At 66.8% G+C, this 57,671-nt stretch carries 50 protein-coding genes, 1 tRNA gene, 1 other RNA gene and 1 pseudogene (2 of these 53 cut by a window edge); 16 read left to right on the top strand and 37 right to left on the bottom strand.

What is annotated here, in order from left to right; all coding sequences use genetic code 11:
- The 5 genes from manD to QNO12_RS08160 all read right to left on the bottom strand — a co-directional run.
- Positions 1-355: the 5' portion of a D-mannonate dehydratase ManD gene (gene manD, locus QNO12_RS08180; RefSeq protein ID WP_257503822.1), read on the bottom strand. It extends 884 nt beyond the left edge of the window; 355 of the gene's 1,239 nt are visible here — the first part of the coding sequence; it begins with the start codon at positions 353-355; its stop codon lies beyond the left edge, outside the window.
- Entirely contained in the window at positions 352-1,818 is a 1,467-nt protein-coding gene (locus QNO12_RS08175; protein WP_257503823.1) for a mannitol dehydrogenase family protein, read from the bottom strand. Before QNO12_RS08175 ends, manD begins: the two co-directional genes overlap by 4 nt.
- The gene (gene uxaC, locus QNO12_RS08170) at positions 1,815-3,197 is read right to left on the bottom strand and encodes a glucuronate isomerase (RefSeq protein WP_308495367.1); all 1,383 of its coding nucleotides are present in this window, start codon (positions 3,195-3,197) and stop codon (positions 1,815-1,817) included. Before uxaC ends, QNO12_RS08175 begins: the two co-directional genes overlap by 4 nt.
- Positions 3,198-3,258: 61 nt before the next feature.
- Entirely contained in the window at positions 3,259-5,052 is a 1,794-nt protein-coding gene (gene uidA, locus QNO12_RS08165; protein WP_257503825.1) for a beta-glucuronidase, read from the bottom strand.
- A gap of 5 nt (positions 5,053-5,057) precedes the next feature.
- A complete protein-coding gene (locus QNO12_RS08160) occupies positions 5,058-6,596 on the bottom strand; it encodes a hypothetical protein (protein ID WP_257503826.1) in 1,539 nt (512 codons plus the stop codon).
- Between QNO12_RS08160 and QNO12_RS08155 the strand changes: the two genes are divergently transcribed.
- Entirely contained in the window at positions 6,588-7,814 is a 1,227-nt protein-coding gene (locus tag QNO12_RS08155; protein ID WP_257503827.1) for a LacI family DNA-binding transcriptional regulator, read from the top strand. The genes QNO12_RS08160 and QNO12_RS08155 overlap by 9 nt on opposite strands.
- Here the strand turns inward: QNO12_RS08155 and QNO12_RS08150 are convergent.
- The 18 genes from QNO12_RS08150 to QNO12_RS08065 all read right to left on the bottom strand — a co-directional run bounded on the left by QNO12_RS08150 (position 7,807) and on the right by QNO12_RS08065 (position 24,014).
- A complete protein-coding gene (locus QNO12_RS08150) occupies positions 7,807-8,715 on the bottom strand; it encodes a carbohydrate ABC transporter permease (RefSeq protein WP_257503828.1) in 909 nt (302 codons plus the stop codon). The two genes, QNO12_RS08155 and QNO12_RS08150, sit on opposite strands and share 8 nt — an antisense overlap.
- The gene (locus tag QNO12_RS08145; protein WP_374761046.1) at positions 8,712-9,548 is read right to left on the bottom strand and encodes a carbohydrate ABC transporter permease; all 837 of its coding nucleotides are present in this window, start codon (positions 9,546-9,548) and stop codon (positions 8,712-8,714) included. The genes QNO12_RS08150 and QNO12_RS08145 overlap by 4 nt, the downstream gene beginning before the upstream one ends.
- Positions 9,549-9,683: 135 nt before the next feature.
- Positions 9,684-11,051 (bottom strand): ABC transporter substrate-binding protein, encoded by a 1,368-nt coding sequence (locus tag QNO12_RS08140; protein WP_257503829.1) that lies wholly within the window; start codon positions 11,049-11,051, stop codon positions 9,684-9,686.
- A 728-nt stretch (positions 11,052-11,779) separates the two neighbouring features.
- Entirely contained in the window at positions 11,780-12,748 is a 969-nt protein-coding gene (locus tag QNO12_RS08135) for a hypothetical protein (RefSeq protein ID WP_257503830.1), read from the bottom strand.
- On the bottom strand, positions 12,741-13,016 hold the full coding sequence (locus QNO12_RS08130; RefSeq protein ID WP_257503831.1) for a hypothetical protein: 276 nt from the start codon (positions 13,014-13,016) through the stop codon (positions 12,741-12,743). The genes QNO12_RS08135 and QNO12_RS08130 overlap by 8 nt, the downstream gene beginning before the upstream one ends.
- Positions 13,017-13,148: 132 nt before the next feature.
- Positions 13,149-14,336, bottom strand: a complete 1,188-nt coding sequence (locus QNO12_RS08125; RefSeq protein WP_257503832.1) for a tyrosine-type recombinase/integrase — start codon at positions 14,334-14,336, stop codon at positions 13,149-13,151.
- A 4-nt stretch (positions 14,337-14,340) separates the two neighbouring features.
- Positions 14,341-14,580: a helix-turn-helix transcriptional regulator gene (locus QNO12_RS08120; protein ID WP_257503834.1), complete on the bottom strand. Its 240-nt coding sequence runs from the start codon at positions 14,578-14,580 to the stop codon at positions 14,341-14,343.
- A gap of 322 nt (positions 14,581-14,902) precedes the next feature.
- Positions 14,903-15,541 (bottom strand): phage integrase central domain-containing protein, encoded by a 639-nt coding sequence (locus tag QNO12_RS08115; RefSeq protein WP_257503835.1) that lies wholly within the window; start codon positions 15,539-15,541, stop codon positions 14,903-14,905.
- A gap of 19 nt (positions 15,542-15,560) precedes the next feature.
- Positions 15,561-15,833: a site-specific integrase gene (locus QNO12_RS08110; RefSeq protein WP_257503836.1), complete on the bottom strand. Its 273-nt coding sequence runs from the start codon at positions 15,831-15,833 to the stop codon at positions 15,561-15,563.
- A gap of 30 nt (positions 15,834-15,863) precedes the next feature.
- Complete coding sequence (locus tag QNO12_RS08105; protein ID WP_257503837.1) at positions 15,864-17,186, bottom strand: tyrosine-type recombinase/integrase; 1,323 nt, start codon at positions 17,184-17,186, stop codon at positions 15,864-15,866.
- Positions 17,186-17,410, bottom strand: coding sequence for a helix-turn-helix transcriptional regulator (locus tag QNO12_RS08100; protein WP_257503838.1), 225 nt, complete (start codon positions 17,408-17,410; stop codon positions 17,186-17,188). The genes QNO12_RS08105 and QNO12_RS08100 overlap by 1 nt, the downstream gene beginning before the upstream one ends.
- 437 nt (positions 17,411-17,847) lie before the next feature.
- Entirely contained in the window at positions 17,848-18,573 is a 726-nt protein-coding gene (locus QNO12_RS08095; protein ID WP_257503879.1) for a FadR/GntR family transcriptional regulator, read from the bottom strand.
- A 2-nt stretch (positions 18,574-18,575) separates the two neighbouring features.
- A complete protein-coding gene (locus QNO12_RS08090; RefSeq protein WP_257503839.1) occupies positions 18,576-19,562 on the bottom strand; it encodes a fumarylacetoacetate hydrolase family protein in 987 nt (328 codons plus the stop codon).
- A complete protein-coding gene (locus tag QNO12_RS08085; protein WP_257503840.1) occupies positions 19,559-20,419 on the bottom strand; it encodes an ABC transporter ATP-binding protein in 861 nt (286 codons plus the stop codon). Before QNO12_RS08085 ends, QNO12_RS08090 begins: the two co-directional genes overlap by 4 nt.
- On the bottom strand, positions 20,419-21,258 hold the full coding sequence (locus QNO12_RS08080; protein ID WP_257503841.1) for an ABC transporter permease: 840 nt from the start codon (positions 21,256-21,258) through the stop codon (positions 20,419-20,421). The genes QNO12_RS08085 and QNO12_RS08080 overlap by 1 nt, the downstream gene beginning before the upstream one ends.
- Positions 21,255-21,992: an ABC transporter permease gene (locus tag QNO12_RS08075; RefSeq protein ID WP_257503842.1), complete on the bottom strand. Its 738-nt coding sequence runs from the start codon at positions 21,990-21,992 to the stop codon at positions 21,255-21,257. The genes QNO12_RS08080 and QNO12_RS08075 overlap by 4 nt, the downstream gene beginning before the upstream one ends.
- 96 nt (positions 21,993-22,088) lie before the next feature.
- Entirely contained in the window at positions 22,089-23,021 is a 933-nt protein-coding gene (locus QNO12_RS08070; RefSeq protein ID WP_257503843.1) for an ABC transporter substrate-binding protein, read from the bottom strand.
- Positions 23,022-23,105: 84 nt separating this feature from the next.
- Positions 23,106-24,014, bottom strand: a complete 909-nt coding sequence (locus QNO12_RS08065; protein ID WP_257503844.1) for a beta-keto acid cleavage family enzyme — start codon at positions 24,012-24,014, stop codon at positions 23,106-23,108.
- A 314-nt stretch (positions 24,015-24,328) separates the two neighbouring features.
- Between QNO12_RS08065 and QNO12_RS08060 the strand changes: the two genes are divergently transcribed.
- The 5 genes from QNO12_RS08060 to QNO12_RS08040 are packed head-to-tail and all read left to right on the top strand — an operon-like array spanning position 24,329 to position 32,340.
- Complete coding sequence (locus QNO12_RS08060; protein WP_257503845.1) at positions 24,329-28,030, top strand: nitrate reductase subunit alpha; 3,702 nt, start codon at positions 24,329-24,331, stop codon at positions 28,028-28,030.
- A complete protein-coding gene (narH, locus tag QNO12_RS08055) occupies positions 28,030-29,715 on the top strand; it encodes a nitrate reductase subunit beta (RefSeq protein WP_257503846.1) in 1,686 nt (561 codons plus the stop codon). Before QNO12_RS08060 ends, narH begins: the two co-directional genes overlap by 1 nt.
- The gene (gene narJ, locus QNO12_RS08050) at positions 29,712-30,338 is read left to right on the top strand and encodes a nitrate reductase molybdenum cofactor assembly chaperone (RefSeq protein ID WP_257503847.1); all 627 of its coding nucleotides are present in this window, start codon (positions 29,712-29,714) and stop codon (positions 30,336-30,338) included. Before narH ends, narJ begins: the two co-directional genes overlap by 4 nt.
- Positions 30,338-31,108 carry a respiratory nitrate reductase subunit gamma gene (gene narI / locus QNO12_RS08045; protein WP_257503848.1) on the top strand — a complete coding sequence of 257 codons (771 nt, stop codon included), beginning with the start codon at positions 30,338-30,340 and terminating at the stop codon, positions 31,106-31,108. Before narJ ends, narI begins: the two co-directional genes overlap by 1 nt.
- Positions 31,105-32,340 carry a nitrate/nitrite transporter gene (locus QNO12_RS08040; RefSeq protein ID WP_285178377.1) on the top strand — a complete coding sequence of 412 codons (1,236 nt, stop codon included), beginning with the start codon at positions 31,105-31,107 and terminating at the stop codon, positions 32,338-32,340. The genes narI and QNO12_RS08040 overlap by 4 nt, the downstream gene beginning before the upstream one ends.
- A gap of 259 nt (positions 32,341-32,599) precedes the next feature.
- On the opposite strand, the gene QNO12_RS08035 is transcribed toward QNO12_RS08040, so the two are convergent.
- Genes QNO12_RS08035 through QNO12_RS08025 form a run of 3 tightly spaced genes read right to left on the bottom strand, consistent with a single transcriptional unit; the run spans position 32,600 to position 37,237 of the window.
- On the bottom strand, positions 32,600-35,602 hold the full coding sequence (locus QNO12_RS08035; protein ID WP_257503849.1) for a bifunctional [glutamine synthetase] adenylyltransferase/[glutamine synthetase]-adenylyl-L-tyrosine phosphorylase: 3,003 nt from the start codon (positions 35,600-35,602) through the stop codon (positions 32,600-32,602).
- A 15-nt stretch (positions 35,603-35,617) separates the two neighbouring features.
- Complete coding sequence (glnA, locus tag QNO12_RS08030) at positions 35,618-36,955, bottom strand: type I glutamate--ammonia ligase (RefSeq protein WP_257503851.1); 1,338 nt, start codon at positions 36,953-36,955, stop codon at positions 35,618-35,620.
- Between the two features lie 36 nt (positions 36,956-36,991).
- Positions 36,992-37,237 (bottom strand): SPOR domain-containing protein, encoded by a 246-nt coding sequence (locus tag QNO12_RS08025; protein WP_257503852.1) that lies wholly within the window; start codon positions 37,235-37,237, stop codon positions 36,992-36,994.
- Positions 37,238-37,325: 88 nt separating this feature from the next.
- Between QNO12_RS08025 and ppgK the strand changes: the two genes are divergently transcribed.
- Positions 37,326-38,087 (top strand): polyphosphate--glucose phosphotransferase, encoded by a 762-nt coding sequence (gene ppgK, locus QNO12_RS08020; protein ID WP_257503853.1) that lies wholly within the window; start codon positions 37,326-37,328, stop codon positions 38,085-38,087.
- Positions 38,088-38,127: 40 nt separating this feature from the next.
- Here the strand turns inward: ppgK and rnpB are convergent.
- The 7 genes from rnpB to QNO12_RS07985 form a co-directional block, all read right to left on the bottom strand.
- Positions 38,128-38,494: RNase P RNA component class A (rnpB, locus tag QNO12_RS08015), an RNA gene on the bottom strand.
- Between the two features lie 63 nt (positions 38,495-38,557).
- On the bottom strand, positions 38,558-40,345 hold the full coding sequence (locus tag QNO12_RS08010) for a bifunctional 3'-5' exonuclease/DNA polymerase (protein ID WP_257503854.1): 1,788 nt from the start codon (positions 40,343-40,345) through the stop codon (positions 38,558-38,560).
- Positions 40,275-40,718 (bottom strand): reverse transcriptase-like protein, encoded by a 444-nt coding sequence (locus tag QNO12_RS08005; protein WP_257503855.1) that lies wholly within the window; start codon positions 40,716-40,718, stop codon positions 40,275-40,277. The genes QNO12_RS08010 and QNO12_RS08005 overlap by 71 nt, the downstream gene beginning before the upstream one ends.
- Positions 40,715-41,446: a zinc ribbon domain-containing protein gene (locus QNO12_RS08000; protein WP_257503856.1), complete on the bottom strand. Its 732-nt coding sequence runs from the start codon at positions 41,444-41,446 to the stop codon at positions 40,715-40,717. Before QNO12_RS08000 ends, QNO12_RS08005 begins: the two co-directional genes overlap by 4 nt.
- Before the next feature lie 50 nt (positions 41,447-41,496).
- Positions 41,497-42,201: a GNAT family N-acetyltransferase gene (locus tag QNO12_RS07995; RefSeq protein WP_257503857.1), complete on the bottom strand. Its 705-nt coding sequence runs from the start codon at positions 42,199-42,201 to the stop codon at positions 41,497-41,499.
- 149 nt (positions 42,202-42,350) lie between these two features.
- Positions 42,351-42,485, bottom strand: coding sequence for a hypothetical protein (locus tag QNO12_RS07990; protein ID WP_257503858.1), 135 nt, complete (start codon positions 42,483-42,485; stop codon positions 42,351-42,353).
- Positions 42,486-42,622: 137 nt separating this feature from the next.
- Positions 42,623-44,362, bottom strand: a complete 1,740-nt coding sequence (locus tag QNO12_RS07985) for an AMP-binding protein (RefSeq protein WP_257503859.1) — start codon at positions 44,360-44,362, stop codon at positions 42,623-42,625.
- A 535-nt stretch (positions 44,363-44,897) separates the two neighbouring features.
- On the opposite strand from QNO12_RS07985, the gene QNO12_RS07980 reads away from it, so the two are divergent.
- The 3 genes from QNO12_RS07980 (at position 44,898) to QNO12_RS07970 (ending at position 48,047) form a co-directional block, all read left to right on the top strand.
- The gene (locus QNO12_RS07980) at positions 44,898-45,824 is read left to right on the top strand and encodes an ABC transporter ATP-binding protein (protein WP_257503860.1); all 927 of its coding nucleotides are present in this window, start codon (positions 44,898-44,900) and stop codon (positions 45,822-45,824) included.
- On the top strand, positions 45,821-46,702 hold the full coding sequence (locus QNO12_RS07975) for an ABC transporter permease subunit (protein WP_257503861.1): 882 nt from the start codon (positions 45,821-45,823) through the stop codon (positions 46,700-46,702). The genes QNO12_RS07980 and QNO12_RS07975 overlap by 4 nt, the downstream gene beginning before the upstream one ends.
- A gap of 406 nt (positions 46,703-47,108) precedes the next feature.
- Positions 47,109-48,047, top strand: a complete 939-nt coding sequence (locus tag QNO12_RS07970; RefSeq protein ID WP_285178376.1) for a class I SAM-dependent methyltransferase — start codon at positions 47,109-47,111, stop codon at positions 48,045-48,047.
- A gap of 15 nt (positions 48,048-48,062) precedes the next feature.
- Here the strand turns inward: QNO12_RS07970 and QNO12_RS07965 are convergent, their stop codons facing one another.
- On the bottom strand, positions 48,063-48,833 hold the full coding sequence (locus QNO12_RS07965) for a hypothetical protein (protein WP_257503863.1): 771 nt from the start codon (positions 48,831-48,833) through the stop codon (positions 48,063-48,065).
- A gap of 131 nt (positions 48,834-48,964) precedes the next feature.
- On the opposite strand from QNO12_RS07965, the gene QNO12_RS07960 reads away from it, so the two are divergent.
- Both QNO12_RS07960 and QNO12_RS07955 read left to right on the top strand, forming a co-directional pair.
- Positions 48,965-49,297, top strand: coding sequence for an immunity protein CdiI family protein (locus QNO12_RS07960; RefSeq protein WP_257503864.1), 333 nt, complete (start codon positions 48,965-48,967; stop codon positions 49,295-49,297).
- Positions 49,298-49,384: 87 nt separating this feature from the next.
- Positions 49,385-49,657: an SOS response-associated peptidase family protein gene (locus tag QNO12_RS07955; RefSeq protein WP_257503881.1), complete on the top strand. Its 273-nt coding sequence runs from the start codon at positions 49,385-49,387 to the stop codon at positions 49,655-49,657.
- 31 nt (positions 49,658-49,688) lie between these two features.
- Here the strand turns inward: QNO12_RS07955 and QNO12_RS07950 are convergent, their stop codons facing one another.
- Together QNO12_RS07950 and QNO12_RS07945 are read right to left on the bottom strand one after the other, a co-directional pair.
- A complete protein-coding gene (locus QNO12_RS07950; protein ID WP_285178375.1) occupies positions 49,689-50,843 on the bottom strand; it encodes a hypothetical protein in 1,155 nt (384 codons plus the stop codon).
- On the bottom strand, positions 50,834-51,370 hold the full coding sequence (locus tag QNO12_RS07945) for an RNA polymerase sigma factor (RefSeq protein ID WP_257503866.1): 537 nt from the start codon (positions 51,368-51,370) through the stop codon (positions 50,834-50,836). The genes QNO12_RS07950 and QNO12_RS07945 overlap by 10 nt, the downstream gene beginning before the upstream one ends.
- A 152-nt stretch (positions 51,371-51,522) precedes the next feature.
- Between QNO12_RS07945 and QNO12_RS07940 the strand changes: the two are divergent.
- Positions 51,523-52,425: pseudogene (locus QNO12_RS07940) on the top strand (pyridoxal-phosphate dependent enzyme); the annotation flags it as partial.
- 414 nt (positions 52,426-52,839) lie between these two features.
- On the opposite strand, the gene QNO12_RS07935 reads toward QNO12_RS07940, so the two are convergent.
- A tRNA-Val gene (locus QNO12_RS07935) sits at positions 52,840-52,912 on the bottom strand.
- 153 nt (positions 52,913-53,065) lie between these two features.
- Between QNO12_RS07935 and aceE the strand changes: the two genes are divergently transcribed.
- From aceE to QNO12_RS07920, 3 genes are all read left to right on the top strand, one after another.
- On the top strand, positions 53,066-55,792 hold the full coding sequence (aceE, locus tag QNO12_RS07930) for a pyruvate dehydrogenase (acetyl-transferring), homodimeric type (RefSeq protein ID WP_257503867.1): 2,727 nt from the start codon (positions 53,066-53,068) through the stop codon (positions 55,790-55,792).
- Positions 55,793-55,799: 7 nt separating this feature from the next.
- Positions 55,800-57,017, top strand: coding sequence for a PucR family transcriptional regulator (locus QNO12_RS07925; protein WP_257503868.1), 1,218 nt, complete (start codon positions 55,800-55,802; stop codon positions 57,015-57,017).
- A gap of 85 nt (positions 57,018-57,102) precedes the next feature.
- Positions 57,103-57,671 carry the 5' portion of an ACP S-malonyltransferase gene (locus tag QNO12_RS07920; RefSeq protein WP_257503869.1) on the top strand. The gene runs 346 nt beyond the window's last position, so 569 of the gene's 915 nt are visible here — the first part of the coding sequence; the start codon lies at positions 57,103-57,105; the stop codon falls past the right edge of the window.

The raw sequence follows: 57,671 nt of genomic DNA, 5'->3' as shown, positions 1-57,671 counted from the left end.
CCATCAAGCCGTTGCGTGAAGCGCCCCCCAAGAGCTGGTACACCGGCATCCCGGCCGCTTTGCCCTTGATATCCCACAGCGCCATGTCGACCGACGCGATCGCCGCCATCGTGACCGGGCCGCGCCGCCAGTATGCGGAGCGGTAGAGCAACTGCCAAGTGTCCTCGATCCGCGAGGCATCCGCGCCGAACAGGAGGGGGACGACGTGCTCCTTGAGATAGGCGACGACCGCGAGCTCGCGCCCGTTGAGCGTCGCGTCGCCCAGACCGGTCAAACCATCGACCGTCGTGAGCTTGAGGGTCACGAAGTTGCGGTCGGGGCTCGTGACGATGACTTCGGCTTTGTCGATTCTCATGTCTGCTCCTTCAATGAAGCGGGGTTAGGGTCATGGCCGGCGAGGCACGCGGCGACCTGCCTGGCGATGACGGCGGCGTTCGCGGGATCGTCAGCGAGATGCGGGTCAAGCAGGCGCAGCAGCGCGGCAGCGGGCTCGCGAGAAGACGCGGCGCTCGCGATCGCGTCGGATTCCGGATCGGCGTCCACCCGGCCGCTGAGGACACCGGCGATCCAGCCGGAGATCGCCAGCAAGATGCTGTCCGGCGGGGGTCCCGCGGCCGAGAGGATCCGAACCACGGGAACGGCTCGGATCCTCAGCTTGGCGAGCGTGCCCGTCGCGATCTGGTCCAGGCGGTGGACGATCCGGCTGTTCCCGAATCGCTGCAGGAGGTCGTGTCTGTAGTGGCGGAGATCGATGTCGTCCTCGCGCAAACCCTCGCTCGCCTGGTCCCAATATGCATCCACCCAGTGCCGCACGATGGGATCCGCCATGGCGTCTGCCACGGTCGTGTGGCCTCGCTGTCGCGCTGTCGTCGCGAGCAGCGTGTGTGCGCCGTTGAGGAACCACAGTTTGCGTCTCTCGTAGGGGCCCACATCCTCGACGATGCGCGCCCCGGCGCGCTCCCACCAGGGGCGGCCCGCGGGGAAGGACCCGCTGAGGATCCATTCCGAGAATGGCTCGGTCACCACCATCGACCGGTCGCGGTATCCGACGGAGCGTTCCAGAAGCTCGATATCCTCCGCAGTGGTGGCCGGCGTGATGCGATCCACCACCGTCGACACGAAGGAGACCGAGCGTGCAAGCCACGCCGCGAGTTCCGGGGCGATGCCCGAAGTGAGCGCGATCATCGCCGCACGAACGGTGCGGCCGTTGTCCGGCAGGTTGTCACAGGGAACGATCGCGATGGGCGCCCCCGAATCGAGCCGACGTCGGTCCAGCGCGTAGGCGAGGCGGGCGAGAGGTGTCGCAAGAGGCGGAACGAACCCTCGATCGCTCCCCCGGGTCCACGCGTCGAGGTCTCGCCGGGTCTGCTCGTCGGTGTCGTCGAGATCCCCGTGGGGGTCGAGCCGGTACCCCGACTCGGTGATCGTCAACGTGACGATCACCACCTCCGGGGACGAGACCGCCGTCGCGAGCGCGTCGAGGTCGTTCCCGTCGCACGCTCCCACGAGGTTGGGGATGATTGCCGGGGTGTCTTTCTCCTCGGATCGCTCGACGAGGGTGAACAGACCATCCTGTGCGGCGAGAGTGCGCGCTGCGTCCGGCGAGCGCCCGGTGAAAGCCAGGACGCCCCATTGATTCTCGTCATCCACCGCCGCGGTGTACCAGAGCTGATGCGCGCGGTGAAACGCGCCCAGACCGATGTGGACGATTCGTACCGGCGGGCGCTCCACAGGATGCCCGATGAGTTCGGCCGCGGTGGCGGCCGTGAGCAGCGGGACATCCTGTACGCGGCCCCGCTCGGCGGTGTGCAGGATCACAGTTTGAATGCTCTTCGGGGGATGGCATCGGTGAGATCCACGGCGATGGCCTCAGCTTCGTCGAGCGAGAGTCGCTCATCGGCGACCATTCGAGCCAGGAATCCTGCATCCACCCGGCGCGCCATGTCATGGCGAGCCGGTATGGACAGGAACGCGCGGGTGTCGTCGACGAACCCCGACCCGCGATAGAACCCGGCGGTCTCGACGGTCGCGGCTCGAAAGCGCTGAGCGCTCTCGGGTGCGTCGAGGAACCACCACGGCGCGCCGATGTACACACTCGGGTAGAAGCCGGCGAGCGGCGCAATCTCCCGGGAGTAGGTCGTCTCATCCACGGTGAATAGGATGAGCTGAAAACCGGGTGCGGTTCCGAACTCGTCGAGCAAGGGTCGCAACCCCTGCGCGAAGGTGGTCGGCGCGGGGATATCGTGACCGCGGTCGGATCCGTACGCTGCGAAGGAGGGCGCATGGTGATTTCGCAGTACGCCGGCATGAATGGTCATAACGAGCCCGTCTACCGCGGACATGCGAGCGCTTTCGAAGAGCATGTGCGCGAGGAATGACGTCGCGTCTGCCGCGCTCGCGTCGCCGTTTCGCGCGCGTTCGAACAGCGACGCCGCCTCGGTAGCGGAGAGCGGGGTCGTATCAGGGGAAACGACTCCGAAGTCGGCGGAAGTCGCACCCGCATTGACGAATCTCACGCGCTGAGCGGCGAGAGCGCGAAGATAGCCGTCGAAGCCCGATTCGCCCGCTTCCTCCAGCAGGGCGGCGACGCGCGTTCGCCAGTGCGGATGCGCGGGATCGATGTAGGCGTCCGGCCGGAAAGTCGGTCTTATGACAGTGGTTATCGTCGAGTCCTCAGCGAGTCGGCAGTGCTCGGCAAGTGAATCCAGCGGGTCATCGGTGGTGGCAAGCACGTCGATGCGGAACCGTTCGAGAAGAGCCAGCGGGCGCATCTCCGGTTCGCTCAGGGCATGGGATATCTCATCGAATAGGAGGTCGGCCGTCTCCCGGGAGATCGGGCGATCGATACCCAGCACGTCCGTCAAGGTGGAGCGAAGCCAGTACCCGCTCGCCGTTCCGGCGAAGACGTGCCAGCGCTGGCAGAACATGCGCCACAGATCGCGGGGATCAGCTCCAGCGTTCGGATCGTCGAATCCGAACGCGTCCAGGCTCACCCCGTCCGCGTGCATCAGGCGCGTCACGTAGTGATCGTCGCGGATGAACATCGCCACCGGGTCGGGGAAGGCACGATTTTCGATGAACAGCGTCGGACTGACGTGCCCGTGCGGCGAGATGATCGGCAGGGCGGCCGTGAGCGCGTAGATGCCCCTCGTGAGGTCGCGTACGCGAGGCTCGGCGGGAAATAGTCGCGAAGACACAGCAAGGCTCATTGATGCACCGCTCCGTACCCGGTTGTCGTGCGCCTCTGGGCCGAGCGGCTCATCTCTCGTCCTCGCTTTCGTTCGCGGCAATCCATCGCTTCCTGAGCTGATGGGCGACGAGCTTTGGCCTCCGGTCGCGGGTGAACACGCCCTTCCGGTTACCGTCGACCCTCGTTACGCCCGCGGACGTCTGGAAGTCAGCGAAGTTCCAAACGTGCTCACCGACAACTTCCTCGATCCGGTCGAAGACGCGATGGTAGACGTCGATCAGCTGGGTCTGGAACTCTTCGCTCCAGGGCTGGGTCAGCACGGAGTGGAGACCCGCCATGGTGTCAGCGCCGTACTCGGTGATGATGATAGGCCGGCCGAAGGTCTGCGCCCACCCGCGCAGCTCTGTCTCGAGTCGGACTTCGGCCAGCTCCAGATCGCCCGGATCCGCGTACCAGCCGTAGTAGCGATTGAGGCACAGCACGTCGAACAGATCGGCGAGTCCGTCATTCGTGAAGGTACCCCGGTACTCGTTCGCGTACGTCACAGGGCGCGTCGGGTCGAGCTCACGGGTCATGTTCACAAGCGGAAGGAAGTAGTCGCGCGCACCGGATTCGACGGACTCGGGTTCATTCGCGATTGACCACATGACGACGCTGGGGTGGTTCTTGTCACGCGCGATGAGTTCGCGGATCGATTGAGCGTGCGCGTCCCTGGTGCGGTCGTTGAACATGGTCTCCGAGAAGGCGTTTCGGTCGGCACGACCGTGGACTCCCCCGCCGATTCCGAGGTTGAGGCCCACCGCCGGCGTCTCGTCGATCACGACGATGCCGTGGCGGTCTGCGTAATCGAGGTATTCCTCCGCGTACGGATAGTGGGAGGTGCGGAAAGAGTTCGCTCCTACCCACTTCATGAGAGCGAAGTCATGGACGAGGAAAGCCGCGTCGTAACCCCGCCCGCGGATCGCGCTGTCCTCGTGCTTGCCGAACCCGCGGAAGTAGAACGGCTCGCCGTTGATGAGAAATTTCGAGCCGTCGATGCGAACGGAGCGGATGCCCACGCTCAGCGTGTACTCGTCGCCGAGGCTGTCGCTGTCGTCGTCGTGCAGCTGCACGCGGAGCGAGTACAGATAGGCGCGTCCGGGCTGCCACGCCGCCGCGTTTGTCACTCGAAGCGAGCCCTCCGCCTCGTCGGCCTCGGCCACCACGATGCCGGAGGCATCGCGAAGGGTCACGAGGACCCGGCCCCCGCCATGAACCGCGACCTCGTAGTCGACACGTCCGTCGCGACCGTCGAAGTCGGTGCGTACGGTGATGTCCTCGATGAACGCGGCGGGAGTGCTGTAGATGTGGATGGAGCGTGGCAGACCGGCGTAGTTGTAGAAGTCATGCCGGTATTTTTGTGTGCGCCGGCCGAGTTCGTTCGTCTCGACCGTCCCGGGCGGGATTGTCTCGTTCGTTAGTTCGTTGTTGACCCCGATGGTGATTCTGGCCTCCTGCCCGGGTCGCGCAACGCTGGTGATGTCCGCCTCGAACGGCGTGTATCCGCCCACGTGATGCGCTACGAGCGCGTCGTCGACGTAGACCACGCCTTCGTGCGTCGCCGCGCCCACGCGCAGTACGATTCGTCCTCCGTGCCACCCACGGGGCACACGAACGGACCTTTGGTACCACACCCAGCCCACGTGGTCGTGTATCCGTTGATCCGCGAACACATCGTTGTAGCTGGCGGGCACGGGCGCCTCGAGTGGGGTGTCCAGGAGATCAGACCAGGGGCGCGGGACGTTCTCATCGCTCAATGCAAATTGCCAAAGCCCGTCGAGCGAGAGCAGTTCCCGAGTTGATGAGCTGATCGGGGTGAGCATCTGTGTCAGTTCCCCTTGAGACGGCATCGGAGGTCGGCGGCGAACCCTGCGACGGTGTCGGGGTTCAAGAGCCCGCGAATGTAGAAGGTGGTGCCAGCCACGGGGAGCCGCTCCGGGAGGGTGTCAGCAAGTTCCGAAAGTTCGTCGAGCGCTACTCGGGCTTTGTCGCCGCTTGCCGACCCACCGTCATCAAGAGCGACAGCGACGGCGAAAGCCGCCACGATAGCCCGCCGGAAGAGATCGGCATAGAGAACGAGAAGGTCGAAGGTCTCAACCAACCGCTGACCGGCATCCGGGTCGACCATGATCGAGGGCTCGACGCGCGCCCGCAAACCGCTGGCTCCGGCGAAGGCACGGTCCTTCTCCTCGACGATCGCTGCGAGGTTGGCTGATGTGATCGCGACCGTCGCCGAGGAGCCGGGATCCCACTGTTCACGCCCGTGGTACCCGTGGGCCACGAAGAGCATGTCGTCCAGGCTGCCCGGCACCTTGCTGCTGAACTGAAAGACATGGTCTCGTGTGAAGACGATCTCGCGCAGGACGGGCCACGTGTCGGCCATGACGGCGATGAGGCGCTGAGGGTCGGCGACGACGTCGCGCCCGGGCTGGCTTGATTCCGGCAGCAATGACGTCCGGATGCCGCGGGTAACCCACGTCTCGTGGATCGTCAGATCAGGCAGGCTCGGATCCGCCGCGAGTAGCGATGCGGCTATCGCGTTGACTTCGTTGAGGCTGTTGAAGACACTCGTGTCATCGATCAGTTCCCAGTCCGTGCGGAGTATGACGCCCTCTGCACCGTGACGTGCGCTGTACTCCAGGCGTGACCTGATGTCGTCGAGCAGATCGCAGGGCACGATGCCCAGACCGACGTACTGGCCGAAGACGTCGTACTCGATCCATTGCCGTAGACCGTCCGTGTGCCCGATGAGAGGGTTGTCCGGGAAGGTCGGCCAGAAGTCGTGTGGCACGTTCTTCAGAGCCATCACGATATCGTTCGAGACCGCCTTTGCCGCCGGAACGAGGACGCCCTGCTGTCCGGCTGAGTACGCGAAATCTCGCACCACGAGGGTCTTGCCGAGCATCGCCATCGGTCCATGCATGGCGCGGATCATGATTTCGTACCACACCTGCGGATCCGTTGCGAGACACCGCTCGCATTCGCAACTTCCCGTCGCGATGGAGGCCTTGCTCTCTCGGGTCGCGAGACTGACGACGATTCCCTCGATTCCGGGAAGCAGTTCGAACAGGTCGCGTGTCTTGGCTCCGAGGTACTCGGTCCAGAAAGGGTGCGTCGGACACACCGCCCCGTCCGGCCCTAGGAGATCCGGTTTCAACTCGATGAGCTGCTCGGGAAAGGAGAGCTCCTTGACCTCGAGAAACACGCCGGCACCGATCTCGTCCGCTCGCGCGATGACCTGATTCATGTAGAGGCGGTTGGCCAGAAGTCGGGAGCGAAGCACGGGCCACCGCGAGTAGAAGGTCTCGGAAGAGATGTAGGTCGACGGGAAGACGAGGGCATCGATCAGATCGTTTTGGTGAAGCACGAGCGCATTCATCCCCGTCGACTGCATGTGCGCCAGAGCCTCTTCGATGGCCGCCCAACGCCACATCCTGGCATTGTGGATTTCCAGTGCTCGAACGCTGAAGTTGTTCATTCGCTCCCTTACCGCCAAATCGCAGGACCCCACGTTGAGCGTCGCTGCCGCATGGGTATGCTAACCGCGTGGCAAATCAGTGCGCAGTTGTTGCCATCCGTTGCCACTCTGAGGAGGACGTCCATGTCGGTGACGATCCGCGAGGTGGCAGCACGTGCCGGTGTCGCGACATCCACGGTCTCGCGCGCTCTGACCCGCCCGGATCGCATCGCGGAGGCCACACGCGCAAAGGTGATACAAGCGGCCGAGGAGTTGGGTTATGTGTCACGGCGTTCGGATCTGAAGCAGCGCAAGGGCGTCATCGCCCTCATGGTTCCTGACGTCACCAACCCGTTCTACTTCGACATCATCCGTGGAACGCAGGGGCACCTGCAGGCGGCGGGTTTCCTGCAGATGCTGATCGATACGGGCGAGGCGGCGGGCACAGAACGCGATCTGCTGAACCGCCTGCTGCCGATGGTGGACGGCATCATCCTGACCGCGACTCGCCTGGACAGCGAGACTCTTCTGGCGCTCGCGGCCAAAATACCGCTCACCGCCATCAACCGCGTCTCAGACGAAGTCCCCGGTGCCCTGCTCGACACGCGAATCGGTCTGCAGCAGGCGCTCGATCACCTTCGAAGCCTGAGTCATCGGAACATCGCATTCGTCGCGGGTCCGACGGGATCGTGGCAGAACTCCTGGCGCTGGCGGGAACTGGAGTCGTTGGCGCGTGAACGGGAGATGACCGTCCATTCTCTGGGACCGTATCCCCCGCAGCTGGAGTTCGGAGCATTGGCGGCGGATGCCCTAATGATGACGAGCGCGACCGCATGCGTCGCATTCAACGACCTTCTCGCGATCGGGATACTCCAGCGCCTCGAGCAACGCGGCGTGGCCGTACCGGGCCGGATGAGCGTCGTCGGCTGCGACGACATCTTCGGAGCGTCGTTCTGCACCCCACCGCTCACGACCATCTCCGGGGACGCCGCGCAGGCCGGCCGTATCGCGACGGCGAAACTGCTCGCACTTCTCGCTGGGCACGCTGTCGATGGCCATCCTGTGACCGCGATCCCCACACGCCTCCTGGTAAGGGAATCGACGGGCCCGGCTCCCTTGGCTACTTGACCGCACCCGCAGTGAGGCCACCGACGAGATACCTCTGAAAAACCAAGTAGAGGATGACGACTGGCGCCGCGGAAATGAGCGAGACGGCCATCAGCTGACTCAGCAGTGGGAGTGGGCCGCCCTCCTGCGAGGCAGCGAAGTTCTGCAACGCGATGGCGACCGTGCGAGTCTCAGGCGAGGTGAGCACCGAAGCGAAGATCACGTCGTTCCAACTGTGGAGGAAGGCGAAGATGCCGGCGACGACGATAGCGGGCCAACTCAGCGGGATCACGATACGCACGAGCACCTGAAGGTGACTAGCCCCGTCGATGCGAGCTGCTTCTTCGAGTTCGACGGGGAGCCCCCGCAGATAGGTGACCATGATCCAAGTGGAGAAAGGCAGCGCGAAGCTCAGATAAGCGATAAAGAGCCCCCATAGGGTGCCCACAACCATCACGCCCAGATACATTCCCACAGACGAGAACACGACAAACACCGGCAGCACCATGAGCGTCCCAGGGATGCTTTGGAAAGCAAACAGGCTTCGCAGGACCACGAAGCGACCGGTGAACGCGTAGCGAACCAGGACATACGCCGTGCCGACACCCAGGAACGCAGATGCTATAGCGACGCTCACCGCCACGATTGTGCTGTTCAGAAGAGCGGATGCGAGGTCGACAGTGGTCCAGATCTTGACGTAGCTCTCGAGAGAGAAGGAGCTTGGCCAGATCTCGCCACTGGCGACGCCGGCATCGGTGTTCATGGAGGCCAGAACGATGTAGGCCATCGGAATCAACACGATGCCGAGAAGGAAGACCGTGGCGGCCACGAGCAACGGTCGTGGCAAGAGACGCGTCACATCCTTCGACGCGTCTCGGCGAGCCGTCGCTCGCGGGCGGGCCTGGCTAGTCGTGATGGTCATCGACGGCCTCCTTCGTCGTGGACATCGAGCCGAGCGACCCGCAGGTAAATGAGCAGCGGAATCAGAATGAGGATGAGGGAGATAACAGCCATCGCGGCGCTCAGCCCGAACCGGAAACTCTGGAAGCTGGTCACGTAGGTCAGAACAGGCAGAACGTTGACGTCGGCCGGCGCCGGAGCACCGAAGAGCACGTACGCGAGACTGAAGTTGTTTATGTGGTTGAGGATCCCGAGGAGCGCCGCGAGCGCGACCGGCCCTTTCAGCTGCGGCAGCACTACGTAACGCAGTTTCTGCGACCACGTCGCTCCATCGAGCGTCGCTGCTTCGTACTCCTCGATGCTGATCGCCTGAAGGCCGGCGAGCGCGAGCAGGTACACGAACGGCCAGCCGTTCCACGTCTGCACGAGGATGAGCGCCCAGTACGAGGCCGGTCCATTCAGCCACAGCACACCATCGCCGCCGAGCAGGCCGATGATGCTGTTGACGGCACCGTCGGGTTGGAGCATCGTGCGCCACACACTCGCCACTACGAACAGTGGCAGCACGTACGGCACAAGGAAGAGCGACCGGATCACCGCGCGTCCTCGGTAAGCGTTCTGCGTGACCAGCGCGGCGAGCACCCCGATCGGAACCGTCAGCACCATGGTGATGAGCGAGAACGACACGGTGATCCAGATGGACCGCAGCAGCGCAGTCTGCGTTATGGCGTCGACGTAGTTCTGCAGTCCCACGAACGGCGCTTCCAGCCACTGCCTCAGCGTGTATTGGTCGAGGTCCGTGAAGGATATGTAGATCGCCAGGAGGAACGGGATGACGACGACCGCAATCATCATCACACCGCCGGGTAGCAGGAACCAGAGAGGCCGATCGCGCCTCCGCCTGCCGGTTGGCCGGCGGACCTTCGCCGCGACCACGTCCGGTCGCGTCGTCGTCGAGGTCTCGGTGACCACTCTGGTTCCTGCTTTCGCTTACTTCTGTGCCGCGGCGCGATCGACCGCGTCTTGTGCGGCCTGCTGCGCCGTGGCGAGTCGCTGTTCGAGCGCCGACGAGGGAACCTCTCCGGCGCTCAGCTCCGGGATGCTCTGGACGACGACATCCGTGAGCGCAAGCTGCACATCGGCCCACGCACCATTGAATGGCGTCGGCACCGACATCTGTTGCGCCTCCAGGGACGGCGCAATGAGCGGGTCGTCCGCACCGAACGCCTCCGCGGCGGCCGCGTTGTTCGGGATCTGGCTGAAGGTCTCCGCGTAGGACGCCTGGACGTCTTCGTCGGTGATCATCTTCACGAACGCGAGGGCGAGGTCCTTGTTGGGACTGTAGTCCGCGATCGCGAGATTGGTGCCCGAGAGGATGCTGGCGGCCTCGGTTCCGCCGCTGGGACGTTCGTCGAACCCTGGCGGGATCGTCGGCATCAGCGTGTAGGCGTATTTCCCGGCCACGGCGGACGCGTCGAACGCAGGAATCGTCGCCATCGTCGTAAGAGGAAGGTAGGCAGCCTTGCCCTCGGAGAAGGCAGCGACCGCTTGAGCGTTCGCCCAGCCGACAGAAGCGGGGTCCACAACGCCGTCTCCAGCGACCCATCCGAAGTAGGTCTCGTAGGCGTCAGCAACCTCCGGCGCATCAAGGGTGGCTTCGTCCCCATCGATCAAGGTGTTGCCTGCCTGGTTGGCCATCGCCCAGATGAACTTCCACGGGTCGAGGTTGTCCTTGTACGCCACCGCGAGGCCGTATTGGTCCCCGGTCGTCAGTTCCTTAGCTTGTTCCGTTAGCTCATCCCAGCTCGTCGCCGGCTCCTCGATGCCGGCTGCGGCAAGAAGTTCAGTGTTGTAAGCGAGGAGATACGGACGCGTGACGAAGGGAATGCCGATCTGGTTCTCGTCATCTGGCCCGGAAAGGCCCAAAGATGCCGGCGCGAATTTATCCCGGCCTCCAAGCGCGCTCCACTCGGCGTCGCCGAGTTCCAGGAAAGCGCCTGTGGCGAACGCGGTCGGCGTGAAGGTCGTGGTGAGACCGTAGATGTCTGGGCCCTGGGATGAGATCACCGACGTCTGCAGACGCGTGAGCTGGTCCGCAGCGTTCGCGAAGGTCTCGAACGTGACTTCCGCTCCGGTCTCCTCTTTGAAGCGCTCGGTCATCTCATCGAACCAGGCCTGCTGTTCCTCGGGATACTGCGGGTTGGCGCTGATGTACACCTGCAGAGTCTTCCCCGTGCCGTCGAGGGAGGTCCCCTCCGGCGCGGGAGCCTGGCTCTGCTGCGACGTGCATGCGGTGACAACGCCGACTACTGTGGCCGCGCCAAGCACGGCCAGTGCGACGCGAGTTGATTTGCGCACTTCATTCCTCCTTGAATTGACTGCCGGACAACGGCTGGGTGCACGGCCGCGGCTGCGCGGCAACTCTCATCAGATTATGTTTCGGCACATCAAACGGAAAAAGTTGCCAGAGTTTGCCAGGTGGGCCTGCGCTTGCCCGGCACCGAGTCGCTGCACCTGGTCTACGAGGTAGGGCGATGGGGTCGAACGACACCCCACCATTTGTAACGGCCGTCGCCCTAAGATCTGACTCAGAATGCCGAGGGGGGAAAGATCGCGATCAGAGGCGACATGTTCGGGTCGGCCATGGACGGGTTCGATTACGTCGGCGATGTCCGACCCTGCGGACGGGGCTCCGTTACGGCCCAATCGTCCGAGATGCTGCGCCACACGCCCTGAGCTCTCAAGCTTCCCGATCTGCGCTCAGCGGCCTTCATCGGATAGACCCCTCCCAGCGGCTTCGCGACCAGCGCCCCACGCACCGATAAAGCCTGACCCATGTTCCCGGTATCTGAGTTGAGGCGATGATCGTCTCTCGGACGGAGTCCACGAGATCCCTGCTGACCACCGGCCCGCAGTTCCGGTGTCGGCCCCGGGAATGTACCGGCGGTGAATCGACCGCGGTCGGTGCTGAAACCCTCGCTTTGCGCGGCTCGGAACATCGGCGCCATCAATGTAGAGGATCGTTGGCCGCCACCCTTTCGGGCGATCGTCAACAATTCCGTGACCAGCGCCCGCTCAGGGATCGATCAAAGCTTGATGTCGGGTTCCCGCTTCTTCAGATCAGTCGTGAGCCAGCGAAACACGGTCATCGATGACGAGGGCGAAGCGGCATAGGCACGGAGGTAGCCCCGGCTCGCGAACTCGAGAGCGTGACGGCGTGGCTCCGTGTACACGTCGAGAGGCAGCATCCCACCCCGGAAACGCGCGCGGGATACCTCGGCGACCCTCGCCCGCAACGCGACCTCATGAGCGGCGAAGTACTCCTCGGCGATCGCAAGGATCTCGCGCACGACACGTCGGTTCTCCGAACGCTCCTGCAACGCGTGCACCAGATCCGGAGGAGTCGGCTCGTCCTGATCTCTGACTCGCGCGATGTCCTCACCGCTCCGCTTCTGCGCGAAGAAGGCGTCGGCCGCTGCATCGTTGTGACGTCGCTCCGGCGCTAGAACCCGGTGAAGCCGATTCTCGGGCAACCCAGCACGCGCGCGGCGACGCTGCAGGCGCCTCGCTTCATTCTCCCGCTCACGATACGTCGCGCGTTGGTCAGGAGTTGGCGACCATGCCGCGTCGCGGCCGGCAGCTCGGCCACGGTCGACCGCGCGGCGTCGCACCTCGTTCGCCTTCTCCGGGTCAGCAGCCTCACGTGCCCGCCGGCGCTCAGCGATCGCATCGCGGTTGCGGTGGTAGTAGTCGCGCTGAGCCTGCTTGTGAGTCTCCGGGTGCTTCTGCTTGTAGCGCTCGCGCGCTTGCTGACGCTCCTCCGGGTGCTCGGCAGCCCACGCTCTTGCGCGATCGATCCCTTTCTGGCGGCGCGCCTTCTCCTCCCGTTCGCGCTGAGCACGATCGCGCTCCCGCTCGCGGTTCTTCCGGCGGATGTCCTCGCGATTCCGCTCACGGTACTCGGCGTAGTAGGTCGGGTGCGCGTCGTTCCATGCCTTCCGCTGTGCGGCCAGGCGCGCTGCCCGCTCGTCATGGCTCGGCTGCGCGTCACTCATGGTGGTCCACTGCGAGAACACCGTCGAGCTCAGCGAGCGCGGTGAACAACTCCTCGCGCGTGGCGGTGGGGTCGGTGATGGCTCCCGCGAACAGCGCGCGCATCCGTTCCCGCTCGAGGTCGGACACATCGCCGAGCCGCGCGAGGCACCACTCGATGTCCTCGACGAGGCTGTAGCTCGGATCATCCACCTCGATGCCGGGGTAGTACAGGAACGCGAGCACAGCCACGTGCTCCAGGACGGCGTCAGCGCGCTCACGATCGCTCATGGCATGAAGGTGCGCCTCCCCCACCCAACGCCTGCCTGCGCACGATTTCGCTCGCGGGTTCGCCGCGCGAATGAAAAAGCTCGTGCGAGGTGGGTCGTGACGGAGCAATCGCCGTGACCTCAAGCCTCCTTCTCACTCAGGCTGACCCTTCGGGAACGCGCGCTCCAGCATCTCGGCCGTCGCCGGGTTCACCATCTCGTTGCGTCGGATGTAGTGCTGAATGGTGATCTTCGGGTCGGTGTGCCCCAGCAGCTCCGCGGCCAGCTCGACCCCCGCCTGCTCGTTGATCGCTGTTGCCACGGCGCGACGGAAGGCATGTGGGGTCACGCCGGTCATGTCGGCGATCTCCATGACACGGCGCAGTTGCCGGCGCACATTGTTCGTCGAAAGAGCAGTTCCTTCTCGGCTGCTGAACAGCAAGCCGTCGAGCGATGCGTCCTCGAGTCTTGCCAGCCTCCGTCGGACTGCCTCGGCGGTAAACGACGGAATGGCAACGGTCCGCCGCGACTGCGCCGTCTTCGGATGGTCCTGCCGCTGGGTGGGTTCGCCCTTGTTGCTGATGATCGTGCCCGCGATGCGAATAGACGGCATCGAACTCGTGATGTCAACATCGCGGCGACGGATTGCGAGCACCTCGCCGATCCGCGCGGAGGTGCCGAGCATGACCTCGACGATGGCACCCAACTGGCCGTCGGGCTTGGGGCCGGAGACTGCGCGACCCGTCTCCCACACGGCGATCGCCGCGCGAATCGCCGTGACTTCGACAGGCGTCAATGCATCAGGTGTGCTGGACGGCCGGTGCATGCGCGAGACGTGATCCATCGGATTGCGCAGCAAGACCTCGTGTCGCACCGCGAGACTGAGCGCGAGGCGAAGAACCACCCGGGCGTGCTTCGCGCGGCTGTAGCTCTGCCGTGCCAGTTGCTTGAGGAAGTGATCGCACCGTGCGACGCCGATCTCGCGCAAGGTCAGATTCCCAAGCGCGGGCAGCACGAGGGTGCGCATGTTTCGCTCGTAAAGCTGCCGTGTGCGCGGCGCGAGTCTGCCCTCGAGGTCGAGGTCGTCCAGCCAGTACACAACGAGATCAGAGAGGAGACTGTCGGGAGTGAGTGACGATGTCGCCGGCTGGAAGAGGCTGCGAGTCGAGAACTTCACTTTCAACGCCCGCTCGGCCAGAGCCTCGGAAGCCGCCGTGGCCTGAACCTGACGCGTCCTTCCATCCCAATCCCGATAGCGCGCACGTGCGATGACCCGACCGCCAGGCGCAGGCAGAAACCCGATCTCGCCGAAAGTGCCGACCGCGAGACGCTCCCGGCTCATCGGATCACCGCCGTTGCGTCGGTGGCAGCGGCTCGGGTTCCTTCTGCGCGTCGACCCACGCCTTCACATCGGAAGCGGCGAAGGTGAGGTGCTTGCCGTAGTGGTGCGCACGAGGCGCACGCCCCTTCGTCCGCCACTCGTAGATGGTCGACACCGGAACACGGAGATAGTCCGCGAGCTCGGTGATGTTGAAGAGCTTCTCGAGCCCCCATTGCTCGAGCGACAGGCTGTTCTCGGCGTCCATATCCAAGAGGTGCGCAGAGCGCCGCCCGGCCAGCCGGGGTCAACCGCCGCGGAACCGCAACGATCGAGGCGAATCGGCGCACGACACTCGCGGCGACGTCAATTCGGTAGGTTTTCGGTGACGTGGTCACATCTCACCAACTAAGAAGTCCCGGGAACCCTTAGGTTCCCGGGACTATCCAGTCGGGATGACAGGATTTGAACCTGCGACCCCTTGATGCCGGTTCAAATCTCGTGTTGCGCTAAAGGAGCGGCTGGCGCTTCATCGCCGAGGTCGGCGCGCGCCCGTATCGAAGAAGCCGCTCCTTCCGCGACGAGCTCCGTCAGCGGTCATGTCCCATATCGCGCCGACGCTCGTCGCGGCGCAGTTCTATGCGCCCACGAACAAGCTCCCTGTAGACGCTCACATCGCCGAGACGCCCAGGCTTTCGATCTGCCGCCGCAACCTCCATCGGGTTCGAGAGGATCACGCCCTCGCCGACCGCAAAGTCGAGAAGCAACTGGATCGCGTCGCGCGAGGAGGCGGCGGCCTCCTCTGATGCGGCCCGCTGAGCAGCCAAGTGATGTTCGATCCGGTCCGCGGTAATCTCGCCGATCGTCAAATCGCCGAACGCCGGCGTGAGCAGCGTTCGAACCACGCGTTCACACCGCGCGTACGTAGCCTCGCTCACATCGGAGAGCCACGCGAGGTCGCCGAGCCACACGTAGGCGAGTTCGTCGAAGGGGTCGTCGGGAGTGAGATAACGCCAGGCATCGATCTCCGACAGCCGGAGTCGCTCCGCGATTCGGAGTTCCAGCCGTGCGCGGGCGTCCGTCGCGGTGTCTGCGGTGGCTGTGACTCGGTGGAGTTCTCCATCCCACAGCCGCAGTCGCGCGATGGCGCATGTGCGCCCATTGCCGACGGAGCGGGTGGTGATTGTGCCGTGTGTGCCGAGTTCGAGCGGCGGTCGCCCTGTTCGCATGTTGCACCTTCCCTGCCTGTCAGGATCCGAGAACTTCGTCGAGGATGTCGATCGTGATCGGGTCGACTTCGACGGCGCAGACGCCGCAGCTCGCGCGCGTGATCTGCTCGTTCGCGTGGCCGAGCAGCCGCGAAGCGAGTGTGATTCCGGCGGGGCGCTCGACGAATGTCGCCGTCGTGCGTCGATACAGGTGTGTCGTGAAGTCGTCCACATCGACACCCCAGGCGGTGAGCGCCGCAGCGTTGTCGTCGACGAACGTGCGCAGCAGCGGCTCGTAGTTGCTCACAATCATGCGTTGTCAGTTCTCCCTCTTCCCGGCCTTTCATGCGTTAATGCCCGCGAACACCTCATCGAGCGCGTCGGCGGCGATTTCGACAATGAGGTCGGGGCGCTTCGCGTAGTGGCCTTCGGTGATCGCCGCGTCGCTGTGCCCGAGCAGATCGCGTGCGACCTCGACGCCGGCCGTGTTCGATACCGCCGCGGCGACGGCCTTGCGGAGGCTGCGGAAGGTGAGGTGCTCGGCGTCGACCCCGATTGCCAAGAGCTCCGGCTTGAACTCGCGGCGGAACATCCGTAGCAGCTCGCCGACTGCGCTGGGGTCGCGCGGCCGGCCGCGCTCGGTCGTGAACAGCAAGTCGTCGGGATTCCGTTCGGCATCGGGAACATGGCTGGCCACGAGCTCGCTCAGCACCTTGGCGGCGAACTTCGGAACGCGAACCCAACGCTTCTGCCGCTCCGACTTGGGCGAGTCCTGGCGGAACAGGCCGCGGGACTTCGTGCGAACCATCGTCCCCCCGACCCAGACGAGCGCCTCCATCGTGAGGCTTCCATCCGGCTGCTCCACCGCCTCGAACCGCACGTCCTGGAACCGGATCGCAATCGGCTCCGCGGTTCTCTCGGAAGTGCCGAGCGTGATGAGGATGTAGTCGGCGAGCAGCTTGTAATTGGGCCGCCGGCCCACCGGATACCGCGCCCGGTGTCGCTCCGGCCACACGTCGCGGATGAGGTGGAGGATGTACTTGACCTGCAACGCGTCGAGTTCGAAGTACACCGTGTTCGGCTCATCCGCTCGCCGGGTCGCACGGATGGGGTTCGCCACGACGACCGCTCCGTACCGTGTCTGCTGGATCGACCCGGCAGCCGAGAAATGTCCCTGCTGGATCGCCCAATCGAACATGAGCGACATCACGTTACGAACCTTGTTCGCGGTCGTCACCGACTTCTCCCGTGCGATGTCCATGAGCAGCCCGTCGGCGCGATCAGCGGTGATGTCGGCGATACGGATGGCTCCGGCGCGCGGGGTGACATGCGCTCGGACCACCGATGCGTAGCCATCGACGGTCTGCTCGCGGCGTTGGCGCAGCACTCGCGGGTCGTCGTCGTGATACGCCGTCTTCAGCCACGCCGTCGCCAACTCCGAGACGGTCATGAGCTGCGTGCGTCGTGCCAGGACTCGACCGACGGCAACATCGGCCGCTTCCTGCAATGCGGCCAGCGCCTCGGCTTCGGTCGCTCCGCTGCCGCTCGGACGACGCTCGCGCCCGTTGCCGTCGTGGACGCGTCCTCGCGCGATGACGAGACCGCTCCCCTCAACGGTGTAGGTCACCTTGCCGAGTTCGCCGAGCGCGCGCTTCGGCCGCGCCATCAGTCGGCCGCCCTATCCATCGGAGCCACGATCCGCCCTGCGATGAACGCCTCGATATCCTCATCGCGGTAGCGGACGTTGTGCGCCGAGATTGCGACGAACGGCAATCCGAGACCTCGGCTGCGCGCGCGCTCCGTCCGCCAGTCAGCGAGCGTCCTGATGGGGATGCCCGTATAGTCGGCAAGCTCCTGGGCAGTCCAGAGGCGAGGGCGGTCGGCGCTCATATCAAACAGGTAGGCGGCACCTCCCGTAGACCCCCAGGAAGACCCGTAGGGCGGACAAGAATCGGCAAAACGGACAGGTCCTCGGACAGCCGCAGCGGCGACCCACCCCATGCTCAGCATCGCACTTCCCTGAGTTCGCAAGGGAGTACGATCCTGTGGAACACCCTCCGAATCTCAGATCCTAAAGCCGAGCTGTACTACGGGGTCTGATCCCGCCCCGTCACGAAGAGCCCTCCGAGCCGCGCTCGGGGGGCTCTTCGTCGCTCTCGCGGGACTGGTCAGCCGACAGTCGTCGCGGTAAAACGCCGGCAAGACATTGCCGACGGGCCGTCCGCGCGCGCGCCGCACGGAACGTCACGGGAGCGATCATGTCAAAGACAGGGAGCGACCTCGTGCGCTACTCCATCAGGAGCCTGGTCGATCAGGAGCCGGGTCGATCAGGAGCCGGGTCGATCGCGCGGCGACCGCTCGAACGCGTCGTGCACCGCCATCGCGGCGTCGATGGCATCGGGGTCTCCCCGCTCGATGACATCCACCAGCGCTTCGTGAGCCTTCACGCGCCGCGCTTCGAGGTCCTCCCGCGAGGCGACGGGAGGACTCTGCGCGGGCGCAGTGTGCTCGCGGAGGTAGTCGATGAGGTCGACGTAGGTGGCACGCAAGAAGGCATTCGGGGTGATCTCGCCGATCCTGCGGTGCAGCCGCCAGATCAACGCGAGGGTCTGCATCTGGTCGTCCACGCGCTCGCGGGTCAGACGGATGAGTTCGCGCAGCTCGGACACGTCAGTGGCGGTGCGCCACAGCACCGCCTCCCGGATGACCATCGGCTCGAGCTGATCACGCACCGCCATCGCGTCCGCGGTCTTGCCGCTCACGAGGAACAGGCGCTTGACCGTGTAATTCGCCTCAGGGTCGGCCACGAAGACACCCCCGCGCGGACCCGGCTTCACTGTGACGATCCTGCGTTCCTGGAGGATCTTCAGCGCCTCGCCCACCGTCGAGCGCGCGACCCCCGTGGCGCTCTGCAGGTCGGACTTGCTCGCCACGAAAGCGCCGGGGCCGAGTTCACGTTGGGCAATCAGGTCCTGGACGTACAGGGCGGCGACCGCAGCCCGAGATGTCACCGTGCGCAACTTGGGCTCGCCCGGCTCCCGAGTATCGCTCATGCTCACCTCTGCAATCCTCCCCGCGCCCGCCGGCGGTCCCCCGGGCGGGCTGCCGCGACGGGCGGCGCAGCGACGGCCGGGCCTACCCGGTTCACGATCTTACCGAGGCCCTCGACGACGAGACAAACCTCGTCGCCCTCTCGAAGCGGCGGGGGTGTCGGGCCGCCGTTTCGTCCCCACAGCTCGCCCAGGCAGCCGCCGTTTCCGACCGTCCCCGAGCCCAGCACGTCGCCGGGCACCACGACCGAGTTGCGGGACGCGTACGCGACGAGTTCACGGAACGTCCACCCCATGTTCGACAGGAGGTCTGTGCCGATGAGCTCGCCGTTCACGAAGGTCTCGGCTCGGAGCTCGAGAAAGCCCTCAGCGTCGAGATAGCCTTCGACCTCATCCGCCGTGACGATCCACGGGCCCAAGGAGGTGCCGAAGTCCTTGCCCTTCGCCGGCCCGAGGTGCACCTTCATCTCGCGGGCCTGAAGGTCGCGCGCCGACCAGTCGTTCAAGATGGTGCACCCGAAGATGCGACCCGCCGCCGCCTCGGGAGTCAGGTTGCTCGCACCTCCTACCTGCCCCCCGACGACGACCGCGACCTCGAGCTCGAAGTCCAGCCGCTCGGAGACCGGGGGCGAGAGCATCTCACCGTCGCCGAGAATCGTGTGCGGGTTCGTGAAGTAGAAGGTCGGCGCCTGGTACCACTCCGCGGGAACGTCGCTCGCCCCCTGGACCCCGGCGGTGATGCCCTCGACATGCTCTTCGAACGTGACGAAGTCGCGGACGGTGGCCGGACGCAGCGGCGCGAGCAGGCGGACCTCCGCAAGCTGGACGCCCGCGTCGGCGGCTGTCGCCGCACCGAAACGGGACCGCAGGTCCGGCAGCCCGGAGCCGAGGGCATCGGCGACAGACCATCCGTCGAGGAACTCGATCGCACGGCCGTCGTGGATGAAACCTTCGGCGCCCCCCTCAGCACCCTCCCATCGGCCGATCTTCACGGGAGCTCCTTCACGGTGTCGGCCTGCGCGGTGACCGCGGACTCGGGGCGGTATCCCTTCTTCGCCTTCCGGACGAGGTCGTAGATGTGGGCACGAAGACGGGCGAATTCCGGCGCACTGCGCGTCACGATCTGATCGCGCTCGTCCGGCAGATCGATCTGGACGTCTTCGAGGATCACTGTGGGACGGGCGGACAACACCAGAACGCGCTGTCCGAGGTAGATCGACTCGTCGATGTCGTGCGTGACGAACAACAGTGTGATTCCCAGCCGATGCCAGAGCTGACGAACCAGGTCTTCGAGATCGGCGCGGGTCTGGGCGTCAACGGCAGCGAACGGTTCGTCCATCAGCAGGATGTGGGGCTCGCACGCGACAGCGCGAGCGATGGCGACGCGCTGCTGCATGCCGCCGGAGAGCTGCCAGGGGTACGCGTCGGGGACGTCGGCGAGGCTGACGGCATCCAACGATTCCTGCACGCGACGGTGACGCTCCGGCTTCTTCAGCTTCATCTCCTTGAGGGGAAGCTCGACGTTCTCACGGACCGTGAGCCACGGGAACAACGACCGCGCGTACTCCTGGAACACCACGGCGATTCCCTCCGGCGGGCCGGACACCCGTCGGCCCTCCAGTGTGACCTGACCGGCACTGGCGGGCAGGAGACCGGAGATGCAGCGCATCAGTGTGGTCTTACCGGCGCCTGACGGACCCACGATGCACACCATCTCGCCGGCCCGCACCTCGAAGGTGAGGTCGCGGATCGCCTCGGTCTCTCCTTGTGCAGAGCGATAGGTCTTCTGAAGGTGCTCGACTCGGAGCATCTCCGATCCGCTTTCGCGACGGACGGGTTGGTCGGGCATCAGTTTCCTCCGCGTTGTGACTGACGCTGGCCGTGGTACCAGAACAGCAGCCACCGCTCGATCAGTCGGAATATCAGGGACAGGGTCACGCCGAGAAGGCCGAGCACAATGATTCCGCTCCACATCTCGGGAATCGCGAACGAACGCTGGAAGAACACGACTGTGTAGCCGAGTCCCTCGTTCGCGGCGAACATCTCCGAAAGCACCATGAGGATCACGGCGATCGCGAGCCCCTGGCGGGCACCCGTCACGATCTGCGGCGAGGCGCCCCTGAGGGTGATGGCGAGACGCCGTCGCGGGCCCAGGCGATAACTCTTCACGGTGTCCCGCAGCACCTCATCGAACGCGCGGACGCCCTCGATCGTGTTGAGGAGGATGGGCCAGACCGTGCCGAAGACGATGACCCAGATCTTCATGGGCGTGCCGATGCCGAGGAAGAGCATGAGGACCGGGATGAGCACCGGCGGGGGGACTGCGCGGAAGAACTCAAGTACCGGTTCGGTGATGGATCGAAGCGATCGGGACAGTCCGATGGCGATGCCCAAGGCGATGCCGATGAGGAGCGCGAGCCCGTAGGCGATGAGCAGCCTGACGATGGACGGCACGACATCGTGGGTGATCCGGTCCGACTCGAACCAGGTCTTGCCGAACAGCCCGAAGATCTCGCTCAGGGGCGGGAAGTAGATGCTGTCCGCGCGTTCGGACGTAAGCCACCAGACGATGACGAGCACTGTCGGCAGGCCGAAGACCATCAACACGCGCCTGAGCCACGAGGACCCGGGGATCGGTCGCCGACGTGCGACGGAATCCGGCGTATCGACGGAGTCCCGGATGCTCACAGTGCCTGCTCCAGTCGCACGGAGGGATGCCAATGCAGCACCCGGCGCTCCAGGAGCCGGATCCCGAGGTTGACCAGCAGAGCGAGAAGGCTGCACACGATGGCCAGGGCATACATCCCGGCCACTTGGCCGGACTGCTGCGCGAGGGAGAGCAGACTGCCGAGGCCGGGAGACCCGATGATCAACTCTCCTGTGATCGTCAGCAGAAGAGCGACCGTCGCCGCCAGTCTGAACCCGGTGAGGGCGTAAGGCAGGGTCGTCGGCCAGACGACCCGCAGGCCGACGGTCAACAGCCGGAACCGGTAACTCCGGGCGGTGTCGCGCGCGACCGGGTCCACGTCTTGAACGCCCGCAAGCACCTGGATGATCACCATCCAAAACGACGAGAAGATGATCAGGAACACGGTCGACGCGCGTCCGGGGCCGAATACGATGACGGCCAGCGGGATCAACGCCACCGACGGGATCGGTCGCAGGAACTCGATGGTGGATGCGGTGGCTTCCCGAAGCACTGCTACCGAGCCGATGATCATGCCGAGCACGACCCCGGCGACCAGGGCGATGGACACCCCCGCCCCCCACGTGATGAGCGTGTCGGCGAGCGCTTGCCAGAAGACCGGCGTCTGCAGCCTCTGGACGAGGGCCGGCATTATCTCGGAGAACGGCGGCAGGAAGCGCGGGTTGACCAGTCCGACCCTGGGCAGGATCTCCGCCAGCGCGATCAGTGCGAGCACACCAACCCCACCGAGGAGGACCCGCGAATCCCCCAGGAGGCGGAGCCGTGCTCGTCCCGTTCGCACCGAGGCCATGGCCGGACTGGTCACAAGCCGCTACTTCGTGCTGACGAAGAGGTCGCCGGCGTCGAGTTCGGAGTCGATCACGCCATAGGTGAGCATCTGGTCGGCGATCTGCTGAAGAAGGTCACCATCGATCTCCGGGGTCCAGATCTCGGGTTGGATGGCCGCCACCACATCCGCCGGCATCTCCACGTAACGCACGATCGCGTCCTTGTAGTCGTCCGGATTCTCTTCACAATAGGCGACCGACTCGAACACGGCCTCCTGGAAACCCTTGACCACCTCGGGGTTCGCTTCGGCGTACTTGCGTGCGGCGAAGGTCACGAGTGCGGGTTGCCCGGGGATGGCCTCGACCGACGGGTAGGAGACGACGCGGTTGCCTTGCTCCACGAGCAGTCCCAGGAACGGCTCGAGAGTCCACACCGCGTCGACGGTCCCCGCCTCGAGCTGTGCGCCCATGTCGGGCAGGCCGATCTCGACAAAGGAGACCTCTTCGGCGTCTCCTCCCGCCTTCTTCACGGAGTCGCGGATGTTGAGCGCACCGCTTCCGTTGAGCGTCGTGACCGCGACGGAGTGCCCGGGAAGGTCAGCGGAGCTCTGGATGTCGGAGTCGGCGCTCACGACCACGGCCGCTGCGTCGGGTCCTTCGGTCGGGGACGAGTTGATGCCCGTCACCGCGACGACGTCGATCCCCTGCGCGGCCGCGAGAAGCACCGTGGGAGGGCCGGAGACGCCGAACTCCGTCTGGCCGGCCGCGACCGCCGGCATGATGGCAGCGCCGGACTGACTGGCCTGGTACTCGACGTCGAGTCCGTGCTCCTCGAAGGTGCCGCGTTCGATCCCGAGCTGGAGGCACGCGGTCACGGAAATCGTCGTCGAGCCCAACCGCACGGGAGTCAGCCCTGGATCTCCCGACGGGTCTGCACCCGAAGCTCCACCGGAAGCACAGGCCGAGAGTGCCAACATCGCCACTCCCGCGCCCGCTGTCAATGCAACAAATCTGCGCACAGTCGTTACCTTTCGTTGGTTGTTGCCCTTTACTGCGAACTGTTACTGCGGAACGACATCGAGGCCGAGAATCGTGCGAGCCTCGGCCGGCGTCGCGGGGCGGCGTCCGAAGACCTCGACGATCTTGGCGACGGCCTCGACGATGTCGTGATTCGTCCGTGCGAGAGAGCCGTCTGGCAGGTAGAGGCTGTCCTCCATCCCGACGCGGATGACGTCGCAGTCCAGAGCGAGAGCGAGTGCCGGCCAGGTGTACTGGTGCAGCCCCGCACCGAGCACGCCCCACTTCGCATTCGGGAAGAGCCGCTTCATGTACGACTGAGCGTGGACGAGCCTCTCCGGATCTGCCGGGCTGAAGCACAGCCCGCCGCCGAACGTGAACCACAGGTTCGACGCATTCCGGTCCAGGAACCCCTGCTCCGCGTAGAGGGCCAACCGGTCCATGACGTGCAGACCGGTCACCTCGTACTCGAGCGTCGATCCCTTGCCGTAGACCTCTTGGATGGTCTCCTTCAGGTAGCGCGGCGAGTTCATGTAGGGGACCTCGTCGAAGTAACCGCCGTCGGGGTGCCAGAAGTCAGCAGATCCCGCGGCGATTCCGTAGACGTCGGGCGCTTCGTCCAGGTTCAAAAGCCCGAGGCGATCGTCGTCGTTCGGCCAGCGCCACTCGCCCGTCTTCGGATCCTGCGTCACACCGGATCCGTTCGTGGTCTGCACGAGGATGTCGGTTTGATCCCGGATCTGCTTGATGATCCGGTTGAACGCCTCCGGCTTGATCGTGTTCTTGCCGTTCTTGTCGCGCGCGTGGACGTGCACGAGTGCCGCGCCCGCGTCGCGGCAGCGGCGCGCCTCGGCGCTGATCTCGTCAGCGGTGAGCGGCACCTCCACGCCGGGACGCGGCATCTGCATGCCCCCGGTCGGAGCGACGACGATGACTACGGGCCGAGATGACATGCGATCTCCCATGCTTTCGTGTGATGGAGGTATGGGGCGGGCGGGCGAGACGCCGGGACTGCGGTTCTACGGACACTCGCCTGCGTCAGGGGAAGAGGATCCGGTCATCCCTGAAGCAGGACCTCGTGGGGAGGAGGGATGGTGCTGTCACAACCGTCTCCTCGTTGAGTCGGGACCGGACAGTCCCTGCTGTCGACTGCGATTACATTACAATCATCATGCTCAATTAGCAACAGCCGATGCTTGATCTCCGCGATTGCGATGCGGGACCTAAGCCCTTAGCAGGGGTCACCCGGCCCGAGTAGCTTTCGGGCATGACGCCCGCGATCGGTGTTGACGGTCCGGCTTCCGATGCGCTACTGAGCGTCGCACGGTTCTTCACCAGACGGGAGCAGACCTCCGATCATCGGGCGGAGTTCCTGCAGGGCGGCCGTGAGGGCGATTCCTTCTACCGCGATCGGTGGAGCCACGACAAGGTCGTCCGCTCCACGCACGGCGTCAACTGCACCGGATCCTGCTCGTGGAAGGTGTACGTCAAGGACGGCATCATCACGTGGGAGGCGCAGCAGACCGACTATCCCAGTGTGGGACCGGACCGACCCGAGTACGAGCCCCGCGGCTGCCCGCGCGGCGCCGCGTTCTCGTGGTACACCTACTCCCCCACCCGGGTGCGCTACCCCTACGTCCGCGGCGTGCTCCTGGAGGAGTACCGCAAGGCGAAGGCGGAGACCGGCGACCCCGTCCTGGCTTTCGGGCGGATCACCACCGATCCGGACATCCGCCGCCGCTATCAGCAGGCTCGCGGCAAGGGGGGACTGGTGCGAGCGACGTGGGCGGAGGCCGTCGAGCTCGTCGCCGCCGGCTACGTGCACACGATCAAGGAGTACGGACCCGACCGGGTCGCCGGCTTCTCGCCCATCCCCGGGATGTCGATGGTGTCGCACTGCATCGGCACGCGGTTCACCCAGTTGCTCGGCGGCGTGATGACGTCCTTCTACGACTGGTACGCCGACCTTCCGGTCGCGAGCCCCCAGGTGTTCGGCGACCAGACCGACGTGCCCGAATCCGGGGACTGGTGGGATGCCACCTACCTGATGATGTGGGGTTCGAACGTTCCGGTGACCCGCACCCCGGACGCGCACTGGATGGCCGAGGTCCGCTATCGCGGAACGAAGGTCGTGACGGTGTCCCCGGACTACGCCGACAACACCAAGTTCGCCGATGAATGGCTGCCCTGCCAGGCCGGCACCGATGCCGCGCTGGCGATGGCGATGGGTCACGTCATCCTGACGGAGCACTACGTGCGACGGCGCGCACCCTTCTTCGCCGATTTCGCCCGCACGTACACAGACCTGCCGCACCTGATCACCCTGGTCCCGCACGCGGACGGTTCACTCGTGCCCGGCAAGTTCCTCACCGCCGCGGATCTCGGCCGCACCGACCCCGAGGACGCGTGGAAGACCGTCGTGCTGGATGCCGCGTCCGGTGCGGCACGGGTGCCGAACGGCTCCCTCGGCTTCCGGCACGCCGAATCCGGCGTCGGGCGCTGGAACCTGGATCTCGAGGGCGTCGATCCGGCGATGTCGGTGCGCGACCTGCCAGGGGCGGAGGAGGCGGTCGAAGTGCTCTTCCCCCGGTTCGACGCGCCGGACGGCTCCGGAGCGGTGCTGCGCCGCGGGGTCCCGGCGACGCGGGTGAACGGCATCCTGGTGACCACCGTGCTGGACTTGATGCTCGCCCAGTACGGCGTGCACCGGGACGGGCTGCCCGGCGAATGGCCCACCGGCTACGAGGACGCCGCCACCCCGTACACCCCGGCCTGGCAGGAGGACATCACCGGCGTGCCGGCCGAGGCATGCACGCGCATCGCCCGCGAACTGGCCACGAATTCGATCGATTCGCACGGCCGCTCGATGATCATCATGGGCGCCGGGATCTGCCAATGGTTCCACGGGGATGCCACCTACCGGGCGATCCTGGCGCTGCTGATCCTCACTGGGGCGATGGGCCGCAACGGCGGCGGATGGGCGCACTATGTGGGGCAGGAGAAGTGCCGCCCCATCACCGGATGGCTCTCCCTGGCGAACGCGCTGGATTGGGCACGTCCGCCGCGGACCATGATCGGCACCGCCTACTGGTACATGCACACCGATCAATGGCGTTTCGACGGGTACAGCGCCGACGCACTGGCCTCGCCGCTGGCGGAGGGGAACCTCACCGGCATGCACACCGCGGACACCATCGCGCAGGCGGCACGGCTGGGGTGGATGCCGTTCTATCCGCAGTGGGACGCGAACCCGCTGGACCTTGCCGATGACGCGGCGGCGGCGGTGCAGGCCGGGGAGGCGAAGGACGAAACCTCCTACGTCACATCCCGCCTCGTCGACGGAACACTGCAGACGGCCATCTCGGACATCGACGCGCCGCGGTCGTGGCCGCGACTGCTGATGCTGTGGCGTTCCAACCTGATGGGCTCCTCAGCCAAGGGCAACGAGTACTTCCTCACGCATCTGCTGGGAACCCAGAGCAACCTGATGGCCTCGGACGAGGGATCCGCTCGGCCGACGGAGATCGCGTGGCGCGATGAGATTCCGCAGGGCAAGCTCGATCTGCTGGTGTCCGCGGACTTTCGGATGACCTCCACCACCCTGCTCTCGGACGTGGTCTTCCCTGCGGCGACCTGGTACGAGAAGCACGATCTGTCCTCCACGGACATGCATCCGTTCGTGCACGCCTTCACGCCCGCCATCGATCCGCCGTGGGAATCGCGCAGCGACTTCGACATGTTCTCGGCCATCGCCCGCCAGTTCTCCGAGATGGCGCGCGTCCACCTCGGCGTGCGCAGGGACATCGTCTCGGTGCCCATGCAGCACGACACCCCCGGCGAGGTCAGCCAGCCCGGCGGCGTGGTGCGGGACTGGGCGCGCGGCGACGTCGCCCCCGTACCGGGCAAGACCCTGCCCGCGCTGGCCGTGGTGGAGCGGGACTACACCGCGATCGCCGACAAGCTCGCCACCGTCGGACCCCTCGCCGACCGGCTCGGCTTCGCCACGAAGAACGTCACGTACGACGTGACCGCGGAGGTGGCGCGCCTGGCGAACGGCAACGGGGTGAAGCTGGGCGGCGCAGGGGACGGTCGACCGGCGATCGACACCGACGCGAAGATGGCCGAGGCGATCCTCGCCTTCTCCGGCACGACCAACGGAAACCTGGCAGTGCAGGGGTTCGCGACGTTGGAGAAGCGGGTCGGAAGGCCGCTCGTCGACCTCGCCGAAGGGTCGGCGGAGAAGCACATCACCTTCGCCATGACGCAGGCGGCACCCGTACCGGTGGTCACGTCGCCGGAATGGTCCGGGTCCGAGACCGGCGGGCGCCGGTACGCCCCGTTCACCATCAACATCGAACGGCTGAAGCCCTTCCACACCCTGACCGGCCGCATGCACTTCTACCTCGATCACGACTGGATGCGCGACCTGGGCGAGGCGCTGCCCATCTACCGGCCCCCGTTGGACATGCACCGGCTCTTCGGCGAAGCCAAGCTCGGTCCCGACGGCCGCCAGCAGGTGGTGGTGCGGTACCTCACCCCGCACAACAAGTGGTCGATCCACTCCGAATACCAGGACAACCTCCTCATGCTCTCGCTCTCCCGCGGCGGCCCCACGGTGTGGATGGCGCCCGCGGATGCCGGTGCCATCGGGGTCAGCGACAACGACTGGGTCGAGTGCGTCAACTCGAACGGCGTCTTCGTCGGCCGCGCGATCGTCTCGCATCGGATGCCGGAGGGCGTGGTCTACGTCCACCACGCCCAGGAACGCACGATCGACGTCCCGAAATCCGAGGCGACCGGGCGGCGCGGAGGCATCCACAACTCCCCCACCCGACTCCTGGTCAAACCCACCCATCTGATCGGCGGCTACGGGCAGCTCTCCTACGCGTTCAACTATCTCGGCCCCACCGGCAACCAGCGCGACATGGTCGCCACCATCCGCCGTCGTTCCCAGGAGGTGACCTACTGATGCGCGTGATGGCTCAGATGGGCATGGTGATGAATCTGGACAAGTGCATCGGGTGCCACACCTGCTCGGTGACCTGCAAACAGGCGTGGACGAACCGCGCCGGCACCGAGTACGTCTGGTTCAACAACGTCGAGACCCGACCCGGGCAGGGGTATCCGCGGCGATACGAGGATCAGGAGAAGTGGCGCGGGGGCTGGACGGTGAACCGGCGCGGGCGGCTCAAGCTGCGCACCGGCGGCCGCGTCCGACGCCTGCTGTCGATCTTCTCCTCGCCGGTGCAGCCGGAGCTGAAGGACTACTACGAGCCGTGGACGTACGACTACCGCACGCTGATCGACGCCCCGCTCGGGGATGATTTCCCGGTCGCGCGGCCGAAGTCGCTGATCACCGGTGAGGACACCAAGATCACCTGGTCAGCCAACTGGGACGACAACCTGGGCGGGGTCAGCGAGCTGGGACACCTCGATCCGATGGTGGAGAAGGTGCGACGCGAGTCCGAGGACGCGATCAAGTTCCAGTTCGAGCAGACCTTCATGTTCTACCTGCCGCGCATCTGCGAGCACTGCCTGAATCCGTCGTGCATGGCATCCTGCCCCTCCGGCGCGATCTACAAGCGGGCCGAAGACGGCATCGTCCTGGTCGACCAGGACCGCTGCCGCGGCTGGCGTCAGTGCATCACCGGCTGCCCGTACAAGAAGATGTACTTCAACCACAAGACCGGCAAGGCGGAGAAGTGCACGCTCTGCTACCCGCGCCTGGAGGTGGGGCTGCCCACCATCTGCTCGGAGACGTGCGTCGGACGACTGCGCTACCTCGGACTGTTCCTCTACGACGCGGACGGCGTGACCGCCGCCGCCTCGACCCCGAACGAGCGGGATCTGTACGAGGCACAGCTCGAGCTGATGCTCGATCCGAATGATCCGGCCGTGATCCGGGCCGCCCAGGAGCAGGACATCCCGGAGGACTGGCTGGATGCCGCGCGCCGCTCACCGGTGTACGCACTGGCCAAGACCTACCGCGTGGCACTGCCGCTGCACCCGGAGTACCGCACGATGCCGATGGTCTGGTACATCCCGCCGCTGTCGCCCATCGTCGACCTGCTGCGCGACCAGGGGCACGATGCGGAGGCGGCCGGCACGCTCTTCGGCGCGATCGAGGCGCTGCGCATCCCGGTGGAGTATCTGGCGGAGCTGTTCACGGCAGGGGATGCGACGATCATCACCACGGTTCTGCGCCGCCTCGCGGCGATGCGCGCGTACCTGCGCGACATCACGCTGGGTCGGGAACGGGACGAGTCCATCCCGGCGTCGGTCGGCATCGACGGCGAGACCCTCTACGCGATGTACCGGCTGCTGGCGATCGCGAAGTACGAGGACCGGTACGTCATCCCGACGGCTCACTACGAGCAGGCGCACGATCTGGAAGAGCTCGGCTGCTCGCTCGATTTCGACGGCGGTCCGTACGCGAACGCGTCGGCGCCGTTCGGAGAAGCCAGCGGAACGCCGACGCCGGTCGCGGTGGAGACCTTCCAGGCGCTGCAGGACCGCCAGAGCTCCGATTCACGAGCCGGCGATGAGACGATGCGGGGTCGGGTGAACCTTCTCAACTGGGACGGCAACGGGGCCCCCAACGGCCTGTTCCCGCCCCGCGGCGGGACGGCGGAGCGGAAGGCGGAGGGCGGATGAACCGCGCCGTGATCTATCAGGCCGCCTCGGTGACGCTCAGTTACCCCACCGCAGAGGTGCTCGGGATGCGTGGGGTGATCCGTCGGGCCGTCTCCGAGACGGCGCCGGCAGCCGGCACGCACTTCGCGCCGCTGCTGGAGTGGTGGGAGACCACGCCGGCCGAAACGGTGCAGCAGACCTACGTGGACGTGTTCGACATGTCCAAGCGTCACGCGCTGTACCTGTCGTACTGGACCGATGGCGACACCCGCCGCCGCGGCCAGGTGCTCGCGGAGCTGAAACAGCGGTACCGGGAGCACGGGCTGGAGCTGGCGACCACCGGCGAACTGCCGGACCATCTGCCTCTCGTTCTCGAGTTCGCCCGGCACGCGCCCGACGCCGGCGCCGCCCTGCTTCAGGAGTACCGCGCCAGCCTCGAGTTGATCCGGATCGCGCTCGCCGAGCGGGAGTCACCCTATGCCGGCGTGCTGGCCGGCATCTGCCAGACCCTTCCCGGGCGCTCACCGCACGATCGGCAGCAGGCGATGGCCATGGCCGCCGCCGGACCGCCGGCCGAGTCCGTGGGGCTGGACGCGTATGACCCGCGCCTGCTGCCGCTGGCCGGATCGGAGGGCGGACGCTGATGGACGTCTTCCTGTGGGCGGTGCTGCCGTACCTGACGATCGCGCTGCTGGTGGGCGGGCTGATCTGGCGATATCGCTATGACCAGTTCGGATGGACCACCCGGTCCTCCCAGCTGTACGAGTCGCGACTCCTGCGGATCGGGTCACCGCTGTTCCACTTCGGCATCCTGGTGGTGCTCATCGGACATTTCATGGGACTGGTGATCCCGCAGTCCTGGACCGACGCGATCGGCGTGACCGAGGACAGCTACCACGCCGTCGCGCTGGGTCTGGGCGGCATCGCCGGGTTCGCCACGCTCGTGGGCATCGGCATCCTGATCTTCCGTCGTCGCGCCACCGGCCCGGTGTTCATGGCGACGACCAAGAACGACAAGACGATGTACGTCGTCCTGGTCGCGGCGATCGTCACGGGTCTGGCCACGACGATCATCAGCGCCGTGGATCCGTCTCCAGACCAGAACTACCGTGAAACCGTCGCCCCGTGGTTCCGGTCGCTGTTCATCCTCCAGCCCGACATCGCAACGATGACACAGGCCCCCTTCTCGTTCCACCTGCACACGGTATGCGGCATGGCGCTGTTCATCCTGTGGCCTTTCACCCGGCTCGTGCACGCCTTCACGGCACCTGTGCAGTACCTGTTCCGGCCCTACATCGTCTATCGCAGCCGCGATCACCGCCCCACGACGGGCGGCGCCACGCGGCGCGGCTGGGCGCCGGTGGGCACACCGGACCGTGCCCCTGATCCCACGGCCCGGCGGGCACGCCGGTGACCACCCACAGCTCCGAGCGGGTCACGACCGGCGCACTGCCCGGTCGTGGGGTGAATCTCGCTCTGGCGCTGCTGTCCTTCACCGTCACATTCTGGGCGTGGAACATCATCGGGCCGATCGGAGTCAGCTATGCCGAGGACCTGGATCTGTCCCCCACGCAGCTGTCCATGGCGATCGCCACGCCCGTTCTGGTCGGTTCCGCGGGCCGCATCCTCACCGGCGCACTGACCGACCGTTTCGGCGGGCGGATCATGTTCACCATCCTGACTGCGGTGTCGGCGATCCCGGTCCTCCTGGTGATGTGGGCCGGCGAGGCCGGCTCATACCCCCTGCTGCTGCTCTTCGGCTTCATCCTCGGGATCGCCGGAACGACCTTCGCCGTCGGCATCCCCTTCGTCAACGCCTGGTACGAGCCCGGCAAGCGCGGCTTCGCGACCGGCCTGTTCGGTGCCGGGATGGGCGGTACCGCGCTCTCGGCGTTCTTCACGCCCCGCCTGGTGACATCGGTGGGGTACGTCTGGGCCCATCTGATCATCGCCGCCGGTCTGCTGGTGGTCGCCGTCATCGTCTGGCTGGGGATGCGCGACTCTCCCGCGTGGCGACCCAATCGCGACCGGGTCCTGCCGAAACTCGAGGACGCCGCGCGTCTGACCGTGACGTGGCAGATGGCGTTCCTGTACGCCGTGACCTTCGGCGGGTTCGTCGCCTTCTCCACGTACCTGCCGACGTATCTGCGGGAGGTGTACGGCTTCGATCTGACCGGGGCCGGGGCACGCACCGCCGGCTTCGCCATCGCCGCGGTCATCGCGCGCCCCGTGGGCGGCTGGCTCTCGGATCGGTTCGGTCCGGCTCTGATCACCGGCATCTCGCTCGCCGGCGCCGCGGTGATGGCCGTGGTGATCTCGCTCAAGCCACCTCCGGAACTTCTGGCCGGAGCGTCCTTCATAGCCATGGCGATCTCGCTCGGGCTGGGCACCGGAGCGGTCTTCGCCTGGGTGGCACAACGCGCACCCGCCCGGAGTGTGGGCTCGGTGACGGGGATCGTCGGCGCCGCCGGAGGCTTCGGGGGCTTCTTCCCCCCGCTGGTGATGGGCGCCACGTACGACGCCGAGACGCACAGCTACACCGTCGGGCTGCTGCTGCTGTGCGCGACAGCGGTGGTCGCCCTGATCTTCACGATCTACCTGAGCCGAGGCCGGGCTCCCGAGGCGGTCGAATCGGGGCAGCGCTGACCGCATCCCGCCGTCGCTCTGATCGATCGGCAGCCACGGCCCATGCGGCGGCAAGCATATCTGTCCCCCATAAGGGGGACAGACACGGCGGTGGACGCAGTCTAGGTTGAGAATGCAACCCCCGCCGACGACGATGTGAACACGGACGATTCGGGTTCGTGTGTTCCCGGTCGGTTGGGAAGAGAGACCCTTGGCCCCCAGAGCCGAGGGTCTCTCGCGTTTCGCGGCGGGCGCCGGCGCGTATACGGCGCGGCGGATCTCAGCCGTAGAACAGGTGCTCGAAGACGCGGCGAGCACGACGGGTCGCGCCGAGGTAGTCCTCCTCGACCTGAGTGGCCGAGCGCGGCGGGTAGCCCAGGAGCCGGCCGATGCCGTCCAGTTTCTTACGACCCGTGGGAAGGACATCGCTGGTCTGGCCGGACAGCAGGGTGTTCGCCGACCGCAGTCTGCTGGCCAGCCGCCACGCCTCGGCGAGGCGGTCGGCGGATGCCTCGGGAACGATGCCGGCGCCTTGGGCCGCTCGCAGCGCGGCGATGGTGGACGTCGTCCTCATCGCGGGAATGCGGTGCGCGTGCTCCATCTGCAGCAGCTGCACCAGCCATTCCACATCGCTGAGCGAGCCGGGTCCGAGCTTGAGATGGCGCGCCGGGTCCACGCCCTGGGGCAGCCGTTCCTTCTCGACACGGGCTTTGATCCTCTTGATCTCCCGCAGCGCCTGCGGGTCGACGGATGCCGGGTAGCGCACGTCATCGGCCAGGTCGGTGAAAGCGCTGATCAGCTTCGCGCTGCCTGCGACGCCCCTGGCCCGCAGCAGCGCCTGCGCCTCCCAGGACAGGGACCAGCGGCGGTAGTACTCGGTGTACGCCTCCAGAGACCGGGCGACCGGTCCGTTGCGTCCCTCGGGACGCAGGTCCGCGTCCAGATCCAGCGGCACCCGCTGATCCTCCGAGTGCGTCCGCAGGCCGGAGACGAGCTGGATCGACAGCTCGTGCGCGCGCTGCGGATCCACACCGTTCGGCCGGTACACGTACATCACGTCGGCATCCGAGCCGAACCCCAGTTCGCTGCCGCCGAAGCGGCCCATCGCGATGACCGAGAAATCCAGCGCAGCGTCCTCCGGGGGCACGATCTCGCGGCGTACCGCGCGCAGCGTCGCCTGGATCGTCACCTCGGTCACCGTGGTCAACGCGGTGGCGATCTCCTCGATCGTCGAGGTCCCCAGAATCGCGGACATCGCGATGCGCAGCAGTTCACGGCGACGCAGCGCCCGGATCGCGCGCGCGGCGTCCGCGATCGTGGCGTGCCGTGCCTGGATCGCACGCGCCTCCTGCTGCAGAGCGACGCCGGATCGAGGCTGAAGCAGCTCGGGGTCATCGAGCCAGGCCGCGGACTCGGGGATCCACTCCATCAGCTCCCCGACGTAGCGGGAGCTGGACAGGACGCGCGTGAGCCGCTCGGCAGCGCCGGAGGAGTCCCGCAGCATGCGCAGGAACCAGGGGCTGCCGCCGAGCCGCTCGCTGATCCGCCGGAAGGCGATCAGCCCGTAGTCGGGGTCGACTCCGTCGGCGAACCAGCGGATCATGACCGGCATCAGGTGCCGCTGGATGGTCGCGCCGCGGCTGAGCCCGCTGGTCAGCGCGGCGATGTGTCGCAGGGCGCCCACCGGATCGGTGAAGCCGATGGCCGCCAGCCGATCGTGGGCCTGCGCAAGCGACAGCGTCCGCTCCTGCTCGGGAAGCGATGCGACCGCCGTCAGCAGGGGGCGGTAGAACAGGCGCACGTGGATGTCGCGCACCTCGCGCTTGATCGTCTCCCAGGTCTGCCAGATCTTTTCGCCGGAGTCCGCGATGCCGGACGAGCGGGCCAGCACTCTGAGATCCTCGGGACGCGACGGCATCAGGTGCGTGCGCCGCAGATTGCGCAGCTGAACCCGATGCTCGAGCAGGCGGAGCACCCGGTAGTCGTTCGAGAACGTCGCCGCCTCCGCGCGGCCGATGTAGCCCTGTTCGACCAGTGCGTCCAGTGCGTCCAGCGTGCCGCGCTGGCGGATCCGATCATCGGAGAGTCCGTGCACGAGCTGGAGCAGCTGAACGGTGAACTCGATGTCCCGGATACCCCCGGGGCCCAGCTTGATCTGGAACGGGACCTCTGCGGCCGGGATGTTGTCGGTGACGCGTTCGCGCATGCGCTGGACGCTGTCCACGAAATTCTCGCGCGCCGCGCTGGTCCAGATCTTCGGCTGCACTGCTGCAACGTATGCGGCGCCGAGTTCGGGGTCGCCGGCCAGGGGTCGCGCCTTCAGCAGCGCTTGGAACTCCCAGCTCTTGGCCCAGCGATCGTAGTAGGACAAGTGCGAATCGAGGGTGCGCACCAGCGCCCCCTGTTTGCCCTCTGGGCGGAGGTTGGCGTCCACTTCCCACAGCGGCGGTTCGATCTCCACTCCCGAGATGCCGCGCATCGTCTGTACTGCGAGCCGCGTCGCGATGTCCACGATGCGACTCTCTCCGACCTCGGCGATGAGCGCGTCGTCCCCGCCGGCGACGAAGATCACATCCACGTCACTGACGTAGTTCAACTCTCGCGCTCCTGCCTTACCCATCCCGATGATGGCCAGACAGGTGCCCGCGACCTGATCGCGGGAGAACGCACCCGTGCCCGCTCCCCCGCCGGCGACGCGGGTGCGTGCCACGCACAGCGACGCCTCCAGCGCCGCGGCGGCGGCATCCGCCAGTCGTGCCGCGACGATGCCCACCTCGTCCACCGGGGACGCGCTCAGCAGGTCGAACGCGGCGATGTCGGCCAGCAGTTGGCGATAGCGGACCCGGAGCGCGACCCACGACGCGTCGCTCCCGTCCGCGGCGAAGCCGTCCTGCGCACCCACGGACTCCAGCAGAGCCGTCCGCATGCCCTCGGCCGACGGCAGCGTCGAGCCCGCCCCGACCAGGTGGGCGAGCTCCTCTGGATGCCGCAGATAGAAGTCGGCGAAGCCGGTCGATGCTCCCAGCAGCGCCCACAGCGCCCGCCGCCCGCCGAGGTCGGCGTGCAGTGTCCGCACGCAGCCGGCGTCCCGCCGCGCGATCTGCGTCAGTCCCGATACGGCCGCATCGGGATCGGCGGCATGCACAGCCGACGCGGTGAGGACATCCCGTCCGAGTCCGAGCAGCTCCTCGAGCTCGACGAGCTGGGCCTCCGCCTCGCCCAGCCGGCTGAAACCGAGCCGGGCCAGGTGGGTGAGTGACTGCGACCGTTCGCTCGTGGACATCGTCTCGCGGCAGGCTCAGAGCATCTCGAGGTTGTTCTTCAGCTCGTAGTGCGTCACCTGCGAGCGATACTCCTGCCACTCCTTGCGCTTGTTGAGCAGGACGTAGTTGAACACCTGTTCGCCGAGTGTCTCGGCGACCAATTCCGATTCCTCCATGTACTCCAAAGCATGATCCAGGCTCGCCGGCAGCGGCGCGTATCCCAGCGCGCGCCGCTCCGCGTCGGTGAGCGACCAGACGTTGTCTTCGGCCTCGGGAGGCAGCTCGTAGCCTTCCTCGATGCCCTTGAGACCGGCGGCGAGCATGAGCGCGTATGCCAGGTACGGGTTGGCGGCCGAATCCAGAGCCCGGTACTCCACGCGCGAGGACTGGCCCTTGTTCGGCTTGTACATCGGGACACGGACCAACGCGGACCTGTTGTTGTGGCCCCACGTGATGAAGCTGGGCGCCTCGTCCCCGCCCCAGAGCCGCTTGTAGGAGTTGACGAACTGGTTCGTGACGGCGGAGATCTCGCCGGCGTGGCGCAGCAGCCCCGCGATGAACTGCCGGCCCGTTCTGGAGAGCTGGTAGGTGGCGCCCTCCTCGTAGAAGGCGTTCACATCGCCCTCGAACAGAGACATGTGGGTGTGCATCCCACTGCCCGGCTTTCCCCCGAGCGGCTTGGGCATGAACGTCGCGTAGACGCCCTGCTCGATCGCCACCTCCTTGACGACCGTGCGGAACGTCATGATGTTGTCCGCGGTGGCCAGCGCGTCCGCGTACCGCAGATCGATCTCGTTCTGCCCGGGTCCGCCCTCGTGGTGGCTGTACTCGACCGAGATGCCCAGGTCCTCGAGCATCCGCACCGAGCGTCGACGGAAATCGTGGGCGGTCCCGCCGGGGACGTTGTCGAAGTAGCCGGCGGAGTCCACCGGCTCCGGGCCGTCCGGTCCGAAGGAGGACGACTTGAGCAGGTAGAACTCGATCTCGGGGTGCGTGTAGAACGTGAACCCCGCATCAGCGGCTTTTGCCAGCGAGCGTTTCAGGACGTGCCGCGGGTCGGCGACGGCCGGCTGCCCGTCCGGCGTGGTGATGTCGCAGAACATCCGCGCGGTCGGATCTATCTCGCCCCGCCACGGCAGGATCTGGAAGGTGGTCGGATCGGGATGGGCCAGGAGGTCCGACTCGTACGACCGGGTCAGACCCTCGATCGCGGAACCGTCGAATCCGAGCCCTTCGCTGAACGCTCCTTCTACCTCGGCCGGCGCGATCGCCACCGACTTGAGGGTCCCGATGACGTCGGTGAACCAGAGCCGGACGAATTTGACGCCCCGCTCTTCAATCGTCCGCAGAACGAAGTCACGCTGCTTGTCCATCCAATTCCCTTCGATGCCCGGCGGTTGTGGCCAGGGTTATTTCTGGTCGTTCTCGAGCATGTTGTCGAAGGGGGCGTCCGCCGTGGGCGCGGTCCGGGATTCGTCCTCGCGCTGCTCCTCTTCAGCCCAGGCCCGCGAACGTTCCCGGATGATCTCCGGCGCTCTCGCGGCTTCCTCGGCGGTGTCGAAGGGGCCCGCACGGTTGACGGACGGGGACACGTAGCCGTGCTCCACCTCGCCGGTCGTGAGGTTGTACCAGTACCGCTTGTCGTCGCTGGACACTTCCCGCTCCTCTCGCAGCCCCCGAGTCATGGGGAGCCGCCTGCTCGATCCTACTGACCGCGGGTGCGGTCCTGGATAGGCTGGCCCCATGGCATCGGACATGGCGCGCGCAGTGGGCGTGGACATCGGCGGAACGGGCATCAAAGCGGCGATCGTCGATCTGAATGCGGGAACGCTGGTCAGCGACCGCATCAAGGTCGCCACGCCGAGCGGCGCGGAGCCCGAGGACGTGCTCGGCGCGGTCCGCCAGGTGCTCGCACAGCTGGACGTGCTCGATGACGCCATCCCGCTCGGCGTGGCCTTTCCCGCGATCGTGAAGTCGGGGCGCACCCTCTCGGCGGCGAACGTGTCCAAGGAGTGGATCGGCTTCGAGGCGGAGACCTTCTTCGAAGACGGCCTCGGCCGCGAGATCCACTTCGCCAACGACGCCGACGTCGCGGGCGTCGCAGAGATGCGCTTCGGCGCCGCACGCGACGCGAAGGGTCTGACCATCCTGACGACCCTCGGCACGGGCATCGGCTCGGCCATGATCTACAACGGCGTGCTGATCCCGAACTCCGAACTCGGCCACCTGCAGCGGGCCAAGCACAGCAAGGATGCCGAGGCGTACGCCGCCTACTCGGCGATGGAGCGCGAAGACCTCAGCTGGGAGCAGTGGGCGCAACGGCTGCAGTGGTACTACGAGCACGTGGAGTTCCTGTTCACCCCCGACCTGTTCATCGTCGGTGGCGGCGTCTCCAAGCACGCGGACTCGTTCCTGCCGCTGCTGAAGCTGAACACCCCGATCGTTCCCGCGGTGCACCGCAACAACGCGGGGATCGTCGGGGCTGCTGCGCTGGCGCTGGGCTGATCACGCTGTCCAGCCCGCCGTCCTGACGTCTGCGAGAGGGCGAATGGGCCGGCCTGTACGCCGGGTTCTGTCCGGGAGCCGAAGCCCCGTGGACGGTCATCTCTCTCGGCGACACGTTGCCGTGCCGCTCCTGCGGCCTACCCGAGGACTCGGCGAGCCGCGTCAACATCCTCTGTCTGGCCTTGCTCCGGGCGAGGTTTACCTTGCGGGTCGTGTCACCACGACCCCGGTGGTCTCTTACACCACCGTTTCACCCTTACCGCGGCCGAAGCCGTGGCGGTCTGTTCTCTGTGGCACTGTCTCGCGGATCACTCCGGGTGGGTGTTACCCACCGCCCTGCCCTGTGGAGCCCGGACGTTCCTCGGCGCTGCGGCGAACCGCAGCGACGCGACCGTCCAGCCGACCCATTCGCGGAGCCGAGTCTAGCCCGCGTCGCTGTGTGCGCCCGCCGCGGGGTACATCGCCGGGGCTCACTCGCCGTGTGCCGTCTCGGCGATGCGCAGGTCCAGGGGGAAATCGATCGGAAAATCGCCGAACAGAAGCCGCCCCGCGGATTCTGCCGCCTCGCTGATCGCCCGCGCCGCCGCGTCCGCGTGCTCCCTCGGGGCGTGCACCACGACCTCGTCGTGCAGGAAGAACGCCAGATGCGGACGCGTCGCGAACACCCGTCCGGAACGGGGCGCGGCATCCGACTCCGGGACGGCGTCGAGGGCGGCGAGCCGGCCGCGCACGTCCGCCATCCACGCCAGCGCCCATTCCGCTGCCGTTCCCTGCACCACGAAGTTCCGCGTGAACCGGCCACGATCGCGTGCCCAGCGACGTGCGCGCGTCTCGTCCCCGCCGGACGCGTCGACGTCGCTCGCCAACGACTGCGCCGCGTGCCAGCCCGCTGACGGTTCCGGACAGCTGCGTCCCAGCCAGGTGCTGACCACACCGCCGTTCTCCCCCTCGCGCGCGGCGGCGTCCACGAGCGCCATCGCCCGGGGGAACGTGCGGCGCAGCCGCGGCACGAGACGACCGCTGTCGCCTGTGGTCGCGCCGTACATCGCGCCGAGCATCGCGATCTTCGCCTCCGCGCGCGTGGGGACCGCTCCGGCATCCACGATTCCCGCGTACAGATCCTTCCCGCGCGCCGCATCTGCGAGTGCGCGATCACCGGCCATCGCGGCCAGCACCCGTGGTTCGAGCTGAGCGACGTCGGCGATCACCAGACGCCACCCCGGGTCGGCACGCACCGCGCCGCGCAGCTGCCGCGGCAGCTGCAGAGCGCCACCCCCCGACGACGCCCACCGTCCGGTCACGACGCCGCCGGGAACGTACACCGGCCGGAACCGTCCGTCGTGGACCCACTCGTCCAGCCACGCCCATCCATTCGCCGACAGCAGACGCGAGAGCTTCTTGTACTCCAGCAGCGGTTCGATGACCGGATGCCGGTACTGCGCCAGCTCCCACCGGCTGGTGGATTCGACCAGGATGCCGGCGCGGTGCAGCGATCGCAGCAGCTTGGGCTGCGAGTCCAGGTTCGCGGCGGGGTCCCCGAGGGCTTCGCGGACCCGCCTCCCGGCATCCTCCAGCTTCGCCGGTGTCCGGCCGGCGGCGGGACGCGCTCCGAGCACCTCCGCGAGGATCCGGTCGTGCGCCTGCGGATCCCACGGCAGCCCCGCGGCGCGCAGTTCCACCGCGACGAGGGCACCGGCGGACTCGGCAGCCGTCAGCAGACGGAGCCGCCCGGGATCGCTCGCGCCGTCCACGGCGGCGCGCTGCCGGGCGAACTCCTGCAGCGCCTCGTCGAGGGACTCCGGCAGCGCGGGCGCGGCATCCGGTGCAGTACCCAGCTCGAACAGGGCCGGCGCGGCGGCGGAGTCGGTGTTCGCGGGCGCGTCCCAGTCGGGATGGCCGCGGAGATCCGCGTCCGCGCGTACGAGTGCGGAGTCGCGCAGGATGGCATGGCACAGGCGCAGGTCGTGACAGCGCGCGACCCGTGTTCCCCCCGTCAGCAGCCCTGCGTACCAGCCGGGGGTGTCATTCCACACCCAGCGGACCGGTTCGCCCGCTTCGCGCTCCGCCACCCACCCCGGCAGCGCGTCCGCGGCGACCGTGCCGCGTCCCTGTTCGACGCCTGCGGCGTCCAGGAAGGCGACGGTGCAGTCGGTGCCCGATCTGCCCAGGACGATCCAGGTCGATCGATCAGGCCTGCGCACCGTCGAAGTCCCGACGGAAGCTCTCCCGGCGATCCATCGACTCGTTCGCCGCGGCATCCGCCCGCTTGTTCGAGAGCCGGGGAACCCATTCGAACGACACATCCCGTCCCTGCAGCAGGCGCTGGGCGCTGGCGGCCAGGGTGCGCATATCGGGATGCCCGATCTTCCACCGGCCCGTCATCTGCTCGACGACCAGCTTGGAGTCCAGCCGGACGTGCACCGCCGCGTCCGGATCGTGCTCGAGCGCGCTTTCCAGACCGGCGATCAGTCCGCGGTATTCGGCGACGTTGTTGCTGGCGATTCCGACGTAGACGCCGACCTCGCTGAGCACCGCACCGGTGGCCTCATCGAGCACGACCGCTCCGCCGGCGGCGATGCCGGGGTTGCCGCGCGAACCGCCGTCAGCCTCGACGATCAATCGACGCGTCACAGACCGGACTCCTCCGTTCGCACCAGGATGCACCCGCATTCCGGACAGGTCACGACCGCGTCCTCCGGTGCCTGACGCAGTGCCTGCAGGTCGGTGCCGGCCAGGACCATGCGGCAGCCCTCGCAGGTGCCGCGGCGCAGCAGAGCGGCGCCGGAGCTGCGCACCGCCGTGCGCTCGTACAACGCGAGGAGGTCTGCCGCAATGCTCCCGGCGACGGCGGCCCGATCACGGGTGGCCGCATCGAACGCGGCGCTCGACTCTGCGACGACCCGTTTGGCCTCGGCGCTCAAAGTCGCGCCTTCGGCGTTGGTCTCGGCGATCAGCGCTTCCTGCGTCGCGACGGCGGCGTCGGCCATCTCCAGGCGTTCCATCAGCTCGAGCTGGGCATCCTCGAGGTCTCCCTTGCGACGAGCCAGGGAGCCCAGTTCGCTCTCCAGGCCCTGCGCCTCCTTCATGTTGCTCGTCGAGGCGAGCCGGTCGGCGTCGCGAGCGCGGCGCGCGTCGACCACGGCGACGTCGGACTCGATCCGAGCCAGATCGGCGCGCAGGTCGTCCCGCACGCCCAGGCGCGTGGCCAGCTCCTGAGCCAACTCCTGGCGACGGGCGATCAACTCCTGAACGCGGGTCGCCTGCGGCGGGTTCCGGCGCACGGCATCGACCTGGCGGATACGGGTGTCGAGTTCGGCGACTTCCAGAAGGCGGCGCTGATCCGCGGGGCTTGCATTCACCTCTCCAACCTACCCCGCGGGCTTCGTGGGACGCCCATCCGAGCGTGTCGTCAGGGAACGCGCACCACGGCGAAGGTCGTGCGCGAGCGCAGCGCGAATCCCAGACGCTCGTACGCCGCGATCGCTCCGACGTTAGTCGCGGCGGCGTGCATGAGTGCGCGGTCGCCGCGCTGCCGGATGTGGAACGCGGCATCCAGCACGAGCCGTGAGGCGAGTCCCTGCCGGCGGTACGCGTCGTCGGTGGAGACCGCGCTGATCTCGGTCCAGCCATCCGGCTGCAGGCGCTCGCCCGCCATCGCCACCAGCCGGCCTTCGCGCCGGAAGCCGATGTATCGCCCCAGCTCGTGGGTGCGCGGCAGGAAGGGGCCGGGCTGATTGCGTCCGACGAGGGCGAGCATCTCCGCAACGTCGTCCTCGCCGAGCAGCACGGCTTCCGGGTCTGGAACCGGGCGGAGTGCAGCGGTCTCGACCAGCTGCACTCCCTCACCGCGACCCACTTCCACCCAGCCATCGGGGAAGTCGGGCAGGGCGCCGGACACCCCGATCTCCGCGCCGTGTCCGACCAGGCCGATCAGCGCGTCCCAGATCCCCGGGTCATCCCATGTCCGCACCGCGACGAACGGCGCGACATCGGACCGGTAGCGGCGCACCAGGCCGTTTCCCTCGGCGAAGCGCGCGTGCGGACCGGACAACGCGTGCCAGGCGGCGTTGTCCAGCACGATGGCATCGTGGTGAGGGGAAAGGACGTCTGTCATCTGGCCTGCTCCGATTGCGCTGCGGCCCGGCGGTGGCGCATGGATTCGGCGACCGCTCACAGGGGCCACATGGGCAACGACGGCGAGGGATGCTTCATTCCGCGTACCGCGATACGGAATCGGATCGGGCCGCCGACCTCGGCTCGGGATCAGCCGGACGGGTTGTCCAGCGGGCGGCCCTTCTCGTCGGTCGTGTCCGGCTTTTCCGGTGCGCCACCTGACGCGGTGTCCGCCTCTTCGTCGTCCCCTGGCGTGCCCTGTGTATTCGCTTTGTCCTCAGTCATGGCACCATTCCACGCTCTCGCGCCGATTTCCGCCATGGGTTGACAACAGTCAGCCGGTCGCCGTCCACGAGCGCCGACGGGACGGACCACAGCACTCCACGGGGCTCGCCGACGCGCGACAGCGGTCAGGAGATGCCCTACTCGGTAGGCCCGTTGCCTGGGTGTTGACGAAAGCCCGACGAGTGAGCCGTCGACAGGTCGCCGTTCTCGAGCATTGTGCGTGTCAGTGCGCGCCGTACCTTTCCGGTTGAGGTCCGCGGCAGTGAACCTTCCGTGACGAACGCGACCCCCAAAGACGGAAGGGAGATGTTCTTGACCAGCGCGTCGCGCACCCGGCCGGCGAGCTTGTCGATCGAGTGGCCCGACTGGGCAAGCGTCTCTTCGTTGTACTCGAGCACGGTTCCCACGGCTGAGGGATGACCGTCGAGTTCGAAGGCGGCGCCGAACCCGACGGCGGGTGAGACCAGGCGCGCCGCGGCCTCGATGTCTTGCGGATAGAGGTTACGGCCGCGCACGTTGATCACCTCTTTGAGACGACCCGTGACGAACAGCTCGCCGTCGAGGATCGCGGCAAGGTCCCCTGTGCGCATGAACGCCTCCTCCGAGCCGGGGAGCTGCTGTCCGAACGTCTCGGCCGTCGCATCCGGGCGGCGGAAATACCCGGGTGACACCATCGGCGACGCGACCCAGATCTCGCCTATGGTCCCGTCGGGTACGGGCATCAGCGTATGGGGATCGACGATGACAACGGTCGTGTCCTTGATGGGGCGTCCGCAGGACACCGCCTCGACGCTTCCCGGACCCTCGGCGGGGATGAGTTCTCCCGACTCGATAGCGGCGCGGTCGAAGCGGCGCACGACCATTGCCTCTCCGGGGTATTTCCCGGCGTAGGCGGTGGCCTCGGTCATCCCCATGGTCGGTGCGATCATGTCGCCGCGGATGCCGGCGGGCGCGAACCGGTCGAGGAATGCTCGCACGGTGTCCGCGCGTACCGGCTCGCTGCCCGTGAACATCACTTTGAGGCTGGACAGATCAAGTTCGGCGAGCTGCTGGTCAGTGACCATCTGCGTGACGAGGGCGAAGGCGAAGTTCCCCGCGGCCGTCGCTGTGCCTTGATGTCGGCTGATCATCTGCAGCCAGACGACGGGCCGGCGCTGGAACTGCTCGATCGAGGTGACCACCGCTTTCGTGCCGTTCGCCCCAGGGATGATGACCTGCGCCAAGAGCCCCATGATGTGGTGCATCGGTGCCCACCCGACAAGCGTCCCCTCACGGTCGAGCCCCCAGAGTTCGGCCACCGCGTCGGCGAAGCCGCTCACCGTGCCATGGGTGGAGATGACGCCCTTCGGGTCGCCAGTGGACCCCGAGGTGAATACCAGATACGCGATCGAGTCCGCGTTGATCGCGGGTGGCGTCCACTGTTCCGGGTCGCCGTCGGCGAGCAGATCAGCGAGCAGCACGGCGGGCACCCCGAGGCTGTCGTCTCCGTCGCCGAGGCGATCGATGACGCCGCCGTCGCTGAGGAAGACCGATGCCCCGGCCGCGCGGGCGATATCGCCGATCCGCTGCCCGAGCTCTGATCCGGTGCCGAATCCGGCGACCGGTGCGGGAACGAATGCGAGACCGGCGTAAAGCACACCCCATGCGGCATCCGCCCAGTCGAGCCCGCTGGTCAGGCCGATCGTGACGGTTTGACCCACGCGGTAGCCGCGCTTCACGAGAGCGTCGGCAATCGCACGAGCGCGGAGATCAAGGTCCCCATAACCCCGGTACGTGGACGATTGCGGGGTGTCGTAGTACAGGATCCCGTTCGCGTTCCCGAGCTCGCGAGCATTGATCCGCAGGCTGTCGATCAGAGTGGTGCGTTCTTCCGGCATGTCATACGTCCTTCGTGTCATCTTGCCCGGCGCACAGGCGCACAGGCGAACGGCCCCTGGCCCGCCCCTCCTGCCGATGACTGGCCACGGCGTGTTCTCATAGGTGGCTGTTCGAACTCAAGCGGTCCCGGCAGACCGTCCCGCACGGCGGCACGAAATCTGGCGGTTCAGAAATCATGCGAGGAACGCATGCGGACCGCAACACAAGCGACTTCTTCCACGCCACCGCCGATACCGCCCGACCGCTTTCCACAGCAGGCAGTACAACCAGGGCTGTGCAATGGCGCGACGCTCAGGGGCGGCTTGGCGCCCGGTGATCCCGAAGTCATGCGGCACTACCCCGCGCCGAAGAGCCGCGAACAGGCAGCGGCATGGATCGTGACGCTTGCCACGATGAAGCCGGAACGTAATGGACGAAGTCGCGATCGGCACGGGGGTGTCCCTCTTGACACTGTCCCCGCCACATAGTGTCCACTAGCTGAGCTAGCTTCTCGCTCGGCATTACGACCTGCGGCACCGCAGAGAATGGAATCTTGTGATTCACGCTCAGTCCCTGACCAAGCGCTACGGACCGAAGACCGCCGTCGACGGCATCGACTTCTCGGTCGCTCCGGGACGAGTAACCGGTTTCCTCGGCCCGAACGGGGCGGGCAAGTCGACGACGATGCGCATGATCGTCGGGCTCGATCGCCCCACCTCCGGCACGGTAACGATCAACGGGCGGCCCTACGAAGACCACCGGTCGCCGCTGCACGAGGTGGGAGTGCTCCTCGACGCGCGGGCCGTGCACCCAGGGCGCACCGCCCGCGACCATCTGCTCGCCATGGCGGCGACGCACCGCATCGGAACGAAGCGCGTCGGCGAGGTCATCCGCCTCGCCGGTCTCGACTCGGTGGCGCGGAAGCGCGTACGCGGCTTCTCGCTCGGAATGGGACAGCGCCTCGGGCTCGCCACCGCACTGCTCGGCGACCCCGCCACGCTTATCCTCGACGAACCGGTCAACGGGCTCGACCCCGAGGGCGTCATTTGGGTGCGCCGACTCGTCCGCACCCTCGCCACGGAAGGGAGGACGGTCTTGCTCTCGTCGCACCTGATGAGCGAGATGGCGCAGACCGCGGAGCATCTGATCGTGCTCGGGCGCGGAAGGGTGCTCGCTGATGCACCCGTCAGCGAGATCCTCGCGAAGGCGTCGAGGGACTCCGTGCTGGTGCGTGCGAGCGATGCCGACCGTCTCGGCGCGCTGCTCGCCGCGCAGGGCGCCGGCGTCACCAGCGCCGAGACGGACCTCCTCTCGGTCACCCGGGTCGCCGCGGCGCGCATCGCGGAGATCGCGGCCGGAGCGGGCGTCATCGTCTACGAGCTCACGCCCGTGACGAGGTCTCTCGAAGAGGCGTACATGGAACTCACTCGCGATGAGGTCGAGTACACGACCCCCCAGACCCCTTCGGAGGGCACCCGATGAGCGCGACCACCACTCCGGTCTTCGCGGCCACAGGGCAGAACCTCAGCATCGGAGGGATCATCCACTCCGAGTGGATCAAGCTCCGCAGCATCCGATCGACCTGGTGGATTTACGCCGCCATCGTCGCGATCACCGTCGGTGTGGGAGCTCAGATGTCCTCCTCGATGAGTTTCGCCTGGTTCGACGGAGAGGTCGCACAGACAGGCCAGCAGTACGCCGGCGTGAGTGTCATCAATCTCAGCACCGATATCAACGTTCTTATCGTGGGCGTGTTGGGCGTTCTGGTGATTGCCGGCGAATACAGCAGCGGGATGATCAGGTCCACCCTCACGGCTGTACCGCGTCGGGTTCCCGCGTTGCTTGCCAAAGCGTTGGTGTTCGCCGTCGTCACCTTCCTTATCGGTGCAATGGCGGTGGCCGTCACGATCCCGATCTCCATCCCGCTGCTCGCCGGGAACGGCATCGACATCCGCTTCGACGACCCGCACTACTGGCGTGCCATGATCGGCAGCATCGGCTACCTCGTGATGGTCGGGCTCATGGCCTTCGCGATCGGCGCGTTCCTGCGCAACATCGCGAGCGGCATCGCCACGGCACTCGGACTCGTGTTCGTCGTACCGCTCGGGCTCGGCCTCGTGGCCGGTGGTGCCGCGTCGCAGGTCTGGTTGCACAACCTCGTCGCGCTGCTCCCGTTCAACCTGGGCCGAGCCCTCACCAGCCACCCGGGTTACGCCGAGTTCGTTGCACCGGGCTCACCGCTCAACCGAGCCGAGGGTCTCTGGGTCCTCGAACCGTGGCAGGGGGCTCTCGGCCTCGTGGTCTGGGTCGTCGTGCTGTTCAGCGTGGCGATCGTGACGCTCAAGCGTCGCGATGCGTGAGCGATTGCATGACGAGTCCGAGGATGAGGACCGTTGCTGAATCAGCGCACGTACCCGCTCTGCCGGTCATGCGCAGCCTACCTGTGCAGAACTAGAGCAGAGCCAGCCGTAGGTCCCGACCGAAAGGGCATTCCAGCTCCATCTGCGGCGGCCCCAGGTCGATGAGCGGTCAGTCGTCAGAAACGATCGCTATTTAGACAAAGCAACCGTACCGGCGCGAAAAAACACGGACTCACGGGCGAACGAGTAACCGGGACCGTGAGAATCCTCCGCGGCACCCGATCAGTTTGATCCGCAATTGACGATCCTCCTGCGTGCGGCCTCGAGAGGTCAGCGACGGACGTGAACTCCCTGCCATCAAACAAGGTCGGCGCCGGTGCATGATCGTTTGGTCGGCGAATCGTGGATGAATGCGGTCGGCCAACCCGCTCCCGAAGGGCACGGATGGGTGGTGCTGGTCGGCGTGGATTCGTGGCGCGCCGCACTATTCGCGCGTACCGATCTTGGGAGGATGCTTCCGCTGCCTGCACTGATCGGGCGGTCCCTTCCACCGATGGGTCGGGGGACGTACGGTGTGCGCATGGGATTCGAGGGCGCAGCGGTCGATTACGACCGCTTCATGGGTCGCTATTCCGAGCTGTTGAGCTCCCCATTTTCGGATTTTGCGGGTGTCCAGCAGGGTCAGCGCGTGCTCGATGTGGGGTGCGGGCCCGGGGCGCTGACAGCTGAGCTCGTCGCTCGACTGGGAGCGGCGGCCGTCACCGGAGTCGAGCCCTCAGTCTCGTACTCAGCGGCGGCGCGGGAGCGCTTTCCGGGAGCACGGATCGAGATGGCGGCTGCGGGCGATCTTCCCTTCGAAGATGCCGAGTTCGACGTCGCGTTGGCGCAACTGGTGGTCCACTTCATGAGCGACCCGGTGCACGACCTTCGGGAAGTGGCGCGGGTGGTCCGCCCCGGCGGCGTGGTTGCAGCGTGCGTATGGGACCACGCCGGGGGTACCAGTCCGCTTAGTCAATTCTGGGAGGTGCTCAGCACGGTCGATCCGGACGCGCCGTCCGAATCCGAGCGCCCGGGTACTCGACGGGGACAGCTCGGCCGCTACCTGGCTGCGGCCGGGCTCCGTGAGATCGCCGAGACCGTGTTGACGGTGCGCGTGCTTCATCCGACCTTCGAAGACTGGTGGCAACCCTACGAGCGCGGCGTGGGTCCGGTCGGGGCGTACATCGCGTCGCTTGACGACGCGGGACGGCTGCGATTGCAACACACGCTTCGGTCCGAGATGCCGCCCGCCCCGTTCGAAGTCACGGGGTCAGCGTGGACAGCGCGGGGGACTGTGCCCGCGTAGCCGTAGAGGCGCAACTCAGGATGCCCTGCAGGCGGGACCCTGGATTCTCTGGAGAGCGCAGATCCCGTCCTCCCGAGGGTCAACGGCGTAACCACGGAGGTGCAATTGCCGATCCGCTCGTGCGACAGGCGGTGATTCGCAGCCGTTGCTGCGGTCGCGTCCGAACTCTTCGTTGAGGACCTTGTCTGAGGCCATCACTGCGTATGCGTCGAGGTTCTGATCTGCGAGGATTCTCTGCGCTGTACTCTCGGAGCAGCCGACGAAGAGGCTTCGCGCGTAGATGTCGTGTCCGACGAGCCAGCGAAGATCCGAGGGCCACCAGTACATCGGCACGCGGCCAGTCGCCGTGGTCGGCAGGAGCGGAGCGTGGTCCTCATCGACCAGGTTGCCTGTGTAGAGCACCATTTCACGGTGATACGGGGAGAACTCGACGGTTGGTTCTTGTATCTCCGTGGCGTACCCGGCCCATGAGGCGAAGTAGTGCGTGCTCCGATCCGGTTGCAGTGCCTCGATGAGGTGCTGAACGAGACTGACTGCCGGGTTTCCCATTTCGGGTTCCTTCCAGAACGCAATTTGGTTGCTGGCTTCGAATTCGGGCCACTGCATCCAGGCGTGAGGCTTGAACCCGTTTCTGCTCACGGTCTCGGTCCAGGAGATGGTGGACCCGTCTCTGAGTTCAATCGGGTTGAGAATGCGAACATACGATTCGTAGCCGGGTGGGATCACCGATGCGACCCTGTCTCCCCGCGGGTCGAGCAAGTTGGCGACGGCCTCAGCAGGACGCATGTCGACTTCGTGACGCAATGGGGGCATGTACGGAGACCACGCAGACAGGTGCGTCCGAAGGGCGGTCCCTCAGAACGACGCTCACCGCTCGCGCCGGTCATGCATCCGCCGGCGTGGGTATCGTGCAGTTCATGGAGCAGATTCCGCCGCACCGACGGGTGATCCGGTTGTTCCCGGAATACTCCCGCGACTACCCGCTCTGGGAGGACTCAACGCCCACGTGGGACGTCGGTTACACGACGACGCCGGCCACGTACGGACTGAGTCAGGAACTCGGCGAGGATCTAGCCGGCTGGCAAGCGTTCTTCGAGGAACACGCCAACCCGTTCCAAGGGTGGGACACCGACGCGAACCTGCAGAAGTGGCTGCGCGACGGAGAGTGGATAGCGCTTCGCCTACAGGACGAGGTTCAATCGTTTGCCGACGTACAACGCGAGTTCGGACCCTGGCGTGACAGATTGTGATCTGACGAAGTAGTGGCCCGGTTGCCGGTCGACCAACGCGACAACTCGATCCGCACAAAACCGCGTGATGGCAAGGAGAAAAGCGGGATGTGCGGGAGATTCGCCCTGAACGCCAAGACCGACGAACTCATTCGCGACTTCGTCGTCGAGGGCGGCGACTTCCGCGAATGGACGCCCAGGTACTCGGTCGCGCCCACCCAGACTGAGCGGCAGCCACGCGAAGACGCCTGGGGCCTGGCGGCGGATGTAGCCGGCACGCACGAGCCATCGGTGCGAGGCGACCTCGGCGTCAGGCGGGTCTTCGCGCAGGGTGCGGAGGAAGTGATGCGAGAGACGGGTGACCACGAGGGACGAGTCTAGATGGGAGGAGTGCTGCCCCCGCCTCGACCGGTTACATCGCAGCGAGCACGGCGGCGGCGATCGGCGAGCCGGCCGTACTGTCGTCGAGCATGCTGATTCCCACGATGACAAGGTTGACGCCGTCGGTGGCGACCGTTTTCGCGTAATGCCCTTCCCACAGGTCGTCGTCGCGGACCTCGGCAGCCTCGACCGCTCCCTCCACCTCGACGGTCGTCGCGCCCTCGGACGCGGCGATCTGCGAGAAGTACTTCCCGCCACCCGGGATGACCCGAATCGAGATGCCGACCCCGTGGAGCCCACTCCCAGGCGGGTTTCCTGTGAACTGGCACCAGCTGACTCCACCCACTCGCTCCGGCAGAGACCAAGGCGTCCGCGAGTTGGCGTCATGCAGCGGGGTGTAACTGATCGACTGCCACCCGGTCACCGCGAGCAGATCCACATTTTGCTCGAGCTGCTCGCACGATGTCGTCGGCCACCAATCGGCCGTGCGGGGTTCCGATCGCGGTGCGGCGAACTTGCCGGCGCGTGACACAGCGGTCTCCCACAGATCTCGGCCGACGGTCTCTTCGACTGCAGGGCTGATGCTCATGTACAGCCAGGTGTCCCCCGAAGCGCCGCTGATCGTGCAGTTGTTTTCCTCGCCCCCGCAGAGGGCCGGCGCCGCTTGGATGTCAACGGGCACGAGTGACGCGGGATAAGAGATCAGCCGGACCGTCGGGCTCGCGTATCCATTCGGGTCGGTCCAGGTGCAGACCAGCCCTCCCAATAGGCCCTCCGCTCCGGATCGCCACGCAGGCTCGTGGAGGACCATGTCTACGCCGATGGCGGCTGCGACCTCCTCGGGTCTTAGAGAGTTGGCGCAATCGCCGCCGAACGCTGTGCCGGCCTCGGCGGGCACCGGCGGCGGCGTAGCCGTCGGCGTCGGAGTTGCGGTAGGCGTCGGGGTCACCGTCACCGTCACCGTCGGCGAAGGAGTCGGCGTGGTCGCGGTCGTGTCGGTTCCGAAGATCGCCGCGGTCGTGATCGCGGCGCCCGTCACGGCGCCGACCAGCACCAGCGCGAGCGTGGCTGCGACGAACTGATTGCGGTGTGCACCCGCAGGCTTGATTCGCTGGGTGCCGGCGAGGACCAGGTCCCGCATCTCCGCGTGCTCCCGCGGGGAGAGACCGTCGTCGTTCATGCCCATGATGCCTCCATCGCCTTCATCTCGTCGCGCAGCTTCGCCTTCGCCCGCGCGAGTCGTGATTTGACCGTCCCCACGGGGATGCCGAGGGTTTCCGCGGTCGCCCGCTCCGGATATCCCTCCAGCACAGTGAGGACGATGACGCTCTGCTCCCGTGCCGGGAGCCTCTTCAACGCGGCCAGAACGCCGCTCTCATCGGAAGCGCGTGGTGCCGCTGCGTGATCGCCGATCGGCGAGTGGGCGATCAGTGCCCGGTAGCGACGACCGGACCGCTCGAGGTTGCGCGCCGAATGCGACACGGTGTTCAGCAGCCACGGCAGCGGCGACCCATCGACCAAGCGCACGGAGGCGCGTTTGCGCCACAGCTCGAAGAAGGCGATGGTGACGGCATCCTTCGCGTCTTCTCGCGTGGTGAGCAGACGGCAAGCGTGGCGGAACAGTCGGGCCTCGTGTCGATCGAAGAGGGCACCGAGCGCGGATTCATCGCCCGCGCGCACCCGCACCCACAACTCCGCATCAGCATCGCTCATACCCTGTAGTGTCCGTGATCGCACGGATGGTTCCTAACTGGCAGCAGAATCTCCCCGACTGCTCTCGCGAGAAGGCAGAAGTGTCGGGAGACACGCCGCGGAAGCCATACAGACCCGCCTTCTCACGCAGAGTGGAGTAGGCATGGCGGAGACTGGGAACACCGACCGCCGACCCGAGGACGACGTGCTATGAAGCTTGCCGAGTTCCCCGCTACCCGCTCACGTTCGGACCGAGTCCGCTCCAGCACCTGAAACGAACTACCCAGCACCTGAGGGCGCGCAGGTCTAGGCCAAGCGCGATGACGTCTCGAGTGGTCTCGCGTACGGCGGAAACAAGGTGCGCAAGCTCGGGTACATCGTCCCCGATGTGCTCGCATCGGGCGCCGACACCCTCGTCTCGATCGGCGGGTACCAGTCCAACCACACGCGCCGGGTCCGGCGGTCGCGGCACACCCTGGGCCCGAAGGCGCGTCTCGTGCAGGAGAAGTGGGTGCCGTGGGACGACCCGAGCAACGACAGGGTCGGCAACATCCTCCTCTCCCGCATGATGGGCGCCGACTCCCGGCTGGATGACGCGGGGTTCGACATCGGCGTCGCGACTCGTCGAAGTCCGCGCTCGCAGAGGTCGAGGCATCCGGCGGCACGCCTTACCCGATACCCACCGGCGCGTCCGAGCACCCGCTCGGCGGGCTGGGGTTCGCGAACTGGGCCTTCGAGCTCGCCGAGTAGGAGAAGGCGCTCGGCATCACGTTCGACACGACCATCGTGTGCACTGTCACCGGGTCGACGCATGCGGGGATGCTCGCGGGTTTCGCCGCGCTCCAGGACCTCACGGGCATCAGGCGGCGGGTGCTGGGCATCGACGCATCCGCCACTCTGGACAAGACCACTGCCCAGATCACCCGCATCGCCCGTCACACCGCCGCGCTCATCGAGCTGGGGCCGCGACCTGCGCGATGACGAGCTCCCAGGTGCTCGAGGGCTGGGCGGGCGAGCTGTACGGCCTGCCCATCGAGTCGACCATGGAGGCGATGGCGCTCGGCGCGCAGCTCGAGATCTACGGTCCGTCGCGCTCGCACGTACCCGATCACCGGTCGGTCACTGCGACAGCTATGTCTGATTGTCGCCGCGACACGCGTGCGCTTGCGGCTGTCGTTGAAAGGTGTCCGAAAGACCCGCCCGCATGGATTGTCGCAGTCGGGTGCGTCAAACGGACGCCCGAACGTCCGACTCGCGGACATACGACTCCCCGGTAGTGGAACTGAGGATGCACTCTGATGCATTCGCAGCAACGAGTGCCGTGCGTGCGACGTTGCGCAGTGACGGTGAGTGGCCTGTCTTGATCGCTCCGCGGACGACCGGAGGATGAACGCACTGCGAACGCAACTCACCATTCGCGGGGGCCGCTGGGGGGCCGCGTCCGGTTTCCTGAGAGCGGGGCACAGCTCGCGTCCCCAGTGTTTTCTGGGTGGGCCCTGCCGGGATCGAACCGACGACATCCACGGTGTAAACGTGGCGCTCTACCAGCTGAGCTAAAGGCCCTCGCGGCAAGTCTAGAACGTGGCGACCAGGACGCCTGCGCCCACACAGGACTCGCTAGGCTGACAGTCGGTGCGTTTGTGTCTGCTGAACAAAGCCTGCGCCGCATCACCTGCGATTACCTGGCACGATCTGCCAGACGACGAAAGGTCTTCCGTGACTGTTCACGACCAGGATCCCTACTCCCAAGGCGCCCTCGACAGCGATCCCGACGAGACCGCCGAATGGCAGGAGTCGCTCGAGCAGCTCGTCGCCGCGAAAGGCCACGGCCGGGCGCGCGAGATCATGCTCAGCCTGCTGAAGCGCTCGAAGGATCTGCATCTGGGTGTGCCGATGGTCCCCACCACGGACTACATCAATACGATCGCTCCCGAGAACGAGCCCGACTTCCCCGGTGACGAGGAGATCGAGCGTCGCTACCGGGCCTGGATCCGCTGGAACGCCGCGGTCACGGTCCACCGCGCCCAGCGACCGGGGATCGGCGTCGGCGGACACATCTCGACGTACGCGTCTTCGGCCGCGCTCTACGAGGTGGGCTTCAACCACTTCTTCCGCGGCGCCGACCATCCCTCCGGTGGCGATCAGATCTTCGTTCAGGGCCACGCGTCCCCGGGCACCTACGCGCGCGCATTCCTGGAGGGACGCCTCACCGAGGCGCAGCTGGACGGCTTCCGCCAGGAGAAGTCGGCGGCCCCCAACGGCATCCCGTCCTATCCTCACCCCCGGCTCATGCCGGAGTTCTGGCAATTCCCGACCGTGTCGATGGGCCTGGGCCCCATCAACGCGATCTACCAGGCGATGACGAACAAGTACCTCACGAACCGGGGCATCAAAGACGTCGGGGAATCCCACGTCTGGGCGTTCCTCGGCGACGGCGAAATGGACGAGGTCGAAAGCCGCGGGCAGCTGCAGGTCGCCGCGAACGAGGGCCTGGACAATCTGACCTTCGTCATCAACGCCAACCTGCAGCGCCTGGACGGCCCGGTGCGCGGCAACGGAAAGATCATCCAGGAGCTGGAGAGCTTCTTCCGCGGCGCCGGGTGGAATGTCATCAAGGTCGTGTGGGGCCGCGAATGGGACGATCTCCTGGCCCGCGACACCGATGGCGCGCTGCTGAACCTGATGAACATCACCCCGGACGGCGATTACCAGACCTTCAAGAGCGAGAACGGCGCGTACGTGCGCGAGAACTTCTTCGGCCGGGATGAGCGGGCGCTCGCGCTGGTCAAGGACTACACCGACGACCAGGTCTGGGGACTCAAGCGCGGCGGTCACGACTACCGCAAGGTGTACGCGGCGTACAAGGCTGCCGTTGAGCACAAGGGGCAGCCCACCGTGATCATCGCCAAGACGATCAAGGGCTATGGGCTCGGGCCCCACTTCGAAGGGCGCAACGCGACGCACCAGATGAAGAAGATGACACTCGACGATCTGAAGCACTTCCGCGACGGCATGCACATCCCGATCTCGGATGCTCAGCTCGAGGAGAACCCGTATCTGCCGCCGTACTACAACCCCGGTCAGCAGGACGAGACGATCCAGTACCTCATGGAGCGTCGGCGCGCGCTGGGCGGCTTCGTGCCCGAGCGCCGTTCGACCCATGTCGGGCTGACGCTTCCCGGCGATTCCGCGTACGCACAGCCGAAGAAGGGCTCCGGCACCCAGGAGATCGCCACGACCATGGCGTTCGTCCGCCTGCTGAAGGACCTGCTGCGGGCCAAGGACTTCGGCCACCGCATCGTGCCGATCATTCCCGACGAGGCGCGCACGTTCGGCATGGATGCCTTCTTCCCGACGGCGAAGATCTACAACCCGAACGGGCAGAACTACACCTCCGTCGACCGTGAGCTGCTGCTCGCGTACAAGGAGAGCCCGCAGGGGCAGATCCTGCACGTCGGCATCAACGAGGCCGGTGCGGTTGCCGCGTTCACGGGAGTGGGCACCTCCTACTCCACTCACGGCGAACCCCTGATCCCGGTTTACATCTTCTATTCGATGTTCGGATTCCAGCGCACCGGCGACGCCCAGTGGGCTGCCGGCGACCAGATGGCACGCGGCTTCGTCATCGGCGCGACGGCCGGTCGGACCACGCTGACCGGTGAGGGGCTGCAGCACGCCGACGGTCACTCGCACCTGCTCGCCTCGACGAACCCGGCGACCGTGTCGTACGACCCCGCCTACGGCTACGAGATCGCCCATATCGTCCGCGCGGGCCTGGACCGCATGTACGGCGGCGCACACCCCGACCCGAACGTGATGTACTACCTGACCGTCTACAACGAGCCGCTTCTGCAGCCCGCCGAGCCGGCGGATGTGGACGTGGACGGCATCGTCCGCGGCATCCACCGAATCTCCGTGGGCGAGGGTGACGGCCCGCGCGCGCAGCTTCTGGCGTCCGGCGTCGGAGTCCCGTGGGCCCTGGAGGCGCAGCAGTTGCTCAAGAACGACTGGGGCGTGATCGCCGACGTCTGGTCCGTCACCTCGTGGACCGAGTTGCGCCGGGACGGCCTGGCCGCCGACGAGCACAACTTCCTGCACCCGCAAGAGGAGCCGCGCACCGCGTACATCACCGAGAAGCTGCGCGACACGCCCGGTCCCGTCGTCGCCGTGAGCGACTACATGCACGCCGTGCAGGACCAGATCCGTCCGTGGGTTCAGCACCGGTTCGCAACGCTCGGCGCCGACGGTTTCGGGTTCTCGGACACGCGTGCGGCGGCTCGCCGGTTCTTCAAGATCGACGGACCGTCCGTGGTGGTGCGGACCCTGCAGTCGCTGGCGCAGGACGGCGCGGTCGACGCGTCGCTCGCCGCCCAGGCGATCGAGAAGTACCGGCTGCACGACGTGACCGCCGGCACCAGCGGCAACGCGGGCGGCGAGAGCTGACCCAGGGATGGCATCTCGTCCGGCACAGATGGACAAGACCGAGACGCTCGCATGGCTGCGTCGCATCTCGGGCGATCTGGCGACGGCGACGAACCGGCGGCTGGAGGAGACCCTCCCCTGGTACGCGGAGATGCCGCCGGCGCGCCGATCGGCCGTCGGGCTGGTCGCGCAGGCGGGCATCTCGTCATTCATCCAGTGGTACGACGACCCGGACTCGACACCCTGGATCGCCGCGGACATCTTCGCTGCCGCCCCCCGCGAACTGCTGCGCAGTGTGAGCCTCACCCAGACTCTGCAGCTCATCCGCGTCACCGTCGAGGTCACCGAGCAGCGTGTCGCGGGCAAGGGCAACGACCTTCGCGAAGGCATCCTCCTGTACTCGCGTGAGGTGGCGTTCGCCGCGGCAGACGTCTACGCCCGCGCTGCAGAGGCTCGAGGGCTGTGGGATGCGCGCCTGGAGGCGCTGGTCGTCGATTCGATCCTGACCGGCGAGGCGGACGAGGAGCTGCCGAGCCGCATCGCCGCACTGGGCTGGCACGGCCATGGGGAGGTTGCGGTGCTGGTGGGCACCACTCCCCCGCAGTTCGACGTCGACCAGCTGCGCCGGACCGCGCGCAAGCTCGGAGTCGACGTGCTCATCGGCGTGCAGGGATCGCGCCTCGTGCTGGTCCTGGGCCGCGCCGAGCTGCCCGGGCGCCCGGAGGACGAACCCGAATTGCCCTTCCCCGAGATCGCCAAGCGGCTCGAGCCCGGCTTCGGGCCGGGATACCTGGTCCTCGGGCCGGCGGTGCCCGCCCTCGTCGATGCGAGCCAGAGCGCACGGGCCGCACTCGCCGGTTTCGCAGTCGCGCGGGCGTGGCGCAATGCGCCCCGCCCGGTCGAGGCGGATGACCTGCTGCCGGAGCGGGCGCTGGCCGGCGACCCGCTGGCCAAGCAGACGCTGGTCGAGCGCATCTACCGCCCGCTGCAGGCGCACAGCGCCGACCTGGTCACCACGTTGTGGAGCTACCTGGACAACGGGCGTTCGCTGGAAGCCACCGCCCGCGAGCTGTTCGTCCACCCCAACACGGTCCGCTACCGTCTCAAGCGCGTATCGGATGTCATCGGCTGGGACGCGACCGGGCCGCGCGAGGCGCTCATCCTGCAGACGGCCCTCATCCTGGGCTCGATCGGAACGGACACCACCCGCCGACGCGTCCCCTCTCTCCGACGAGTAACCGGATGAGGCTGTACGCCACTCACAAAGGTCGCGTCGATTCTTGTGACGAGATCGCCAGAGGCGTCTGTTCGATACTTGGCAGGATGGAACAGTGATCATCGCCGCCTTTCCCGGGCAGGGCTCCCAGACACCGGGGTTCCTCACACCGTGGCTTCAGCTCGACGGCGCTGCCGATCGTCTGGCCGAGTACTCCGAGTGGGCCGGGGTGGATCTGACCGCCGCCGGGACGGAGTGGGACGCTGAGCGCATCCGCGACACCCAGGTCGCGCAGCCTCTCATCGTCGCCGCCAGCCTGCTGTCGTGGGGCGCGGTGGCAGACCGCGACGGCTTCGCGGGCGTCGCCGGTCACTCCGTGGGCGAGTTCGCCGCCGCGGCGGCCGCCGGGGTGTTGAGCGAAGAGGATGCGCTGCGCCTCGTGGGGATCCGCGGACGGGCGATGGCCGAGGCCGCCTCGGCCGAGCAGACCGGAATGAGCGCGATCATCGGCGGCGACCAGGATGCCATCGTCGCGCGGCTGGACGAGCTGGACCTGACTCCCGCGAACTACAACGGCGCCGGCCAGCTCGTCGCCGCGGGGTCACTGCCCGCCCTGCAGGCTCTGGCCGCCGACCCGCCGGCCGGGACCCGGGTCATTCCGCTGCAGGTCGCGGGCGCCTTCCA

Source organism: Microbacterium sp. zg-B185, from assembly GCF_030246885.1.
Taxonomy (GTDB): Bacteria; Actinomycetota; Actinomycetes; order Actinomycetales; family Microbacteriaceae; genus Microbacterium.
This window is presented reverse-complemented; position numbering and strand designations above follow the sequence as displayed.

Bases quoted from the DNA above. Each gene is read 5' to 3' on its own strand.
- ppgK (WP_257503853.1), top strand. From the start codon at position 37,326: ATGGCATCGGACATGGCGCGCGCAGTGGGCGTGGACATCGGCGGAACG.
- QNO12_RS08105 (WP_257503837.1), bottom strand. From the start codon at position 17,186: ATGGCGCGGCCGAAGCGCGCGCTCGGCGAACTCGGCAAGGTGACCTAC.
- QNO12_RS08130 (WP_257503831.1), bottom strand. From the start codon at position 13,016: ATGAGCGATCGTGAGCGCGCTGACGCCGTCCTGGAGCACGTGGCTGTG.
- QNO12_RS08100 (WP_257503838.1), bottom strand. From the start codon at position 17,410: ATGAGCGCCGACCGCCCTCGCCTCTGGACTGCCCAGGAGCTTGCCGAC.
- QNO12_RS08060 (WP_257503845.1), top strand. From the start codon at position 24,329: ATGACGCCCGCGATCGGTGTTGACGGTCCGGCTTCCGATGCGCTACTG.
- QNO12_RS08125 (WP_257503832.1), bottom strand. From the start codon at position 14,336: ATGAGCCGGGAGCGTCTCGCGGTCGGCACTTTCGGCGAGATCGGGTTT.
- narJ (WP_257503847.1), top strand. From the start codon at position 29,712: ATGAACCGCGCCGTGATCTATCAGGCCGCCTCGGTGACGCTCAGTTAC.
- QNO12_RS07995 (WP_257503857.1), bottom strand. From the start codon at position 42,201: ATGACAGACGTCCTTTCCCCTCACCACGATGCCATCGTGCTGGACAAC.
- QNO12_RS07990 (WP_257503858.1), bottom strand. From the start codon at position 42,485: ATGACTGAGGACAAAGCGAATACACAGGGCACGCCAGGGGACGACGAA.
- QNO12_RS07975 (WP_257503861.1), top strand. From the start codon at position 45,821: ATGAGCGCGACCACCACTCCGGTCTTCGCGGCCACAGGGCAGAACCTC.
- QNO12_RS08115 (WP_257503835.1), bottom strand. From the start codon at position 15,541: ATGCGAACAGGGCGACCGCCGCTCGAACTCGGCACACACGGCACAATC.
- glnA (WP_257503851.1), bottom strand. From the start codon at position 36,955: ATGGACAAGCAGCGTGACTTCGTTCTGCGGACGATTGAAGAGCGGGGC.
- QNO12_RS08070 (WP_257503843.1), bottom strand. From the start codon at position 23,021: ATGTTGGCACTCTCGGCCTGTGCTTCCGGTGGAGCTTCGGGTGCAGAC.
- QNO12_RS08110 (WP_257503836.1), bottom strand. From the start codon at position 15,833: ATGATTGTGAGCAACTACGAGCCGCTGCTGCGCACGTTCGTCGACGAC.
- QNO12_RS07955 (WP_257503881.1), top strand. From the start codon at position 49,385: ATGTGCGGGAGATTCGCCCTGAACGCCAAGACCGACGAACTCATTCGC.
- QNO12_RS07985 (WP_257503859.1), bottom strand. From the start codon at position 44,362: ATGCCGGAAGAACGCACCACTCTGATCGACAGCCTGCGGATCAATGCT.
- QNO12_RS07945 (WP_257503866.1), bottom strand. From the start codon at position 51,370: ATGAGCGATGCTGATGCGGAGTTGTGGGTGCGGGTGCGCGCGGGCGAT.
- QNO12_RS08120 (WP_257503834.1), bottom strand. From the start codon at position 14,580: ATGGACGCCGAGAACAGCCTGTCGCTCGAGCAATGGGGGCTCGAGAAG.
- QNO12_RS07970 (WP_285178376.1), top strand. From the start codon at position 47,109: ATGAATGCGGTCGGCCAACCCGCTCCCGAAGGGCACGGATGGGTGGTG.
- QNO12_RS07950 (WP_285178375.1), bottom strand. From the start codon at position 50,843: ATGGGCATGAACGACGACGGTCTCTCCCCGCGGGAGCACGCGGAGATG.
- QNO12_RS08085 (WP_257503840.1), bottom strand. From the start codon at position 20,419: ATGCCCGACCAACCCGTCCGTCGCGAAAGCGGATCGGAGATGCTCCGA.
- narH (WP_257503846.1), top strand. From the start codon at position 28,030: ATGCGCGTGATGGCTCAGATGGGCATGGTGATGAATCTGGACAAGTGC.
- narI (WP_257503848.1), top strand. From the start codon at position 30,338: ATGGACGTCTTCCTGTGGGCGGTGCTGCCGTACCTGACGATCGCGCTG.
- QNO12_RS08135 (WP_257503830.1), bottom strand. From the start codon at position 12,748: ATGAGTGACGCGCAGCCGAGCCATGACGAGCGGGCAGCGCGCCTGGCC.
- QNO12_RS08145 (WP_374761046.1), bottom strand. From the start codon at position 9,548: ATGATGATTGCGGTCGTCGTCATCCCGTTCCTCCTGGCGATCTACATA.
- QNO12_RS07960 (WP_257503864.1), top strand. From the start codon at position 48,965: ATGGAGCAGATTCCGCCGCACCGACGGGTGATCCGGTTGTTCCCGGAA.
- QNO12_RS07965 (WP_257503863.1), bottom strand. From the start codon at position 48,833: ATGCGTCCTGCTGAGGCCGTCGCCAACTTGCTCGACCCGCGGGGAGAC.
- QNO12_RS08150 (WP_257503828.1), bottom strand. From the start codon at position 8,715: ATGACCATCACGACTAGCCAGGCCCGCCCGCGAGCGACGGCTCGCCGA.
- QNO12_RS08035 (WP_257503849.1), bottom strand. From the start codon at position 35,602: ATGTCCACGAGCGAACGGTCGCAGTCACTCACCCACCTGGCCCGGCTC.
- QNO12_RS08065 (WP_257503844.1), bottom strand. From the start codon at position 24,014: ATGTCATCTCGGCCCGTAGTCATCGTCGTCGCTCCGACCGGGGGCATG.
- QNO12_RS07925 (WP_257503868.1), top strand. From the start codon at position 55,800: ATGGCATCTCGTCCGGCACAGATGGACAAGACCGAGACGCTCGCATGG.
- uidA (WP_257503825.1), bottom strand. From the start codon at position 5,052: ATGCTCACCCCGATCAGCTCATCAACTCGGGAACTGCTCTCGCTCGAC.
- QNO12_RS08095 (WP_257503879.1), bottom strand. From the start codon at position 18,573: ATGAGCGATACTCGGGAGCCGGGCGAGCCCAAGTTGCGCACGGTGACA.
- QNO12_RS08010 (WP_257503854.1), bottom strand. From the start codon at position 40,345: ATGCCGCGGCGAACGAGTCGATGGATCGCCGGGAGAGCTTCCGTCGGG.